The organism is Glutamicibacter sp. X7 (assembly GCF_054889245.1).
On sequence record NZ_CM142678.1, the window covers coordinates 734,043 to 791,301 of the forward strand.

The window sequence follows — 57,259 nt, forward strand, 5'->3', positions numbered from 1 at the left end:
GCAAAGGCGGCAAGCGCGGCCTGCCGGCCAGCCCGCGTCGCACCCAGTGTCGACGCCGAGGCCCCATAGCCGACGAAGTAGAGCCCCGGGGCTTCGAGTGCCTGAACGGTATCTACCGCGATGCCTCCGTGTTCGGTGCGCAGATGCAACTCCTTGAGATGTTCGAGCGCCGGACGGAAACCGGTGGCCCAGAGCACCGCGTCGAGAGGCTCATAGCTGCCATCGGCAAAATACACCCCGTCGGCATCGAAATGGTCGATGCGGCCGCGGCTGTCCATCCACCCGGCGTCGATGGCTTGGCGCATGGGTCCGGTCAGCGCCAGACCGGTGTGTGAGACGACCGAGCCGGCCGGTAGCCCGCGCCGGGTCCGAGCCCGTACGTCGGCCTCCACCCGCAGTCCCCATTGCCCGGTGAATTCTCGCCACTCCAGTGGGCGTCGCGTGGAGAGGATCGTCTGTGCCCCGGCGGCGCGCAGGGACAGGATGAATTGGGTGGCGCTGGCTCCGCCTCCGACGACGAGCACCCGCTGCCCGGTGAATTCGGTGGAGGAGACGAAATCGTGGGTGTGCAGTTGGCGGCCCGCGAAGTGCCCTGGGTAGCTTGGCCAGAAGGGGCGGTCCCAGGTTCCGGTGGCGTTGATGAGCGACACCGCGGTGTAGTTGCGTGTGTCGGTGTGTAGCTCGAAGCCGCCGTCGACGCTTCGGGTGACCGAGCGGACGGGCACCCCGTGTAATACCGGCAGCTCAAAGCGGCGCTCGTAGTCGGCGTAATATTCGGAGACTACTTCGGCGGCTGGACGGCTTGGATCCGGGTCGCTCAGCGGCAGGCCGGGCAGCGGGTGGATGCCGTGGGCATCGCCGAGGCGTAGCTCCTGCCAGCGGTGTTGCCAGGCGCCGCCGGGGCCAGCGTTGGCATCCAGCACTAAAAAGTCGAGATATGGACGTAGCCCTTTGCGCCGCAAATGCCAGGCCGCGGAGAGTCCGGCCTGGCCGGCGCCGATCACAATCACCGGAAAAGTTGACACGTCTATTACAACATCGGGACGGGGCCGGGCATTCCCGTTAGAATGATCTGGACAGCGTGACTGGCGTGAGGTGGAGCCACCACCGGGGAGCGAATCACATGGCCGCGCGGACCGCCCGCCTGGGTCCGGGCCACAAACCACGGGTGAGATATGACAGCACAGATTTTGGACGGCAAGGCCACCGCGGCCGCCATCAAGCAGGAACTGACCGAACGTGTCGCGGCCCTGACCGCGGCCGGCGCCACCCCAGGACTGGGCACCATCCTGGTCGGCAACGATCCCGGGTCGGCATGGTACGTCGGCGGGAAACACAAGGACTGCGCCGAGGTGGGCATCAACTCCATCCGCGTCGACCTGCCCGAAGAAACCACGCAGGAAGAACTGCTGGCCAAGGTGCGCGAATTGAACGAGGACCCGGCCTGTACCGGGTACATCGTCCAGCTGCCGCTACCGGCCCATATCGACACCGATGCAGTCCTCGAGGCCATGGATCCGGAGAAGGACGCCGACGGGCTACACCCGATGAACCTCGGCCGCCTCGTGGCCAACGTGAATAAGCCGCTGACCAGCCCCGCGCCCTGCACCCCGGCCGGCTGCGTCGAACTGCTGGCGCGCCACGATATCGACCTCAAGGGCAAGCATGTGCTGGTGATCGGTCGCGGCGTGACCATCGGCCGTCCGGTGGGTCTGCTGCTCACCCGACGTGCGGTCAACGCCACCGTCACCCTGGCCCACACCGGCACCACCAACCTGCCCGAGCTACTGGGCGAGGCAGACGTCGTCATCGCCGCCGCCGGCAGCGCGCACATGGTTAAGGCCGCAGATCTGAAGTCCGGAGCAATCGTGCTCGACGTAGGTGTTTCGCGCGTGGACGGGAAGGTGACCGGCGATGTGGAGCCGGCCGCACGCGAGGTGGCCTCCTGGCTGTCGCCGAACCCCGGCGGTGTGGGGCCGATGACCCGCGCGATGCTGCTGGCTAACGTGGTGCAGGCCGCCGAACGCACCGCCGGCCTGGTGGTCCACCAGTAAGAGCCTTTCGCCGCGCTCTCGCGCGGACGTGATGATTTGATGGCGGCGTACTCCTCGGGGAGTACGCCGCCTTCGTATATCTGCACCCGCCGGGCACTGCCCGTTGCGCCGCGGGAACGGTAGTCTTCGGGGCATGAGCACCCGTCAACGCGCCGTGTGGTGGCTACCGCTGCTGATCCTCACCATCGTGCTGACCGGAAGTTTCTTCGCTGCCCGACGACAGGACGCGGAGCTTTCGCTCCCAGCCGTCCTTATCTTGCTGGCCAGTGCTGGGCTACTCGCCGCCCGACGTCGCGCCCCCGGATATATGGTGGCCGCAATTGGGGTACTCACCGGCGCATATCTGGTGGCGGCCAGTAGCGCCGGACTCGATAGTGGATTTGTCTACGGTCCTTTCGCCTTGCCGCTGATCATCGCTCTGGTTCTAGCCATCCACGCCGGGGCACGCTGGTGGGCCTGGGGGACCGGCGCCGGATGCGCCTTGCTGGTGGGGATCATGGCCAGCCTGCATGGGGCACCGGTCGGCGCCTGGTTCGCGGTGATCTGGATTCTGCTGATCCTATTGGCGGCCGAGTTGGCGCGCAGCGCACGGATGCGGCGACGGCAGTCCGCGGCGGCTGCCATCGCCCGCGTGGAACACCAGCGTGACGAACAGCGACTGATGCTGGCCCGCGATATTCACGACGTCGTCGCCCACAGCCTGTCGATGATTCACGTCCAAGCCTCGGTGGCCCTGCACCTAGCCGGCAAGGACCCGGACCCGCAGCGCATGGCCCAGGCCTTGCGCGAGATCAAGGCCGGATCCAGCCAGGCGCTCGCCGAGGTGCGGCAGGTGCTGGCGGTGTTGCGGCAGGATGCCCCGCTGGCCCCGGGCGGACGACTACGGCAATTGCCGGAGCTGGTCGAGTCGGTACGTGGCGAATGGCTCGATGTGCAATTGCAGATGCCGGCCGACCCCGGTGCCGATTGGCTCAATGAACGCGCCGAGCACGCCCTGTATCGGGCGGTGCAGGAGGGGCTGACCAACGTGCTGCGTCATGCCAAGGCCAGCCATGCCCAAGTGCAGCTGAGCGTCGATGAGCATCAGGCGCTCCTTGAGGTGCGCGATGACGGCATCGGGCTCGGCGACAGTGTCCCGGGCAACGGCCTGCGCTGGCTGGGCGAACGTGTCCGCGCCCTCGGCGGGGAGGTCGAGCTGAGAACGACGGACCCCGGTACGCTACTACGTGTGCGCCTGACCCGGAAGGAACTGCCCGATGAGTGAACAGCCCACGGCACACGCGCCGCTCGGGGTGCTGGTCGTCGACGATCAGTCGCTCATCCGCGCCGGGTTCGCCGCGCTGCTCGACGCGGAAGACGACATGCGCGTCCTGGGGCAGGCCGCCGACGGGGACCAAGCGGTGCGCATGGCCCGGGCATTGCACCCGCAGATCGTGCTCATGGACATACGGATGCCCGGCACCGACGGAATCACCGCGGCCGCGACGATCAGCGCCGACCCGACCCTGTCGCAGACCCGCATCATCATGCTCACCACCTTCGAACATGAAGAGTACATTCTCGCCGCGATCCGGGCCGGGGCCAGCGGATTCCTCGTCAAAGACACCGAACCGGAGGACTTGATCCAGGCCGTGCGGGTGGTCGCCAGCGGCGATTCCTTGCTCTCCCCGTCGGTGACCCGCACCCTGTTGGCCCAGGTGGCGGCCTCCCGCGAACGGCAGACGCCGCAGGCCGCGCAGCAGTTGGATGCCCTCACCGAGCGGGAACGGGAGGTGCTGGCGCTGGTGGGTACCGGGCGCACCAACGCGGAGATCGCCGCGGCACTGTTTATCACCCCGTTGACCGCGAAAACCCATGTCTCGCGGATCCTCGGGAAAACCGGGATCCGTGACCGCACCGGGTTGGTGGTGCTGGCCTATGAGAGCGGTCTGCTCACCCCGGGGCAGAGCGAGGAGAGCTGAGCCTGCTTCCGTGCGCACCCGCCCGGTCTGCCCGGGGAGTAGCAGAGCCGGTCAGATTGTCTCCTCACGGCCGACCCGGGCCGCCGGCTCTCCGGCGCACAGTGGAGTTAAGGCTCGACCGGACAGTGGCCGAGCGATAACTCAAGGAGTGAGAGACGATGTCCATCATGATCGGCACCTTTGCACAGGCCCTGCCGCTGGCCCACCCCTATATGGGCGGCCCAGCCGGTGGCCCGGGCTGGTTCTTCCTGTTCATGCCGTTGCTGTGGATTCTGATCATCGGCACGGTGGTGTTCCTGATTCGCCGTAGCGGCTTTCGCCGCGACCTACATCAGGCCGCCGCTTCGGCCGAAGGCGTATTGCGTGAACGCTATGCCCGCGGCGAGGTCGACGAAACCGAGTACCGGCAGCGCCTAGAAGTGCTCCGCGCCCCGCGCCGCTAGCTCACCGGAGCCGCACCGTCGGCGGGCGACGACCCGTCGGCGGTGCATTCCCTGTGAGGGCCTATCGCCCAACGGGGACGATGGGCATAATGGGTAGCACCGCAACACCGCGCTCGATGGCAAAGGTGGAGAACATGATCGGCACATGGCATGCACTGGTAATCGACTGTGAAGACCCGGATCGGCTGGCAAGGTTCTACGAGTCCCTGCTGGGCATGATCAGGGTGGACAATGAGCCCGAATGGGTGAGCATCGGCGATGCTCCGGACCGGCCCGCGCTGGCGTTTCAAGCGGTCAGCCCCTACGTGGCCCCCGAATGGCCCGGGCATCTACACCCGCAGCAGGCGCATATCGACGTGCGCGTCAAGGACCTGGATATCGCCGAAACCGAGGTGTTGGCGCTCGGTGCCCGCGCTACCGGCGAGGGGAATAAGACCTTCCGGGTGTACCTCGATCCGCAGAACCACCCATTCTGTCTCGTCAGTTGGTAACGGCAGGATCGTGGGCTGGGTAAGCCCAGCCCACGATCGGCGCAATCGCAACGGGGTACCTAACGAAGTTGCGTGAAGGCGATGCGTGCGGCTTGCAATCGTGAGTCGACATGCAGTTTGGCCATCACCCGCGACACATGGGTTTTGACGGTGCTTTCACCGATGCCCAGCCGCTGGGCCAACTGTGGGTTGCTCAAGCCCTCACCCAATCCACGCAGTACCTCGAGCTCCCGGTCGGTCAACGTTTCAAGCGATTCGGCCGGAGCAGAGTGCTCACCGGCGGCCGGGACATTGGCCATGGCCTGCGCCACCACCCGGGCGGTGACCTCGGGGGCCAGCACCGATTGGCCACGGGCCGCACGGCGTAGTGCGTCGAGGATGTGCTCCGGCGCGGCGCTTTTGAGCAAGAAGCCGTGCGCGCCGGCCTGTAACGCGCCGAAGAGATACTCGTCATCATCGAAGGTGGTTAGCACGAGCACCCGAGCGGTTTCGGCGGCGACGATGGCCCGGGTGGCTGCGATACCGTCGAGCACCGGCATGCGCAGGTCCATCAGCACCACCGCGGGTCGCAGGGCCGCGGCCATGGCAATGGCCTGACGTCCGTCGGCGGCTTCACCCAGCACACTCAGGTCCGCGGCGCCCTGCACGATCAGCCGTAGTCCCATGCGGACCGTGCTGTGGTCATCGACGATCAGTACCCCGTCGGCGCTCATCGTTCCTCCTCCGGGTTGGGGTTGCCAAGTTCCACCAGAACGCTAAAGCGCTCGCCGGTGAGCACCTGCACGGATCCGGATAGTGCCCGTGCCCGGGTGCGGATATTTGCCAGGCCGGTGCCGGCCCCGACGCTCGTGCTGGACGATGCCTGCAGGTCACCGGCCGCTGCGGGCGAGCCATCCGCAGAAGGTAGTTCGTTGCTCGCCTTTAGACAGACGCGCGGACCCTCGACGTGCAGGCGCAACTGCAGCAGCGTATCTGGGGCATGCTTGGCGTGGTTGACGAGCAGCTCGCGCAGGGTGCGGTGAGTTGCGCTTTGCACCGCCGGGTCAAGGCCGTCACCGGGGTCGCCGGACTGTTCAAAGTCGATGCGCTGCCCGGCCGCCCGATACGACTCGACGAGCTCGGCCGTGTCGGCCAGCGTACTGCGCAGGGCCGAGGAGGAGCCGGAATGCAGCATCCGCACCATCGCGGTCATCTCCTCCAACCCGGCCACCGCCTCCTGCCGGATGGTCTGCAGCGCGTGTTCCTGCTCGGTATCTCGTGCGGAGGAGGATGACCCGCCGTGTTCCGTATCGCGTGCAGCAGGTAGCAATGCCGCCGAGAGCAAAGCGATGGCCGAAAACCGGGCGGAGAGCACGTCGTGCATTTCGCGGGCCAGCGCGGTGCGTTCGGCGGTGACGGTGGCCCGATGCTCAACGGTCAGCATTTGCTCGCGGGCCTGCGCGGCCGTTTCAAGCGCCGCAGCCCGCTCACCTTCGGCGCGCGCCAGCTCGGTGGCCGTGCGCACGCTTTCAGCCCAGGTCATCGGGGTGAACACCAGGAACCCTGAGGTCAGCAGCGCCAGCACCGGTGCGTCGGCGCGCTGGGTTTCGGAGAAGGCCAATGCCGCCAGCGTCGTGGAGCCGATGATGCCCAGCACCAGTGTCCAGCGGCGCAGCCGAGGGCCACCGAGCAGAAAAATACTGAAGATGGATTCGAAGACGAGGAAATAGCCACCGATGCTACCGCCAAGAAGCAGCAGGGCGGCCGCGAGAAGTTGCAGCAGGGCGCTGAGTAGCACGTAACGGCGGCGCACCAGAATCGCCGCGGAGCCACCCAGAATCAGCACCGGCCACCACGGGCTCAGCCATTCGTAGCCCGTCTGGGGTGAATTCACCAGCCCGCTGAGTTGCAGCAGCGCGGTAAGAAGCACGTAGAGCAACGCAGCCTGGGGTTCCTGGTCGCTGCTGGCTAGCCGCGTGCGGAGTTTGGCGGCGGAGATGAAGCTGGACACGTGCCCAGCATGCCGTAGGTAGACAGGTGATTGCGTCCTCCTTAAGTAGGACGCGCTGGTGGACGAATGCCGGATGTGCCGCGTCTAGAGCTGTCAGAGGCTGAGGCTATGGACGTTTTGAATCAGGCAACCCCGCTCACCTTGGTGCTACTCGCGCTGGTTGACGCCACGAGCATCGGCACCTTGATCATTCCTATCTGGTTGCTGTTGCGTCGCGATTATCGGCGGGCCGTGCCGCGGGTGCTGCTCTACCTGGGGATGATTGCCGTATTTTATTGGTGCGTCGGATTGCTGCTTCGCTCCGGGGTGCGCTTGGGTCTAAACGCCCTTCCAGAGTCGGTGCTCGACTCGCCTGCGCTCCGAATTTTGGCCGTCATCCTCGGCGCCGGCATGTTGGCGTGGTCCCTGATGGTGCGGGATCCGGCGAAGGACGAGGCATCGGCACACGCCGAGCGGCGACCAGGCGGGAACCGCACATTGAAGCAGGACGCCGACCACGCGCGGCAGCGCGGCACCTTCGCCGGCGGGCAGCGTGAGGGGGTCCTGCAACAGAAGGTAGAGCTACCCCGGAGGTTGCGGCACCGGGTGGACCGGGCGCTGGATAGCAAACTCGGCCTGCTGATCCTCGCGGTGGTGGCCGGAGTGCTGGAACTGCCGACGATGTTGCCCTATCTGGGGGCCATGTCGGCGCTTGCACACAGTGGTTGGGCCGACGCCACACAGATTCTGGCCCTGGGCGGCTACTGCGTGGTGATGGTGTTGCCGGCCGTCGTACTCACCCTGGCCCGTCAGATGTTGGGGGCGAAACTGGAGGCGCCGCTGCGCCGCTGGGGTGCGAAGTTGAGCCGGATGGCGCGGGAGTCACTGCCCTGGATCGTGGGGATCGCCGGCTTCTTCCTGCTGCGGTGGGCGTTGAACGGGGTAGACATCGGTGAGCTGCTCGATCGGGTGGGCCTCTGAGCAAGCCAGAGGGCGCCTAGGCGCTGGTCGAGGACGGGCGCTGAGCTGTGGGCGAACCAGCACCGCGGCAATTAGCCAGTGGTGGCGCGGCGGTGAGATAATCGGGAGCATGGAACCACTTGGCAGCGGCGCGTCGAAGGACCGCAAAATCACCCTGAATGCATCGAGCTTGGCTATGGCCGTCATGGTCATCGTGCTATTGGTGGCCGTGGTGTTCGCGGCCAACTCCAATCAGGTGGTTGGTTGGTTTGTGGTGGCGATCTCCGCCGGCTGGCTCTTGCTCTCGCTCTTTTTGGTGTTCGGTCTCAAGCGCGGCGCCGATAAGATCAACTCCTCGCTGAGGGAAGCCACCGCGGCCGCAGCCGGACGGGCCCAGCCGGCCAGCACCGTCGTCATTGACGAGGCCACCAGCCAGCGCGATATGAAGCTGGATCACTCCTTCAAGATCGTCCAGGTGCAGGCGAAGGTCATTGCCGATGAACGCGCCAAGGGCGAGGACGGTTCGGCAGAGATGATCGACCGTGCGCTGGACACCATCGCGATGACCGCGTCGAACGCCCGAGATATGCTCAAGCCGCAGTCGAACCCGATCGACGGCGAAATTATTAACTAATCCTGTTTATTACCCCTCGACGCAACGTTCTGCACGGACGTTGCGTCGACTGTTTTGTAAGGTGGAGACGTGATACCTACCAGCGTGGAAATTTTGGGCAAGCTCGACGGCGCGGTGCGCGTGGCCTCGGTTAACGTCAACGGCATCCGTGCCGCCTATAAGCGCAATATGGCTGACTGGGTGGCCGCGCGTGACGTGGACGTGCTGTGCCTGCAGGAGGTGCGCGCCCCCGACGCCGTGGTGCGCGAGCTGATCGGCGAAGGCTGGCATATTCTGCACGCCGAAGCCGCCGCCAAGGGCCGCGCCGGGGTTGCGATTCTCTCCCGCAACGAGCCGGTGGCCACCCGCGGCGACATCGGTGATGAGTACTTCGCCGACGCCGGCCGATGGGTGGAAGCGGACTTCTCCATGCCGGATGGCTCGACCCTTTGCGTGGTCTCGGCCTATGTGCACTCCGGGGAGCTGGGCACCGACAAGCAGGTCGATAAGTACCGTTTTCTGGACCGGATGATCGTACGGTTGGCCGAGCTGAAGGCCGAGAAGGATCATGTGGTGGTCGTGGGCGACTTGAACGTCGTGCACACCGAGAAAGACATTAAGAACTGGAAGCCGAACCACAATAAGCGGGCCGGCGTGATGGATGAAGAGATCGCCTACTTCGACCGCTTCTTCGGCGACGAGATCGGCTACAAGGACGTGGCCCGGGAGCTGGCCGGCGATGAGCAGGGCCCGTACACCTGGTGGTCCTTCCGCGGGCAGGCCTTCGACAACAACGCTGGCTGGCGCATCGACTACCAGATGGCCACCCCCGAGCTTGCCGCCAAGGCCATTAAGTCGCACGTCGACCGGGCGTCGGCCTACGACCTGCGCTTCTCTGACCACGCACCGCTGGTCGTCGACTACCAGTTCTAAGGAAGATTCATGAGCAAACCCCGCGTCCTTTCGGGCATGCAGCCCTCCGGTGACTCGTTGCACCTGGGCAACTACCTCGGCGCCCTGGTGAACTGGGTGAAAACCCAGGATGCCTACGACGCCTTCTTCTTCATCCCCGATATGCACGCGATCACCGTGGAGCAAGATCCGGCGGCCTTGCGCGCCCGCACCCGGAAGACCGCCGCGCAGTTCATCGCCGGCGGGATCGACCTGGATAAGTCCACGCTGTTCGTGCAGTCCCAGGTGCCCGAGCACGCCCAGCTGGCGTGGGTGCTCAACTGCCTGACCGGTTACGGCGAGGCCAGCCGGATGACCCAGTTCAAGGACAAGTCCGCCAAGGGCGGGGCCGAGAACTCCTCCGTGGGTCTGTTCACCTATCCGGTGCTGATGGCCGCAGATATTCTGCTGTACCAGCCCGAGGGGGTGCCGGTGGGCGACGACCAGCGCCAGCATGTGGAACTGGCTCGCACCCTGGCGCAGCGCTTCAACCACCGCTTCGGGCAGACCTTCGTGGTGCCCAAGGCGCAGATCCCCACCGAGGGTGCGCGCATCTACGACCTGCAGAATCCGACGAGCAAAATGTCGAAGTCCGCGGCCTCGCCGAACGGCCTGATCAACGTGCTCGACGAGCCGAAGGTGATCGCTAAGCGGATCAAGTCGGCGGTGACCGATACCGACACGGTGATCGCCTACGACAAGGAAAATAAGCCCGGGGTGTCGAACCTGCTGGACATTCTGGCGGCGGTCACCGACCGCCAGGTGCCTCAGCTGGTGGCCGAGTTCGAGGGCAAAATGTATGGGCACCTGAAGGTGGCGGTGGCCGAGGCCGTCGTCGAACGCCTCACCCCGGTGCGTGAGCGCACCCTTGAGCTGCTCGATGACCCGGCCGAACTGGATCGCTTGCTGCTGCACGGCGCCGCGAAGGCCCGCGAAGTCGCCGGTGCCACGCTCAACGAGGTCTACCAGAAGGTTGGCTTCCTGCCGCCGTTGGGAAGCCTCAGCTAGGCGTGAGCGCACCGGAGCACACCGTGAGAGACGACCCCCGGTTTACGCTGGGGGTCGTTATCGGTGTGCCCGAACCACAGTTGGCCGAGCTGCGCGCGTGGCGCCGCGAGTTCGGGGGACCGGCCACCGAACCCATCGCCCCGCATATCACCCTGATCTCCGGGGTGCACACCGCCGGGTGGGGGCCAGCGGCCGCGCATGTGCAGCAGGTCGCGACGCAGACCACCGGCTTCGAGGTGCGGTTGGGGCCCGGGGCCGCCAGTTTCCGCCCGGCCAGCCAGGTGGTGTACTTGCCGCTTTCCGGTGGTGCGGAGCAGTGCCGCGCCTTGCATCGTCGGCTGGTGGGCGACTATCTGCAGCACACCTCGGCCTTCGCCTATCACCCGCATCTGACCATTGCCCAAAATGTGCCCGACGAGCGCCTCGATGCCGCGCTCCAGGCCTTGCGGGGGGTGCGCATGAGTTTTGCGGTGGAACATATCGACCTGTTCGACACCGGGGTGGGGCACTGGTCCCTGGTGCAGCGCCTGCCCCTGGGGAACTAATCCGGATTTCTCGCGCCCTGCCGCGCCCGGGCGAAAGATTTGGCAGAATCTAAGAGTACGGGCCCGACCCGTGACATTCTTCGAATTCGTACCGAGCGTTGGAGGCCCGTAGATGACCTTGCCCCATGAGAATATCGACCCCGATGGCCTGCTCGAGTATTCGGTGGTGTTTACCGACCGCTCGCTGAACCACATGTCGGTCCGTTTTATTGGCGTGATGCAGCAGCTGCTCGCCGACTTCCGTGAGACCTATCAGGCACACTCGGTGGCGATCGTCCCCGGTGGCGGGACCTATGCGATGGAGGCCGTCGCCCGTCAATTGGCCACCGACAAGCAGGTGCTGGTGGTACGCAATGGGCTCTTTTCCTTCCGCTGGTCGCAGATTCTGCAAAGTGGCGGCATCACCGACCGAGTGCAGGTCGCCGCGGCACGACCGGTGGAGGATTCGGCCCAGCCGGCCTACGCACCGGTGCCGATTGCCGAGGTAACCGAGCAGATTCGCACCCAGCGTCCCGCGGTGGTCTTCGCCCCGCATGTGGAGACCGCGGCCGGGCTGCAGCTGCCCGCGGACTACCTGCGTGAGTTGGCCGCAGCCGTACATGAGGTCGACGGGCTGCTGGTACTGGATTGCATTGCCTCCGGGGCCTCCTGGGTATCGATGGCAGACACCGGTGTGGACGTGCTTATTTCGGCCCCGCAGAAGGGCTGGAGCGGCACCCCGTGCGCCGGCTACGTGATGCTCTCCGAAGCCGCGGAGCGGGCCGTGAAAGCCTCGCAGTCCACGAGCTTCGCCCTCGATCTGGTGAAGTGGTTGTCCATCGCCGAGGAGTATCGGGACGGGCGCGCGGCCTATCACGCCACCATGCCCACCGACTCGCTGGCGCATAACGCCCAACTGATGCAGGAAGCCAAGACGATCGGGCTGGAGCGGCTGCGCGAGGCACAGCAGGAGCTGGGTACTGAAGTGCGCAAGCTCCTTGCGGCCCATGGATTCCGCTCGGTGGCGGCCGATGGTTTCGCCGCACCCAGCGTGGTGGTGAGCTACACCAACGACCCGGCGGTACGCACCGGGGCGGCCTTCAAACAGGCCGGCCTTCAGGTCGCGGCCGGGGTCCCGCTGCAGGTGGGGGAGGGCGAGGACTTCTCGAGCTTCCGTGTTGGCCTGTTCGGTTTGGATAAGCTCACCGACGTGGCCGGCACGGTGCAACGCTTGGCACAGGGGCTGGAGCGCGCCGGGCTGTAGGGCTAGCCCTCAGCGGCGGTCAGTTCCGCCGCGCTGGCCCCGTCGATGGACTCACGGAGGATATCGGCGTGGCCAGCGTGCCGGGCGACCTCCGTGGCCAGATGTTGCCAGACCCAACGCCCGGTGACGAACGGGCCGCTGCCTGGCCACTGATGATCGCCGAGAGGGATGTCGACGGCCAGATCGAAAAGCCCCGGCCCTTCGGTGCGCACAAAGTCGATCACCCGATCGAGCTGTGCGAGCACCTCGTCGGCCGGCATGTGCCCCAGATCCTCGCTGCCCGCATACATTTGGCTGAAGCCGATGCGGGCGCTGAGCTGCGGGATCTCCTGCGCGGCCACCGGCTCCGGGGCGCGTTCGGCGGCCAGGAGCCAACCGTGGACCACCTGGGCACTGTGTAGCGCGAGCCCGGAGAGGGATAGCGCGCTGACGGTGGGTCGGCTAGCGGCTTGGGCGGTGGAAAGCCCCTGCAGCGCCGCACGCAGCTGCGTCAGTTCGTGAATGATCAACACTGGGAAGTCTTCATCGCTGGCGAAGGGCGGGGGCATCAGGTTCACGGGTGGATCCTTTCGGCTAGTGTCCGGTGATCCCGAGGCTAGCGTCATCCATAGTTCCTGCCAAGGGTGCAGCGAGCCGAGCGCGGCAAGGTACCGATCCTTCGCCAAGAAACGACAATGGGGCCGCTTCCCGGTGGGAAGCGGCCCCATTGCTGCGCGTGGTAATTACACGGTGCGCGACAGGATTGCCTGCTTGACCTCGGCGATTGCCTTGGTCACCTGGATGCCACGGGGGCATGCCTCGGAGCAGTTGAAGGTGGTGCGGCAGCGCCAGACACCTTCCTTGTCATTCAGGATCTCCAGGCGCATGTCGCCGGCGTCATCACGCGAATCGAAAATGAAGCGGTGCGCGTTGACGATGGCAGCCGGACCGAAGTACTGGCCGTCGGTCCAGAACACCGGGCAAGAGCTGGTGCACGCGGCGCAGAGGATGCACTTGGTGGTGTCGTCGAAACGCTCACGGTCCTCGGCGGATTGGTAGCGTTCCTTGGTCGGCTCGTGACCCTTGGAGATCAAGAACGGCATGATCTCGCGGTAGGACTGGAAGAACGGCTCCATGTCCACGATCAAGTCCTTCTCCAGCGGCAGGCCCTTGATGGCCTCCACGGTGATCGGCTTGGAGGTGTCCAGGTCCTTGAGCAGGGTCTTGCAGGCCAGGCGGTTGCGGCCGTTGATGCGCATGGCATCGGAACCGCAAATACCGTGGGCGCAGGAGCGGCGGAAGGACAGTGAACCGTCGTGCTCCCACTTGACCTTGTGCAGGGCGTCCAGCACACGGTCCGTGCCGTACATGGTCAGCTGGAAGTCTTCCCAGTAGGCATCGGAGCTGGCTTCCGGAAGGTAGCGGCGCACCCGCAGGGTGATGTTGAACGTTGGGATTTCTCCGCCGCCGCCGACGCCTGGCTTCAGCTCAATCTTCGATGCTGGTTCTGGCATTTCGGTGCTCATTAGTACTTACGCTCCATTGGCTGGTAACGGGTGAAGACCACCGGCTTGGTCTCCATGCGGATGCCGGCAATCCCCTCGGTGGTGGCGTTGTAGTCGCGGTAGGACATCGAGTGAACCATGAAGTTCTCGTCGTCACGATCCGGGTAGTCCTCGCGGTAGTGTCCACCACGCGATTCCTTGCGGTGCAGGGCGGCGGCAGTCATAACCTCGGCCAGATCCAGCAGGAAGCCGAGCTCAACGGCTTCGAGCAGGTCGAGGTTGAAGCGCTTGCCCTTGTCCTGAACGGACACATTCTTGTAGCGCTTGCGCAGATCGGCGATGACGTTCAGCGCTTCCTTCAGCGACTTCTCATCGCGGAACACCTGAACGTTAGCGTCCATGATCTCCTGCAGGCTCTTGCGCAGCTCGGCGACCTTCTCGGTACCGGTGGAGGAGAGCAGGTTGTTCAGCTGCTCGGTCACCAGGGCTTCTGGTGCCTCCGGCAGTTCGACGTAGTCGGCGTCGGCGGCGTACTTCGCCGCGGCGATACCGGCGCGACGACCGAAGACGTTGATGTCCAGCAGCGAGTTGGTGCCCAGACGGTTGGCGCCGTGCACCGACACGCAGGCGACCTCACCGGCGGCGAAAAGACCCGGGATGGTGGTGTCGTTGTCCTGCAGCACCTCGGTCTCGATGTTGGTCGGCACACCGCCCATGGCGTAGTGCGCGGTCGGGTAGACCGGCACCGGATCGGTGAACGGCTCCACACCCAGGTAGGTGCGGGCGAACTCGGTGATGTCCGGCAGCTTCGATTCGATGTGCTCGGGCTCGAGGTGCGTCAAATCCAGCAGCACGTAGTCCTTGTTCGGACCGCAACCGCGGCCTTCGCGGACCTCGTTGGCCATGGCGCGGGCGACGATATCGCGCGGCGCCAGGTCCTTAATGGTCGGTGCGTAGCGCTCCATGAAGCGCTCACCGTCGGAGTTACGCAGGATCGCGCCTTCACCGCGGGCGCCTTCGGTCAGCAGAATGCCCAGACCGGCCAGACCCGTCGGGTGGAACTGGAAGAATTCCATGTCCTCCAGCGGCAGACCGGAGCGGAAGGCGATGCCCATGCCGTCACCGGTCAGGGTGTGTGCGTTCGAGGTGGTCTTGAAGACCTTGCCGGCGCCGCCGGAGGCGAAGACCACGGACTTGGCCTGGAAGACGTGCAGTTCGCCGGTGGCCAGGTCGTAGGAGACCACGCCGGCTACGCGCTTCTGCTTGTAGGCGGTGCCGTCCTCACGGTAGGCGTCTTCCTCGACCAGCAGCAGGTCCAGCACGTAGTACTCGTTGTAGAACTCGACGTTGTGCTTGACGCAGTTTTGGTAGAGGGTCTGCAGGATCATGTGACCGGTGCGGTCGGCGGCGTAGCAGGCGCGGCGCACGGCGGCCTTGCCGTGATCGCGGGTGTGTCCACCGAAGCGACGCTGGTCGATCTTGCCCTCGGGGGTGCGGTTGAAGGGCAGACCCATCTTTTCGAGGTCCAGCACCGCGTTGATGGCTTCCTTGGCCATGACTTCGGCGGCGTCCTGGTCGACGATGTAGTCGCCACCCTTAATGGTGTCGAAGGTGTGCCACTCCCAGTTGTCTTCCTCGACGTTGGCCAAGGCGGCGCACATGCCGCCCTGGGCCGCACCGGTGTGCGAGCGAGTGGGGTAAAGCTTGGTTAGCACTGCGGTGCGTGCACGCTGACCGGATTCGATCGCGGCACGCATACCTGCACCGCCGGCACCGACGATGACGACGTCGTACTGATGTACCTGCATTCTTGATGCTCTCTTTTCTTGAAGTCTGCTCGAATTTAGCGGCACTGTGCCAGGTCGCTACCGGCTACGCAGGGGTCGAAGGTGAAGATCACCAGCGAGCCCAGCACCACGATGAAGATGGTGGCTACGTACAGAATGCCCTTGAGCCAAGCGCGGGTGGCGTGCTTTTCGGCGTAGTCGTTGATGATGGTGCGCACACCGTTGGTGCCGTGCAACATCGAGAGCCACAGCAGGGCCAGATCCCAGAACTGCCAGACCGGGTTGGCCCACTTGCCGGCGACGAAACCGAAGGACAGGGCGTTGATGCCGGTACCGGTCATCAGGTTGGCGAACAGGTGCCCGAAGATGAGCACGACGAGCACCACGCCGGACAGTCGCATGAACAGCCAGGCGAGCATCTCGAAGTTGCCGCGAGACTTCGGACCGCGTACGTACTTCGGGTCCAGACGCTGGCTACGAGGGGCAGCAATATTGACGCTCATGGTTTAGTGTCCTCCGAAGGCAAGCGAGAGGTGACGGATGGCGAAGGCGGCGAAGACGACGATCCAGACGCCCAGCACACCCCACAGCAGCTGACGCTGGTACTTGGTGCCCTGCTTCCAGAAGTCCACCAGAATCAGGCGCAGGCCGTTGAAGGCGTGGAAGAGGATCGCCGCGACCAGCGCGGTTTCACCCAGCGCCATCAGCGGGTTCTGGTAGGTCGCGATCACTGCGTTGTAAGCATCGGCGTTGACACGCACGAGTGCAGTATCAAGGACGTGCACTAAGAGAAAAAGGAAAATAACGACACCGGTGACTCGGTGTCCCACCCATGACCACATGCCTTCACGGCCGCGGTATAGGGTGCCTGACGAAGTCTTCGACACTGAACTAAACCTCCAAGACTCGCAACGGCGCATGTGTATCTTGCACACAATGAGATTTGACGCACTTGTGCGAGCGTTCCTTGTGCGAGTCTAAACCAATTGGCGAGCTCACTCCTATCCTGCATCCATTTCCTGTGAGCATGTTCACCGAACGGCACCATCATTACGATAAAAGGGCGAAAATCCGCGGAAATTAGCTCATGAACCGCTTGCGTATTTGAGGGTGCCGAGCCGGGCGCGAAGCACCGGCTAACAGCAGAAAATAAGAATTCTCAATTAGGATTGCAAACGTGAATGCAGACATTTTTTCGCGTTTTTATGGTGTCATCCCCGCTGGCGGCGTCGGGTCGCGGCTGTGGCCGCTCTCGCGCGCCTCGGCCCCGAAGTTCCTGCACGACCTCACCGGGTCGGGATCGACACTGATTCGCGCCACCTATGACCGCCTGTGCCCACTGGCCGACGAGCGGGTCATGGTGGTGACCGGTCAGGCGCACCGTAAGGCGGTCCTCTCCCAGCTGCCGGAGTTGGCCGACGCCAACTTGGTGCTGGAGCCCGAGCCGAAGGACTCGGCCGCCGCCATTGGGCTGGCCGCGGCCATTTTGTATCTGCGCGACCCGCAGACCATCATGGGCTCCTTTGCGGCCGACCAGGTCATCGGCCCGGTGGATGTGTTCCTCGAGGCGGTCCGCGAGGCGGTTCTGACCGCCGCTACCGGCAAGATCGTGACCATTGGTATTCACCCGACGCACCCGTCGACCGGTTTTGGCTACATTCAGACCGGCGAGCTGCTCGGTGTTGAGGGTGCACCGAGCGCCCGTGGCGTCGTGCAATTCGTGGAGAAGCCCGATGAGGATACGGCCCGTGGCTACTTGGCCCGCGGTGGCTTCCTCTGGAACGCCGGGATGTTCGTCGCCCCGGTGGCGCTGATGCTCGAGCACCTGCGCGCCAACCAGCCGCAACTGCATGACGGGTTGATGGAGATCGCCGAAGCGTGGGATGGCCCGCGACGCGATGAGGTGATGGCGCGGGTCTGGCCGCAGCTGCCGAAGATCGCCATTGACTACGCCGTGGCCGAACCGGCGGCCGCCGCCGGGGATGTGGCTGTGGTGCCCGGTGTCTTTAACTGGGACGACGTCGGAGACTTTGCCGCCATCGGACGACTGAACAAGGCTAGCGAGGAAAGTGGCATCACGATCCTGGGGGATAAGGCGCGGGTTTACTCCGACCAGGCCTCCGGGGTGGTCTACGGAGATGTACCACGCGTGGTGGCGCTGATCGGCATCGACGATGTCATCGTGGTGGACACCGCAGACGCATTGCTCGTGACCACAAAGGAGCATGCTCAACGTGTGAAACAAGCGGTCGAAACCCTTAAAGAAGAGGGTAGAGTCGACGTATTGTGATACACGCGCCCGCGCTTTAACAGCGCGGGCGTTTTGCGTTAACAGCACTTGACTTGGGATTTAATGCAAGTTGTCCGTGTGATGTCCACCACATATACCGTATATCAATAATATATCAAGACCTTGATATCTGTTGAAGGACGTTGCTAGGCTCGAGCGCCATGAGTACCGAGACAAAATCCGGGGCAGGCCCCGGATCATCAGCGGATCATCCAACTAATCATCCCGAGCGCCGTACAAGAGTAAACAAGGTCGTTTTCTACGGCTCCGCCATCGGCGTCCTGGCCATTGCCCTTTGGGCGATCCTGGACCAGGAATCGGCCGACCTCGTCATCAACGCCACCGTGGGCTGGGTGGGCAAGAATCTGGGGTGGTATTACACCCTGATCGTGGTCGCCGTTCTGTTCTTCGTAATCTTCGTGGCCTCATCTAAGGTGGGTAGGACCCGCCTGGGTCCCGATCACGCACGCCCCACCTTCAGCCTCTTCACCTGGACGGCGATGCTCTTCGCCGCCGGCATCGGCATCGACCTGATGTTCTTTTCGGTGTCGGAGCCGGTCACCCAGTACTTGGCTCCGCCACGTGGCGACGGTTCGACCGTGGAGGCCGCACGCCAAGCCGTGGTGTGGACGCTGTTCCACTATGGCCTGATCGGCTGGGGGCTTTATGCGCTGGTCGGCATGGCCCTGGGCTACTTTGCCTACCGCCACAACCTGCCATTGAGCATTCGATCGGCCCTGTACCCGATTTTCGGCAAGAAGATCAACGGTCCGATCGGACACGGCGTGGACATCGCCGCGGTGATGGGAACGATCTTCGGCATCGCCACCTCGCTGGGTATCGGCGTCGCGCAGCTGAACTACGGACTGCACTTCATGTTCGGCATCCCGGTCAATACGACGTGGAAGATCGCTTTGATCGCGCTGTCCGTCGTGATGGCAACCATTTCGGTGCTCACCGGTGTGGAGAAGGGTATTCGCCGGCTTTCCGAGCTGAACGTGATCTTGTGCGTGGTGCTGATGCTCTACGTGCTGGTGACCGGCAAGACCGCTTTCTTGATGGACACGATCATCGGCAACGTCGGCGATATGATCGCGCAGTTCCCCTTCATGGCCATGGACACCTTCGCCTATGACCGTCCCGACGACTGGCTGAACGCCTGGACGCTGTTTTTCTGGGCCTGGTGGATCGCATGGGCACCGTTCGTTGGGCTCTTCTTGGCGCGCATTTCACGCGGCCGCACCATCCGACAGTTCGTTTTCGGTGTGCTCTTCGTGCCGATGGCGTTCATTCTATTGTGGATCTCGATCTTCGGTAACAGTGCCCTGTCGCTGGTGATCGGCGGTAACTCCGCCTTCGGCGAGGTCGCGATGAACACGCCGGAACAAGCCTTCTACACAATGCTTGAACAGTATCCAGGGGTCCCACTGGTCGCCGGTATTGCCACCTTTACCGGTCTGCTGTTCTACGTCACCAGCGCCGACTCCGGCGCCCTAGTGATGGCCAACTTCACCTCGCATTTGAAGGATGCCGAGTCCGATGGGTCGAAGCCGGTGCGTCTGTTCTGGTCGTTGGCCATCGGTATTCTGACTCTGGCCATGCTGCTCGTCGGCGGAGTGCCGACCCTGCAGGGCGCTACGGTGATCATGGGTCTGCCGTTCTCGGTGGTGCTGGTCTTCGTGATGTTGGGGCTATGGAAATCCCTGCGCGTGGAGAACGCATTGGCCAAGAGCTATGACGAATCGCTGCATTCGGTGATCTCCAGTCGCAGTAGTTCACTAAGCGACCGACGCAACTGGCGCCAACGACTCTCGCGGGTCATGAGCTACCCGGGCCGCCGACAAACGCGCCGCAGTATTGAAGAGATCATCAAGCCAGCCCTGCAAGAAGTCCATGATGAATTTATGGCGCAGGGCGTTCAGGTTGAGCTGCAGGTGGAGCGGGTACCGGGGATGGATCTGGATTCGGTGGATCTGTTAGTGCTCACCCACCCCGCGGAACGTCCGTTCAAGTACCAGGTATACCCCGTGCGCGTGGACCTGCCGACCTACGCGAGAGTGCAGTCGAGCTCGGATGTCTACTATCGCTTGGAGGTATTCAACCAGGAAGGTAGCCACGGCTTTGACCTGATGGGATTGGGGAAAGAACAAGTGATCGCCGACGTGCTTGACCAGTACGAAACCTATATGGCCTTCATGCACCACCAGTCGCAGCACGACTCACGCAGCCTTATTAACGACGAAGTGGGTTCAAAGACCGACTGGGAGCGCGACTTCGATACCGGAATGATGCCTATTGTCGGTGCCCAGGCGGATGCCGGAAGCATTGACGATGACATCGATGCGTATGACGAGACCGAAACAACCAAGGAGAAATCATGACATTGCCCAGCAGCCCCAATCCGGACCTGCTATTGGCTGGGACCTCCATCTTCATCGATGGGCGTTTCGCTCCGGCCGCCTCGGGCGAAACCCGTGAAATCCATTGCCCGGCCACCGGCGAGCAGGTGGCGTTGGTTTCCGAGGCCGGCGAGGCCGACTCGCTGCGCGCCATCGCCGCGGCCCGCAAGGCCTTCGACTCCGGGGTGTGGTCCTCGGTGCAGGCCCCGCAGCGCGGCAGCTTCCTGCTTCAGGTGGCAGCCAAACTGACCGAGCGCAAGGAAGAATTCGCGCTGGCCGAAACCCTGGATACCGGTAAGCGGATCATCGAGTCGCGTATCGACATGGATGACATCATTGCCTGCTTCGAGTACTTCGGGAAGCTGGCCGGTCAGGACGCCGGACGTCTGGTCGACGCCGGGGATGCCAACGTGCTCAGCCGGATCGCCTACGAACCGGTGGGGGTGGCCGCGATGATCACCCCGTGGAACTACCCGCTGCTGCAGGCGGCATGGAAGATTGCCCCGGCGCTGGCCGCCGGTTGCTCCTTCGTGCTCAAGCCCGCCGAGCTGACCCCCTCCACCGCGATTCTGATGATGGACGTGCTGCGCGAACTGGGTCTGCCCGATGGGGTGGCCAACCTGGTCACCGGTGCCGGGGCCAAGGCCGGTGCGGTGCTTTCCGAGCACCCGGACGTGGATTTGGTGTCCTTCACCGGAGGCCTGATTACCGGGCGGAAGATTGCCGCGGCCGCCGCAGGCACCGTGAAGAAGGTGGCCTTGGAGCTGGGCGGTAAGAACCCAAACGTGATCTTTGCCGACGCCGACTTTGATGCCGCCGTGGACAACGCGCTGAACGCAGCGTTCGTGCATTCCGGTCAGGTGTGCTCCGCCGGTGCCCGTTTGGTGGTGGAGGAATCCATCGCCGAGAAGTTCGTCGACGCCTTGGTTAGCCGCGCCGAGAAGATCACCCTGGGTGGTCCTTTCGATGAGAACGCGGAGACTGGCGCGTTGATTTCCGCCGCGCACTTGGCCAAGGTCGACGCCTACGTGCAGGCCGGTATCGCCGAGGGCGCCCGCGTGCGCTGCGGCGGCCGGCCGGCCACGGAGGACGACGGTGCCGGTTTGGGTGCCGGGCACTTCTACCTGCCCACGGTCATCGATCAGGTCACCTCGGGCATGTCGGTGGCGCAGGATGAGGCCTTCGGCCCGACGGTGACCGTGGAGACCTTCCGCACCGAGGACGAGGCCGTGGCTATTGCCAATGACACTGTCTACGGTTTGGCCGGTGCGGTGTGGAGCCAAGACGCCGGTCGTGCTCAGCGGGTGGCCGGGCGTCTGCGCCACGGCACCATCTGGATCAACGACTACCACCCGTACCTGCCGCAGGCCGAGTGGGGTGGGTTCGGCCAGTCCGGCGTCGGACGCGAATTGGGCCCCACCGGTTTGGGTGAGTACCAGGAAGCCAAGCACATCTACCAAAACCTTGACCCGCAGGTCACCGGCTGGTTTGCCGAGAAGTAACGAGAAAGGGCGCATACGTTGAGCATTGAGAAGAAAGACTTCGACTACATCGTTATCGGTGGCGGCTCGGCCGGTGCCGCGGTGGCCTCGCGGTTGAGCGAGAACCCCGAGGTGACCGTCGCGCTGGTTGAGGCCGGCCCGGATGACCGCGGGATCGACGAAATCCTGCAGTTGAACCGCTGGATGGAGCTGCTGGAGTCCGGCTACGACTGGGATTACCCCATCGAAGAACAGGAAAACGGTAACTCCTTCATGCGTCACGCGCGTGCCAAGGTGATGGGCGGCTGCTCGAGCCACAACTCGTGCATCGCCTTCTGGGCCCCGCGTGAAGACATCGACGAGTGGGAGAGCAAATTTGGTGCCACCGGCTGGAATGCCGAGATGGCCTACCGGCTCTACAAGAAGCTGGAAACCAACGAGGATGCCGGGCCCGACGCCCCGCACCACGGGGATTCCGGGCCGGTGCACCTGATGAACGTGCCGGCGGTCGACCCCTGCGGTGTGGCCCTGCTTGATGCCTGTGAGCAGGCCGGGATCCCACGGGCGAAGTTCAACAACAACGAGACCGTCATTAACGGTGCGAACTTCTTCCAGATCAACCGCCAGGCCGATGGCACCCGAGCCTCCTCGTCGGTCTCCTACATTCACCCGATTATGGAGCGGGAGAACTTCTTCCTGCTCACTGGCCTGCAGGCGCGCAAGCTGAACTTTGATGAGGCGAAGCGGTGCACCGGTGTGGACGTGGTCGACGGTGCCTTCGGGCGCACCACCACGCTGAACGCGGCCCGCGAGGTGATTGTCTCGGCCGGTGCCATCGACTCGCCGAAACTGCTGATGCTCTCCGGGATCGGCCCGGCCGAGCACCTGTCCGAGGTCGGCATCGACGTGCTGGTCGACTCCCCGGGCGTGGGCGAGCACCTGCAGGATCACCCGGAAGGCGTGATCCAGTGGGAGGCTAAGAAGCCGATGGTGCAGTCCTCGACCCAGTGGTGGGAGATCGGCATTTTCACCCCGACCCAAGAGGGGTTGGACCGTCCGGATCTGATGATGCACTACGGTTCGGTGCCCTTTGATATGCACACCTTGCGTCAGGGCTACCCGACCGGGGAGAACACCTTCTGCCTGACCCCGAATGTCACGCACGCCAAGTCGCGCGGTACCGTGCGCCTGCGCAGCTGTGACTTCCGCGATAAGCCTAAGGTCGACCCACGCTACTTCACTGACCCCGAGGGACATGACGCCCGCGTGATGACCTACGGTATTCGCAAGGCCCGTGAGATTGTGGCGCAGTCGCCGATGGCCGAGTGGGCCGGCGAGGAACAGTTCCCGGGTGCCCAGGCGCAGAGCGATGAGGAGATCTTCGATTACCTCAAGCGCACCCACAACACCGTGTATCACCCGGCTGGCACGGTGCGTATGGGGTCCGAGCAGGACGAGATGAGCCCGTTGGATCCGAAGCTGCGCGTCAAGGGCGTCAGCGGCCTCCGCGTGGCCGATGCCTCGGTGATGCCGGAGCTGGTGACCGTGAACCCGAACATCACCACCATGATGATCGGCGAACGTTGCGCGGAACTGGTGGCCGAGGACCAGTAGTTTCGGCGAGCACCGGGTGCACCGGTGAAACTCTGAAGGGGCGTCGCGTCCATCCACCTCATGCGGTGGGTGGACGCGGCGCCCCTTGGGCGTTTTCGCTTGGTGCCCGGTAGGTGGTTAAGGTGCCGCCGGAGCCTCCGAGGGCCGAGGGCCGGCCGGTGGTGCGGTGCCTGGGCCGTGGCCCGCGGGTCCGGCCCCGCCGCTGGGCGTGGTGCGGGTATCGACCGGGACGGTGAGCGCCACCGAGTAGCCGTTCGTGACATCGCCGGTGACGGTGGCCAACTGCCTAGCACCGGAGTCGTCGCCAAAGACGTTATCGGTATCCAGCGAGAGGCGTGCCAAGTTGGCCACCGAGGACTCGTAGCCGTCGGTGGCATAGACGGCGTCGCACATATTCTTGGGCAACGCGACCTGGCTGGTGGCGATCGCGTTGCTGGCATCGTCGATGGAATCGCGATCCGGGTAGATCTCAAAGTGGATATGCGGCCACCGACCGGTGTAACAGGCCGGGACGATGGAGGTGAAACTGACCTTCCCGTCGGCGTCGGCCAGCTGCACCCCGCGCAGGAAGTTCTCGTCTTCCACCCCTTGGGTGTACATCGAGTAGCGGCCCTGGGCATCGCAGTGCCACACGTAGACGGCCACCGAGGCGAAACCCGCCCCAGAATTGGCCAAGTCGAGAATGTTCAGTTCTAGAGTCATCGGGACCCCTGCGGCGGTGCCGTGGGCGTCGCCGAAGCTCGAGGTGATATCGCGGCGGACAATCCCGGACTCTTCTAAGACGTCGGGTCCATTAGAGCCGTCGCCGGGGTAGGGGCCGGCGGTCTCGTCGGGGATCTCGGTGAGGGCGTCGCTCGCGGCGTTGGAGCTCGTGCCGTTCGACGGTGATGCTTGCGGTGTGCAGGCGGCCAGCCCGAGACTCAGCGCCCCAAGGCCCATCGCCGAGAGTATCTTGCGGCGTTCGAACACTGTGCCGATATCGAAGCCCAGACCCTGATCTTCGAGGTCTTCGGCGGGCTGGGCTAGGGGCCGGTCTCCAACCCATTTGCGGGTGGATTGTCCATCCATTATGTGGTCCTTTCGTCACGGTGTGGCGCTGGACATTAGCGTAAGGAGCTAGTCTGTGGCGGTTCTGGGCTCTTCTCCTGCGCCGGGTATGAGCTACTGGCCGCCGGCGGCGCTGGCGTGTCGTAGTGTTTCACCGTGGGGCCGAAGATGACGCTCATAACTGGGATGAGTCGCTACGTGCAAGTAAGCTCGAGACTGTGCATCATGTGAACGACCGCAGACCCGACCGGAGCCCCGTGGGGCAGCTCGTTGACGTGCTGCTGCCCGAACTGATCGACTTTCGGCGCACGGTGCACCGCAACCCGGAACTTTCTTTTGCCGAACACCAGACCACCGAGCGGATTCTGGCCACCCTGCGGGCCGCGGGCCTGAATCCGGTGGCGCTGGAAGGCACCGGCGCCTATGTAGACGTGGGCAGCGGGCCGATCGCCATTGGGCTGCGCGCCGACATCGACGCGCTGCCAATTATCGAAGAAACCGGGCTGGACTACGCCTCACAGGTTGAGGGTGTCGCGCACTCCTGCGGCCATGACATTCACACCACCGTGATGCTCGGTGTGGCGCTTTTGTTGCGCCGGCTCGAGGAGGCCGGCGAGCTACACGGTCGCGTGCGCGTGATTTTCCAGCCCGCCGAGGAGAAGATGCCCGGCGGCGCCCAAGCGGTGATCGCCGCCGGTGTGCTCGACGAGGTGCCGCGCATTTTGGCGTTGCACTGCGAACCACGGATCGACGCCGGGAGCGTGGGCACGCGTATCGGTGCCATCACCTCGGCCAGCGACACGATCAAGATCGAGTTGACCGGTCGCGGTGGACACACCTCCCGCCCGCATCTGACCGAGGACGTGGTCTTCGCGATGAGTCAGATTGTCACCCAGGTTCCGGCGATTCTCACCCGCAAGGTGGACGTGCGTTCGGCCGTCTCGGTGGTGTGGGGACAGATCCACGCAGGTAGCGCCCCGAATGCGATTCCGGGCACCGGTTATCTGGCCGGGACCATGCGTTGTCTAGATGGCGACGCGTGGCATGCGGCGGGCGAGCTATTAGACGCCACGGTACGCCAGGTCGCCGCCCCTTATGGGGTCGAGGTCAAGCTCGAGCACACGCGCGGGGTGCCGCCGGTGGTCAATGCCGCCTCGGAGACCGAGCTGATTGAAAACGCGGCACGGGCCGAAATCGGCTCGGCCTCGGTGGTGCTGACCCCGCAGTCCATGGGCGGGGAAGACTTTGCCTGGATGACCAATATGATCCCCGGCGCCATGTTCCGTTTGGGGACGCGGACCCCGGGCGGGGAGACTTACGATCTGCATCGTGGGGATTATATTCCCGACGAGCGTGCCATTCCCACCGGTGTGCGAGTGATGGCCGCTGCCTGCCTGCAGGCCATCGCGGAGATGAACGGCAACTAAAAAGCCGCAAAAATTTTTCTTGCCGTTGAGGTCAGCGGCTACTTGGCCGGTGACTTGGCGCAAAACGTTAAGCGCTTGCCGTTGGTGGCCGAAGCGTTACCGGATTGTCATGTTTTGGCACTTTACGCGCGGGTAATCTCCGATAGGCTATGGACACAGTGGGAATGATCGCACATTCGCCGTGCCCGACGAGGGGATCCGTCGACGGGAGGCGCCACTTTCGCTCCCCGATAATCTCGCAACGGACCTTGGAGGATTTCATGCGCATGCTATCGCGCAAGGCCGGCGTGGCAACTGCCATGTTGGGTATTTCGGCATTGGCACTGAGCGCCTGCGGCGCCGCTCCCGAGGAGGGTGGTGCAGCGAGCGCCAACTCCGACTTCACCGGCTGCATCGTTTCCGACTCCGGCGGATTCGACGACCAGTCCTTCAACGAGTCCTCCTACCGTGGTCTGCAGAACGCCAAGAAGGACCTGGGCATTCAGATCAAAGAGGCAGAATCCAAGTCCAACTCGGATTACGCCACCAACCTGCAGGGCATGATGAACGCCGGCTGTGACCTGACCGTGACCGTTGGCTTCCTGCTGGCCGACGGCACCGAAGCCGCGGCCAAGGCCAACCCGGACGCACACTTCGCACTGGTGGATGCCACCACCAAGGAGCCGGCCGACAACGTCAAGCCCATCATCTACGACACGGCTCAGGCTGCTTACCTCGCCGGCTATGTCGCCGCCGCCACCAGCAAGACCGGCAAGGTCGCCACCTTCGGCGGCATCAAGCTGCCGACCGTGACCATCTTCATGGACGGTTTCGCCGACGGTGTGGCCAAGTACAACGAAGACAAGGGCAAGGACGTCAAGGTTCTGGGCTGGGATAAGAAGAGCCAGGACGGCACCTTCACCGGTGACTTCGAGAAGCAGGATAAGGGTAAGCAGACCACCAAGAACCTGATCGATCAGGGCGCCGACGTGGTCATGCCGGTGGCCGGCCCAGTGGGTAAGGGCGCGGCCGTGGCCGTCACCGACGCCGTCAAGGCCGGCAAGGACGTCAAGCTGATCTGGGTTGACTCCGACGGCTTCCTGACCGCCCCGGACTACAAGGAGGTCATGCTCACCTCGGTGATCAAGACCATGGACGCCGCGGTGGAAGAGGTCATCAAGAGCGATATCGAGGGCAACTTCGATGCCACCCCGTACGTCGGAACCCTGGAGAACGGCGGCGTCGACATCGCCCCGTTCCACGACCTGGAGTCCGAGGTGAGCGAGGAGACCAAGGCTGAGGTCGCCAAGCTCAAGGAGCAGATCATTTCCGGCGAGCTGAAGGTTGAATCGGACGCAAGCCCGAAGCACTAGTCGCCGCTCAGATGCCGCGCCCCTGCACACCGCCTGTCGGTGGGTGGGGGCGCGCCTGTGAGCACAGAATCTTAACTACAGCCCACCGAACAAACGAAACGGTACCATCGTGAAACTCGAACTGCGGGGAATCTCGAAAGCTTTCGGTACTTTCTACGCCAATAAGGGCATCGACCTCGTGGTTGACGATGCCGAAATTCACTGTCTACTCGGTGAAAATGGCGCGGGAAAGTCCACCTTGATGAATGTGCTCTACGGGCTGTACCAGCCCACCGAGGGCCAAATTCTCGTCGACGATCAGGTCGTCGACTTTTCCGGTCCCGGCGACGCCATGGCGGCCGGCATCGGCATGGTGCACCAGCACTTCATGCTCATCCCGGTATTCACGGTGGCCGAGAACGTGGCCCTCGGTGCCGAAAGCACCAAGGCCGGCGGCCGCCTCGATCTTGAAACCACACGCCGCAAAATTCGTGAGATCTCCGCGAAGTACGGTTTCGACGTGGATCCCGACGCGCTGGTCGAAGACCTCCCGGTGGGCGTGCAGCAGCGCGTGGAAATCATCAAGGCCCTAGTGCGCCAGGCCCGTGTGCTGATTCTCGACGAGCCCACCGCGGTGCTCACCCCGCAGGAGACCGACGAGCTGCTCGACATCATGCGTCAGCTCAAAGCCAACGGCACCTCCATCGTCTTCATTTCCCACAAGCTACGCGAAGTCAAGGCGGTCTCCGATCAGATCACCGTGATTCGCCGTGGCGAAGTCGTCGGCACGGTTTCCCCGCAGGCCGATACCACCGAGTTGGCCTCGATGATGGTCGGCCGTTCGGTGTCGCTGTCCTTGAACAAGGAGCCTGCCACCCCCGGCGAGGCCACCTTCCAGGTGCGCGACCTGTCGGTAATCGACGAGGCCGGCACCCGGGTGCTGAACGAGGTGAGCTTCGATATTCACCGCGGCGAGATCCTCGCCGTCGCCGGTGTGCAGGGCAACGGCCAGACCGAACTGACCGAGGCCATCTTGGGTACGCAGCCGGTGAGCGGCGGATCGGTCCAACTCGAAGGCAAAGAACTGCTGGGCCGCTCGGTCAAGCAGGTTCTTGCCGCCGGCGTCGGATTTGTCCCCGAAGACCGTAGCGTGCACGGCCTGGTCAGCCAGTTCAGCATCGAAGAGAACCTCATCCTGGACCTCTACGATCGGGCGCCCTTTGCCAAGGGACTGTCGATGAATCTGGCGCAGGTGCGCAAGAACGCCGCCGAGCAGATCGAACGCTTCGACGTGCGAACGGATAACGCGTTGAACCCGGCCTCGAGCCTTTCCGGTGGTAACCAGCAGAAGGTCGTGATGGCCCGCGAACTGGGCCGCGAGCTGAAGCTGTTCATTGCCTCGCAGCCCACGCGCGGCGTGGACGTCGGCTCCATCGAATTCCTGCACCGGCGCATCGTGGCCGAGCGCGATACCGGAACCCCGGTGATGATCGTGTCCACCGAGCTCGACGAGGTGATCGAACTGGCCGACCGGATCGCGGTCCTCTACAAGGGCTCGATCATTGGCATCGTCCCGGCCGATACCCCGCGCGATGTACTCGGCCTGATGATGGCGGGGGTCAGCGCCGACGAGGCGGCCGCACAGCACAAGAACCAAGGAGAAGGCCAGTGAGCGCTGAGAAAACCGCGCCGGCACCGGCGAAAAACGACCTATTCAAACAGATCACCCAGGGCCCGGGTCTCGTCTCGGTGCTCGGTGTGATCGTCGCACTGATTGTCGGCGGACTGCTTATTGCGGTCACCGATGAGCGCGTAGCCACCACGGCTGGCTACCTATTCGCCCGTCCGTCGGACTTCTTCTCCGCGTTGTGGGAAGCTGGCACGTCCTCCTATGTGGCGCTGTTCGAAGGCTCCATCTACAACTCGGCGCAGGGCTTTGCCCCGTTCCTCGAAACGTTGACCGTGTCCACCCCGCTAATCTGCGCCGGTCTAGGTGTGGGTCTGGCGTTCCGGGCTGGTCTGTTTAACATTGGTGCCCAGGGCCAGATCATCATCGGTGCCGCGATGGCCGGCTATGTCGGCTTCGCCTGGCATCTGCCGGTGGTGCTGCACCTGCTGCTGGTCATCGTCTTTGGCCTTATCGGTGGCGCCCTTTGGGGCGGTCTGGTTGGTCTGCTCAAGGCACGTACCGGTGCCCACGAAGTGATCTTGACGATCATGTTCAACTACGTGGCCCTCTACCTCCTTGACTTCTTGATGAACACCCAGGCCTTCCGCCGCCCCGGCGAGACCAACCCAATTTCGCCGATTCTGGATACCACCGCGGTCTTCCCGGCCCTGCCCGGTTCCCGGCTACACGTAGGCTTCTTGCTGGCGGTGCTGTTGACCTTCGGCATGGGCTGGCTGCTGAAGCGTTCCACACTCGGTTTTGAACTGCGCGCCGTGGGACACAACCCACTGGCGGCGCAGACCGCCGGTGTGAATGTGCAGCGGGCCATGATTGTGGCCATGGCCTTGGCCGGTGCCCTGGCCGGTGCGGCCGGCGTCGCTCAGGTGGCGGGCACCGAAAAGGTGCTGACCGCCGGCATCGCCGGATCGCTCGGGTTCGACGCGATCACGGTGGCGCTGCTCGGGCGCTCGACCCCGTGGGGCACCTTCTTTGCTGGTCTGCTCTTCGGAGCCTTCCGTGCCGGTGCGGTGAATATGCAGATCTCGACCGGAACCCCGATCGATATTGTGCTGGTGGTGCAGTCGCTGATCGTGCTGTTCATTGCCGCCCCGCCACTGATTAAGGCGATGTTCGGGCTGAACCCGAAGAAAAAGAAGATTCAGGCCGCCGCGGCCGCAACCCAGGGTGGTGCACAGTAATGACTCAACCAGCAGTTCTCCCCACCACGGTTGTGGCACATAGCGTGGGCAAGAAGGTGCCGCTCACGCTGAGCATTTTCGCCGCCATCGTGCTGGTGTGTTTCGGGGCCCTTGGCTCCACTGCCAGTGCGCACTTTGGGCTCTCCTCGGCCGGTGACGCCTTCACGTTGCCGGAATTGGTTTTGCCGGGCCGGATCAGCAACCTGATCATCGGCCTGTTCATGGCCGGTATCGCCGCGCTGGCCTGGGTGCGCCGCAATCAGGCAAGGCCACTGGGCCGTGGGTGGATCATCGCCTTTGCCGCTCTTTTTGTCCTTTCCTTCCTGATCTGGGTGGTTTCCGGCGCACGAACCCCGAGCATTTCGTTGGCCGGCCTGCTGGCCGGCGCCGCGGTGCTGGCGGTCCCTTTGGTCTTTGGTTCGCTGTCCGGGATCATGTGTGAACGTGCCGGCGTCGTCAACATCGCCATCGAGGGTCAGCTGCTCGGCGGTGCCTTCACCGCCGCGCTGGTCGGCAGCATGACGCAGAATGCCTACCTTGGGCTGATCGCAGCCGGTGTGGCCGGAGCGCTAGTCTCACTGGTGCTGGCACTGTTCTCCATCAAATATGTCGTCAACCAGATCATTGTCGGTGTGGTGCTCAACGTGCTGGTCTCCGGGCTGACCGGATTCCTGTTCACCACCGTGATGCAGGCCGACGCGGAGCTGTATAACAATCCACCGCGACTGCCGATCATCGAGATCCCCGGGTTGAGCGCGATTCCGATTCTTGGGCCGATCCTGTTCAAGCAGTCGGTGATCGGTTACCTGATGTATATCGCCGTCGCGGTGGTCTGGTACGCCCTGTTCAAGACGCGCTGGGGCCTGCGCGTGCGCGCCGTGGGTGAACACCCGAAGGCCGCCGACACGCTAGGCATCAAGGTCAACGCCACCCGGTTCTGGAACGTGACCCTTGGCGGCATCATCGCCGGTATTGGTGGTTCCTTCTTCACCCTGGTGGCCGTCGAAAGCTTCACCAAGGAAATCTCCGGTGGCCGCGGCTTCATCGCCTTGGCCGCGGTGATCTTCGGACGATGGAATCCCATTGGGGCCTTCCTGGCCGCCTTGCTCTTCGGCTTTGCCGATAACTTGCAGGTCATCCTGACCATTATCGGCACCCCGGTACCGAGCCAGTTCATGGCCATGATGCCGTACTTGGTCACCATCTTCGCCGTGGCGGGTCTGGTCGGTCGCTCGCGCGGTCCGGCCGCCGTTGGTGAACCCTATCTCAAGGAGTGAGGCACCCATGAGCGAAGCCAATGTGAAGTGGGACGAGCTACGTCAGGCGGCACAGATCGCACTGGAGAAGGCCTACGCGCCCTACTCGAATTTTCGAGTGGGCGCCGCGGCGCTCAGCAGCGACGGCCGGCTCGTTTCCGGGTGCAATGTGGAAAATGCCGCCTACGGGGTCACCCTCTGCGCCGAATGCGCGCTGATCGGAGAACTCTTCGCCACCGGCGGAGGGCAACTTGAATACTTCCTCTGCCTCGGGCAACAGGATCACGGTCAGGTGCAGCTCATTACCCCCTGCGGGCGCTGCCGACAATTGCTCTTCGAGCACCGCGCCGCGACGCTCACCATTCAGACGGCCCGCGGGCTCACCGACATCACCGACCTTCTGCCCGATGCCTTCGGGCCGGACAACCTGAGGAGTTAATTCCCATGGCAACCGAAGCCTATGACGTCATCGAGGTCATCCGGACCAAGCGGGCCGGCGAGGCACTGTCCCCGGAACTGATCGACTGGACCATCGATGCCTACACCCGTGGGGTGATCGCCGAGGAACAGATGGCCGCGCTGAATATGGCGATCTTCTTCCAAGGGATGAACCGGGCGGAGATAGCCCGTTGGACCGCGGCTATGATCGCCAGCGGTGAACGGATGGATTTCTCGACGCTCACCGACCGGCAGGGATGCCCGCTGGCCACCGCCGATAAGCACTCTACCGGCGGGGTGGGGGATAAGATCACCCTCCCGCTGGCGCCGCTTGTGGCGAGCTTCGGGGTGGCCGTTCCGCAGCTTTCGGGCCGCGGACTCGGGCACACCGGTGGCACGCTGGACAAGCTCGAAGCTATTCCGGGGTGGCGTGCTGAGTTGAGCAACGAGGAAATGTTCGCTCAGCTATCCGAGCTGCAGGCGGTGATCTGTGCTGCCGGTGCCGGGTTGGCCCCGGCCGATAAGAAGCTCTACGCACTGCGTGATGTGACCGGCACCGTCGAGTCGATTCCGCTGATCGCGTCCTCCATTATGAGTAAGAAGATTGCCGAAGGAACCGGCACCTTGGTCTTGGATGTCAAGGTCGGTTCCGGAGCCTTCATGAAGGACGAAGTCAACGCCCGCGAGCTGGCCGAAACCATGGTGAACCTGGGCACCGACGCCGGAGTGAACACGGTGGCCCTGCTGACTAATATGGATACCCCGCTGGGGCTGACCGCCGGCAATGCGATCGAGGTCGAAGAGTCCGTGGAGGTGCTCGCCGGTGGAGGCCCCGAGGATGTGGTGGAGCTGACCTGTGCCTTGGCCACCGAAATGCTTGCCGGTGCCGGGGTGCACGATGTCGATGTGCGCGAGGCCCTGCGCAACGGTCGAGCCATGGATTATTGGCGCCGCATGATCTCCGCCCAGGGTGGAGATCCGGATGCGAGCCTGCCGGTGGCTGCCGAATCGCAGACCATTTACGCACCGGCCGACGGTACCCTGCTCAAGCTCGATGCGATGGATATCGGCGTGGCCGCCTGGACCTTGGGGGCCGGACGTGCTCGCAAGGAGGACGCCGTGCAGGCCGGGGCCGGCGTGCGGTTGCACGCCAAGCCCGGCGCCCAGGTGCGACGCGGTCAGCCGATCGCTACGCTACTGACCGACACTCCTGAGAAGTTCGAGCGGGCCGCGGCCTTGGTGGAAGGTTCCATGCTGATCGGCACGGAGAATGACCGTCCCGATACCCGTTTGATTATCGACCGGGTGGCCGCCAACTAGGTTCACACTCTCCAAAATGGCTGAGCTCTCCGCGCCGCCGCACCTGCCTCCAAGCTAAGTGCGGCGGCGTTGACGTATCCGCACAGTAACTGGAACCACGCGGTGGCCGTCATCGTTGGAGGTAAGTGGATCTACGACCTAGGTGTCGGTTTGCTCAACGCAAAGACCGTCGAACGGCTGATACTTGGCGGCCGGTGCCAATGGGAAACTAGACTAACGCCACCGTTCGGTGGCGTGTGAACCTACGAAGAAGACGGTAACCGTGATCGACTTGGTCAACGAGGCAATTAATCAGGCCGCCAGCGCGTGGTGGATTCTGCCTTTGCTGTTTGCCTTTTGCGCCATCGACGCATTTTTCCCCGTGGTCCCTTCCGAAACCTTTTTGGTCTCTTTGGCGGCCGTCGGTGTGGCTCAGGGGGTGCCAAACCTCTGGTGGTTGGTGGTTCTCGGCGTGACCGGGGCGATTCTCGGTGACCAATTCACCTACTGGCTGGGCACCCGGCTCGGTCATGGGCAACTCGCGTGGATGCGCTCGGCACGTGCGCAGAAGGTGTTGAGCTTCGCGGCACGCCGCCTCGAGAGCTCCGGCGCCCTGTTGATTTTCACGGCCCGCTACATTCCCATCGGACGCGTCGCGGTGAACCTCAGCGCCGGTGCCTCGGGATTCTCCTATCGTCGTTTCTTGTTTTTCGACACCCTCGGCTGCCTCACCTGGGGCCTGTACTCGGTGGGTATCGGTGCGTTGGCTGGCAACTGGCTGGCGCATAACAAGTTGCTCGGAATTGTGTTGTCGGTGGCTATCGCGCTGGGGCTCGGCCTCATCCTCGACAAAATCGTCAATCGGGCGTTGGGGTGGTTTCATCGGCGTGAGGCGGAGCGTAAACGGGCCCGCGGCACGGCCGGTGGTGCACGTCCGGCCACTTCGCTGGGTGACGAAGATTAACCTCGCGGCGTCGCGATCTTAACCGCAGACGGCTATCAGTGCCGGGCAATAGCGACTAGGCTTCAGATGTGACTGAAGAATTGATTCATCTTGCCTACGATCCCGAGTTCGATTTCCGGGATCTTCCCAAAGTTTCGTTGCACGATCACTTGGACGGTGGCCTGCGCCCGCAGACCATCATTGAGCTGGCCGCCGAAATTGGCCATGAGCTTCCCGCCACCGATGCCGAGGCCCTGGGCGAATGGTTCCGTGAATCCGCCGATTCCGGCTCGCTGCCGCGCTACTTAGAAACCTTCGGCCACACGATTGCCGTGATGCAGACCCGCGACGCACTGATCCGTGTGGCGCGCGAATTCGTCGAGGATCTGGCCGCGGATGGGGTGATCTACGGCGAGGTGCGCTACGCGCCGGAGCAACACCAGCAGCAGGGTCTGAGCCTGGATGACGTGGTCGACGCCGTCCAAGAGGGACTCGACCAAGGGTGCGCCGCTCTGAACGAAGAGGGGCACCCGATTCAGGTGGCACAGATTCTCAGCGCCATGCGCCATGCCGACCGCGGCCTGGAGATCGCCCAGTTGGCCCTGCGTCACCGCGGGCGCGGCGTCGTCGGCTTTGACATTGCCGGCGCCGAGGAAGGCAACCCGCCCTCGCGTCTGACCGAGGCCTTCGACCTGTTGGCCCAGCACCTGTTCCCAACCACCCTGCACGCCGGAGAGGCTGCCGGACTGGAATCCATTAAGGACGCGATCCTCACCGGTCGTGCTCAGCGTCTGGGCCACGGCGTACGCATTGCCGAGGACATCCAGATCGAATTCGGTGGCGTCGACGACGAAGGCGAAACCGTCAGCGAGGATACCGGGCTGGTCGAGCTCGGGCCGGTGGCCAACTGGGTGCGCGAACGCGGTATCCCGCTGGAAATCTGCCCATCCTCAAACCTGCAGACCGGGGCGACCGCCGGGTTTGGTGAGGGCATTGAGGCACACCCGGTGGACCTGCTGGTGCAGACCGGGTTTAACGTCACCATTTCCCCGGACAACCGTTTGATGTCCGGCACCACGCTCTCCGACGAGTTCGAGCTGCTGGTCGAAACCTTCGACTACGATCTCGAGGATCTGCTGGACCTGACGCTGAACGCCGCCGAGGCCGCCTTCGTGCCCCTGGAGCTACGAGAGTTGTTGGTGGAGTACATCAACGACTACTACGCAGAGCTTATGGAGGCCGAACTGGCGGTCGACGATGAGGAAGAATTCGAAGAGATCTAGTCACTCTCTGCGCGCTGGGGTCACCGAAACGGTGGCCCCAGTGCCGTTTAACCGCCGCTCCGGCAGGGAAGAAACTCGGTGCACTATGCTCGGGGTGTGGGCAAAGTATTCACGGAAATCAATCAGAAACTACAAGCCTGGATTGAGCAGCAACCCGTGTGGTTCGTGGCGACGGCGCCGCTCAGCGCGCAGGGAAATATCAATCTCTCGCCACGCGGGCATGACACGCTCTCGGTGCTCGGACCGCACCAGGTGGCTTGGGTGGACTACTCGGGCAGCGGCGTCGAAACCATCGCCCACCTACGCGAAAATGGCCGGGTCTGCCTGATGTTTAATTCCTTTGGGGCCCGCCCTCGGATCGTGCGCCTGCATGGACAGGGCACCGTGCATCTGCCCGGTGACGCCGAGTTCGACGAGGTCACCGCCCTGCATCCCGAACATCCCAGTACGCGCGCGGTGATCAACGTCGAGGTCCACCGCATCAGCGATTCCTGCGGCTGGGGAGTGCCGGTGATGGAATTCGTCGGCGAGCGGGACCTGCTACGTCAGCATGCCGAGAAACGCGGCGTACAAGGCATGGAGGCCTACCGGGCCACGAAAAATGCGGTGAGTATCGATGGACTACCTGGATTGCCGGTGAGCCGATGAACCCGCACCCAAAGCCCACGGATACCGAACAGTTGCGACAGCTCATCGACACGGTAGCCACCCTGCGGGTACGGTGCGCGTGGACGCAGGCACTGACCCATGAATCCCTGCGTGGCTACCTGCTCGAGGAAAGCTACGAGGTGCTCGAAGCGATCGATGCCGGCGCTCCCGAGGCCTTGCGCGAAGAGCTGGGTGACCTGCTCTATCAGGTGTTGCTCCATGCACAGATCGGAGCCGAGCACGGATACTTCACGTTGGGGGAGGTGGCGCAGACCCTGCGCGACAAGCTGGTGCGTCGCAACCGTCACGTCTTCGAATCCGATGGCACCGAGCGGGCTACCGTCATCGAGGACGTCGAGGAAATTATTCGGCTCTGGGATGCGGCCAAAGCCGAGGAAAAGGCCGAGCAGGGCAAGACCAAACCGGTTGATGGAGCCCACGGTTTGCCGGCAGGACTACCGGCGCTCGCCCTGGCGCAGAAGCTGCGTGAGCGGCGCGAGCGTTCCGAAACCCTGTTGCCAGAGGCGCATCACGGGGCGGCGCTCGAGGTGAGCCAAGTGGACGATGAGCGGGGTCTCGGCGATGCGCTTCTGGCGCTCACGGCCCGGGCGCAGCAGCTGGGCTTGGACGCCGAATCGGTGTTGCGGGCGCGCTTGGCAGAAGTCTATGGCCCATGACATGTCTTCATATGATCGCCCTCACGCCGGGCGAGACGATAGGCTAGGGATAGGCAAAGGCGCCAGCGGATTATCTCCGCGGCATATTTCGAACCTTGACCGCCCCTTTATACAAGGAGTACACACTTATGGCATTCATTGACGCCATTCACGCGCGCGAAATTCTGGATTCCCGTGGCAACCCGACCGTCGAGGTCGAGGTCCTGCTCTCCGACGGCTCGCACGGCCGTGCCGCCGTGCCGTCGGGTGCTTCCACCGGCCAGTTCGAAGCAGCGGAGCGTCGCGACGGCGACAAGAAGCGCTACCAGGGCAAGGGTGTTCTGGGTGCCGTTGAGGCGGTTATCGAGGATATCGCCGATGAGCTCGAGGGGCTGGACGCGACCGATCAGCGCGCCATCGACGCTGCCATGATCGAGCTGGATGGCACCTCCAACAAGTCCAAGCTGGGCGCCAACGCCATCCTCGGTGTCTCCCTGGCCGTGGCCAACGCCGCCGCCGCCAGCGCCAACCTGCCGCTGTTCAAGTACCTGGGCGGCCCGAACGCTCACGTTCTGCCGGTGCCGCTGATGAACATCCTCAACGGTGGTTCGCACGCCGACTCGGACGTCGACATTCAGGAATTCATGATCGCCCCGCTGGGTGCCGAGACCTTCTCGGAGGCTCTGCGCTGGGGCGTCGAGGTTTACCACAACCTCAAGGCCGTGCTGAACGAGAAGGGCCTGTCCACCGGCCTGGGTGACGAGGGTGGCTTCGCCCCGAACCTGCCGAGCAACCGCGCCGCACTGGAGTTGATCGTTGAGGCGATCAAGCGCGCCGGCTACGAGCCGGGCCGCGACATCGCCCTGGCCCTGGACGTTGCCTCCTCGGAATTCTTCGAGAACGGCGCCTACCAGTTCGAGGGCAAGGCCCTGTCCGCTCAGGAGATGAGCGACTACTACGCACAGCTCGTCGCCGACTTCCCGCTGGTGTCCATCGAGGACCCGCTGGACGAGAACGACTGGGATGGCTGGAAGACCCTCACCGACGCCATTGGCGACAAGGTGCAGCTGGTGGGTGACGACCTGTTCGTGACCAACCCGGAGCGTCTGGCCGACGGTATCGCGAAGGGTACCGCCAACTCGTTGCTGGTGAAGGTGAACCAGATCGGTTCGCTGACCGAGACCCTGGAAGCCATTGCACTGGCCCAGCGTTCGGGTTACACCACCATCACCTCGCACCGTTCGGGTGAGACCGAAGATGTGACCATCGCCGACATCTGCGTGGCCACCAACGCAGGTCAGATCAAGACCGGCGCCCCGGCCCGTTCGGAGCGCGTGGCGAAGTACAACCAGCTGCTGCGCATCGAGGAGGACCTGGGCGAGGCCGCGGTCTTCGCCGGAGCCAGCGCCTTCCCGCGTTTCAACAGCTAACCTTCAGTTAGAACGAATAAGCTCGTCGGTAGTGGATACCGGCGGGCTTTTCGTTATTTAATGGAATTACCGAACGCCGAACGACGTCGAATGGGGGATCATGGCTCAGCGTCCGCCGCGCATGCCGCGTGCCAACGTACCTGAGGGGCAGCCTACCCAGTCGTCGGCTCCCGAACCCACCGAGCTACCCACCGACGCGATCAATGTGGTCCAGGCCCGGGAGATGGCCCAGCAGCACGCGCCGCGTTCCAAGACTCAGCCGCGCCGTGTAGCTCCGCTCCTGCCACGTCCGGGGGGCGCCCGTCCGCGCCCGGCTAATTCCGAGAATCCGGCAACCGAAGCGCCGAGCGCTGGCACCGGCGAACCGGTCACCGAGCGGGGGCGCCGGGCCGCCGAGCAGCGCGCGGATTACAACGAGCCGACGCCGGCGAAGAGCAAACTGCCGATGCATCAGCGGGCCAAGGAAAAGCAGTCCGCCCGGCGGCGCACCGACCGGATGAAGTTCTCCGGCGCCGTGCGCCGCAACCCCGAGGCCGCCACCAGCGACGAAACCCATGAGGTGGACGCGACCCCGGTGGCCGCCCACAAATTTTCCGGACGCTTTGCCGGCCTCTTAGTGGTGCTGGTGTTCTTCGCCGTGCTGCTGGTGCCGACGGTGAACTATTACCGTACGCAGAACCAGGAACTGACCGAACTGCGTGAAACCATTGCCTCGCTGCAGACGCGGCAGGATGAGCTGAAGGATGAGATCGCCCGCTGGGACGATCCGCTGTATATCAAACAGCAGGCCCGGGAACGGATAAACTTGGTGCAGCCCGGCGAAAAGGTTTACAAGGTGGTCGGGGCGGTCCCCGAGGAGAAGAAGACCGAACCGGAAGCCAACGGTAGTACCTTCGAGGTACGCCAGGAGCTACCCTGGGTCGACGCCCTGCTCGACTCCGTGCGCCGCTCGGCCACCGACTAGATGACGCAGCACCCCCGACAGCGGAAGAACTGATGAACGAAACCCCTAACAGTGTCCACGAGGCGTTGGACGCCGACGCCCGCGTGCCCAGCGAAGCCGACCTTGAGACGCTCAGTCGGCAGCTGAACCGCCCGGTGCGCGATGTCGTGGAGATCGGTGCCCGCTGCGTATGCGGAAACCCGCTGGTAGCCACCACCGCACCGCGTCTGTCCTCGGGCATCCCGTTCCCGACGACCTACTACCTGACCCACCCGGTGATCACCTCGGCGGTCTCCCGGCTCGAAGCCGCCGGGCTGATGAATGAGATGAACGAACGGCTCGGGGCCGACCCACAACTGGCGGCCGCCTACGCGGCCGCCCACGAGTCCTACCTGGCTAACCGCGACGCCATCGGTGCCCGCTCGGGCACCGGTGAGGTGCCGGAGATCGCCGGGGTCTCGGCCGGCGGCATGCCCACCCGCGTCAAGTGTCTGCATGTGCTCGTGGGGCACTCACTGGCCGCCGGGCCGGGTGTGAACCCGCTGGGCGATGAGGCGCTGGCCGGAATCGCCGAGTGGTGGACGGCCGATCGGTGCTACTGCCCCGGTGCATGGGATACCGAGGCGCCGGTGCCGCAACGCGACCGTTCGCGCCATGTGAAGACCCAGGAGAAGCAAGACCCCCAAGCCAAACGCGCCGAGCGCGCGCGGCGCCGCGCCGAAGCCGAGGCCGCGTCCAACCCCGAGGAGCGCAACTGATGCGAGTGGCGGGAATTGACTGCGGCACCAACTCGATCCGCCTGCTGATCGCCGACGCCGAGCTGAGCAACGGCAACGTGCGGCTCGAAGAGCGCCTGCGCACCATGCGCGTGGTGCGCCTCGGACAGGGTGTGGACGCCACCGGCGCCTTCTCCGACGAGGCCCTGGAGCGAACCTTTGCCGCGGTGCGTGATTACAAGCAGCTAATCGACGAGCACGAGGTTGAGCAGCTACGGTTCGTGGCCACCAGTGCCGCCCGCGATGTCAGCAACCGCGAGCAGTTCATCGGGGGCATCACCCAGATTCTGGGGATCGCCCCAGAGGTCATTAGCGGCGAGGTCGAGGCGAACCTGTCCTTCACCGGCGCCACCAGCGTGCTGCCCGAAAGCAGCGGAACCTCGCTGGTGATCGATCTTGGTGGCGGCTCCACCGAATTCGTGATTGGCACCTCCGCCGGCGTGCAGGCGGCGAAGAGCCTCGACGTGGGGTGTGTGCGGGTCACCGAACGCTTCGGCGAGGCGCAGCTACGCTCGGACGAGTGCGTGCAAATGGTCGATCAGAAGCTCGCGGAACTACAGGGGGTGCTGGATCTAGGCTCCGTGCAGCAGGTGCTCGTGGTCGCCGGAACCTTCACCACGCTCACGGCCTGCGCCCTGGGGCTCGACCGCTATGATTCCCAGCGCATCCATGGTGCCCGGATTTCTTTCGAGCAGATGCGTGGGGCTACCGGATGGATGCTTGATTCCACCCGCGAGCAGCGTGCCGATCTGGGGTACATGCACCCGGGCCGGGTGGATGTGATCAGCGCCGGTGCGCTGATCGTCGAGCGCATCCTGGCTTTGCTCGAGCACACCAACCCGCAGGGTCCGCGCGAGCTGATCGCCTCGGAACATGACATTCTCGACGGGATTGCCAGCTCGGCAGCGCTGCTGACCCGAGACTAGCTTTCAGTGGCGCGTAGCCAACCGCCGGTAACGGCGCAGGCTACGACAGTGACTAAGGAGTAACGCGTGAGTTCCAGAACCCCGGCACCGTTTCAGCGCCGCGGCCGCAGTCTGCTTGCCGCGCTGTGTAGCGCGCTACTGGCGACCGGCCTGAGTCTTGGCACCGCCGTTCCGGCGCAGGCCGACGATGTGCGCAGCGACGAGCACTGGCTGAAGGATCTGGGCATCACCGAGGCGCAGAAGATCAGTAAAGGTGCCGGGGTCAAAGTCGCGATTATCGACACCGGTGTCGACACCACGCACCCCGACCTGAAGGGTGCCGTGGTCGGTGGCGCCGACATGTCCGGCGCCGGGGCCGCTCAAGGGCAGAATCCGATCGGTGCGATGAGCGAGCACGGCACGCTGGTGGCGACCATGCTGGCCGGACGCGGCAACAATAAGTCGGAAATCGAGCGCATCACCTCGGAGAACGAGCGCTTGAAAAAGGCCTGGGAGCGGGCCAAGAAGAGCGCCGAAGAGGACGATGACGAGGACACCAAGCCACCGAAGGAACCCGAGTATGAGGAGGTTCCGGAGCTCGGGCCGGGCTCCGATGGCATGCTGGGCGTAGCTCCGGAGGCTGACTTGCTCTCGGTGTCGCTCTGGATGGGCGGGAACAACCCGGCCGGGGTGTCGGTGGAGGAGCAGATCCCGAAAGCCGTGCGTTGGGCGGTGGATAACGGGGCGAAGGTCATCAACATGTCTCTGGGCTCCACCTCACCGGCGTGGCCCGAGAGCTGGGACGACGCGTTTAAGTACGCCGAGGACAAGGATGTGGTGATTGTCGCCGCGGCGGGCAACCGCTCGGGCGGAATGAGCCAAGTCGGTGCGCCGGCCACGATTCCCGGTGTGCTGACGGTCGCCGGCGTGGATGCGCAGGATAAGGCCTCGCAGGACTCTTCGACCGAGGGTATTTCCATTGGCGTCGCCGCCGACGCCGAGCAGCTGGTCGGTGGCCTGCCCGGGGGCGGCTATGCCCGCTGGTCGGGTACCTCCGGTGCAGCCCCAATCGTTTCCGGGGTGGTGGCCATGATTCGCTCGAAGTACCCGGAGATGAAGGCCCCGCAGGTCATTAACCGGATTCTGCAGACCGCACGGGATGTGGGGGAGCCGGGGCAGGACAACCTCTACGGTTACGGCATTCTCAACGCTCAGGCCGCCTTGACCGCACAGGTTCCGGTGGCCGAGGCGAATCCGATGGACACCATCACCGAGTGGATTCGGGTGCACCGGCGCGGCAAGCAGACTCCGCCGGTGAACACCGACCCGGGCGTCTCGGTGGAGAAGTCCACGATCAAGCCCATCGCGGCCCCCACGCCCGTGGCCCCGGAACCCGCGATGACCGGGCTGCAGGCGACGATCGTCATTGGCGGCGGTGCGCTGGTGCTGCTGGTGCTCGTCATTGGTGGGCTGCAGATCGCTTCCGCCGCACGTCGGGAGCGCGCGGCGGCTATTGCCTCGGGAGCCAGCATCGGCACCTTGCCGGTGGATGAGCCCGGCCGCAACGGCCGCGATTTCTTCGATGACCTGCCCGAGGAGCGCGACTAGCCCCCCTGGTGTGGGCGATTGCACAGAATGAGTTAGTGAATGTTTTCACTAATGCCGATTTTCCGCGTAGAATCGGGAGTATGTCGATCATCGAAAGCTCCCAGAAGCGTCCGCGCATTCTTGTCGTCGGCGGTGGCTATGTTGGCCTGTACGTCGCGCTGAAACTGCAGAAGAAGGTCAAGGCGCACGGCGGTATCGTCACCGTCGTCGACCCGAACCCTTACATGACTTACCAGCCGTTCCTGCCCGAGGTGGCCGGTGGCAACATTGAACCGCGCCACGCCGTGGTTTCGCACCGCCAGCACCTGAAGCACTCGGAGCTGATCAACGGCACCGTCACCAGCGTGAACCACGCCAACAAGACCGCCGTGATCCGGCCGGTCGATGGCGAAGAGTTCGAGCTGGAGTACACCGACGTCGTCATGAGCGCCGGTGCTATCACCCGCACCTTCCCCATCCCGGGGCTTGCCGAAACCGGTATCGGCCTGAAGACCATCGAAGAGGCCGTGGCCTTGCGTAACCAGGTCGCCCAGCGCATCGAATCGGCCAGCAACATGACCGATCCCGAAGCTCGCAAGCGCGCGCTGACCTTCGTCGTGGTGGGTGGCGGCTTCGCCGGCATCGAAACCATCGCCGAACTCGAGGATATGGCCCGTCACCTGGTCCAGCTCAACGATCGCGTGAGCAAGGATGAGGTGCGCTTCGTCCTCGTCGAGGCCATGGGGCGCATCATGCCCGAGGTCACCGAAGAGCAGGCCCTGTGGGTCGTTGAGCACCTGCGTAGCCGCGGCATCGAGGTGCTGCTGAACACCTCGCTGGCCGACGCCACCGACGGCAACCTGCAGCTGATCAACATGGCCGACAAGTCCCCAGCCGGCGAATTCGGCACCGACACCCTGATCTGGTGTGCCGGCGTTATGGCCAACCCGATGGTGCGCTCCACCGACTTCATCATCGAGGGCCGCGGCCGCATCGACACCCGTACCGACCTGCGCATCAAGGACGAAAACGGCGAGGCGCTCGACGGCGCATGGGCCGCCGGCGATATCTCGGCCGTCAAGGACGTTACCGGTGGCCTGCCGGACGGTACCTGCGTACCCAACGCCCAGCACGCCGTGCGTCAGGCCAAGTTGCTGGCCAAGAACCTTTATGCAGCACGCTACGGCGTGGGCAGCGTCAAGGAATACAAGCACAAGAACCTCGGCGCCGTGGCCGGCTTCGGCCGCAACAAGGGCGTCGCTAAGGTGCTTGGCATCAAGCTCAAGGGCTGGCCAGCCTGGATGGCACACCGTGGCTACCACGGTATGGCCATGCCGACCTTCGAACGCAAGTTCCGCGTGCTTGGCGACTGGATGGTTGCCTGGTTCTACAGCCGCGATGCGTTGCAGCTGAACAACCTTGACGTGCCGCGCGCCGCTTTCGAAGCCTCGGCGGCTCCGAAGAAGTAACGCACGAGCCTCGCTCGTCGATGGTTGACTAGCCGATGGAACCGGGAATTTTGCTCCCGGTTCCATCGTCGTTTGCACCGGGATTTCGCCGAACCCGCCCAGTTCGCGTAAAATCGAGGTGTTAGGCCTCCATGGTGGAATTGGCATACACGGCTGACTTAAAATCAGCTGCCGAAAGGCTTGTGGGTTCGAGTCCCACTGGAGGTACAACCGGCAAAGGCCGCTGCATTATTGATGTAGCGGCCTTTGTTTTGCTCTTAATGCCGTTGTCGTCTAGTGCTCTATGGCCGGAATCTGTCGCTGAGCACGCCGGGCGCGGACCTGCCAGATGGCCAGGCCCAGAAGAACGGCGGCGAGCGAAATGGTCGTGGTGGACAGCGCCCCGAATTTGAACCAGATCTGCAGCGGGTTGATGTCTTGAGAGGTTCCCCATAGTTCCCAGCGAAGCGGATTGAACGGGTACTCGATGCTAAGGCTCACCGTCGCCCAGCACAGCAGGAGTGTACCCGCGGCGGCAAGACCGGGTAGCGGATTTTGGCGCACCGAGCTCAGCTTATGACAGCCGAAGATGACAAACAGTCCGGCCACTGCTGTCAGCAACTGATAAACGAACGGCCATCGCGGGTCAACCGGAACGGACGACACCAAATCCCAGGAAGCATAGAGCCCATTGGTCAGTAGCCGTCCGCCGCCTTCAAAGAACCCGGCCGCAAAAATGTAGGCGACCGCAAGCAGTATGGCGGTAAGTGTGCGAAGAATGAGCCGGAGCATTGCGGCGTTCCCGTCAATTGTAGAAAAGGTTGTCTAAATCACCCTAGCGAAGCGCCATCGGATTGTTAACCTTTTCACGCATATTAGCGGCTTGTGACTAGAGCGTATTAACACAATTTGGCTCCGTTGTGGTCTGCTGGAACAAGACGCCGCTGACAGAAGACGAGGGAAATTCATGAAGATTGGTGTGTTGGGTGCCGGAGGAGTCGGGGCCTACTTTGCAGCCGCGCTGACCCGAGCCGGACATGAGATTCATCTGCTGAGTACTGAGCGGCATGTGGCGCCGGTGCGAAACAAGGGATTACGGGTCACCACCGGAGATGGGAACGGTAACTACACGGTCCGGCCGGCTGGCATCAGCACGGACCCGCGCGAGATCGGCAAATGCGATGCGCTTATCGTCGCCTGCAAGGCCGACCAAGTGCGCGACGTCGTCTCCAATGCGCTACCGATGGTTGGACCCGAGACGGCGATCTTGCCGCTACAGAACGGCGTAACCGCGGTCGAGCAGATCACCGCTGCGGCGGGCAACGGGCACGCCTTGGGTGGCGTGTGCCTGATCATTTCCTATTTGACCGAGCCTGGCGTGGTGCATCATGTGGGCGGACGCCCCGCGGTGATTGCCGGGGAACTGGATGGCGAAGCCAGCCCGCGAGTGCAGAAGCTCACGGAAGCCCTCGGGGACGCCGGAATCAAAGCCAAAATTTCAAACGATATCGTCACCGACATGTGGCGAAAATTCATGCTCATCACCTCCTATGGGGGAGTCGGTGCCTTGTCGGGTGAGCCCGTGGGCCGCACCCGTACCAACGAGCTGAGCCGGTCGCTGGTCAGTGATGCGATGCGCGAGGTGGCCCACCTCGCGGGTGCTTATGGGGCTCGCCTCGGGGAGGCCGACGTGGCTTCGGCCATGGCACAGATCGACCGGTTTGAGCCAGATAGCACCGCATCGATGCAACGAGATCTAGCGGCCGGGCGCCACTCGGAAATCGAGGAACAATCGGGCGCCGTAGTACGTCTCGCCGGGCCTCATGGGATCGCGGTACCAATTCACGACACCATTTATCGGGCCCTGAAACTGCGAGATGGCGCCGGAGAACCGGCTAGCGCCAGGTGAGTTCGGACGAGCCGACCGGCGGCGGTGGCGTGAGGTAGTTCAGTCTGCGTCCTCCCCAGCGTAGCGCCGGTGGCACGAACCTTAGCGCGCCGAAGGCGCTGTCCGCGTCCCGCAGCTCGACTGGGCTTTGCCGCTCGGTGGCGCTTGCCGGCGGAGTGGGTAAGGACAGGAGTTCGTGGGCCGTTCGCGCCAGGGAGAAGCGTGCCCGGGCGCTGCGACCTTCGGCGCGATGCCGCAGGACGCCGATGGCCGTGGCAGCAACCATGACCCCGGTGGCATGATCTAGCGCTTGGACTGGCAGCGCGCCGGGAGTGAAGTCGGGGGCCGTTGGGTCGTCGTTCGTGCCGTAGGCGACGGAGATTCCGGTGGCCGCCTGCACGATGCTGTCGAATCCGCGGATCGAGCGCCGCGGCCCGCTGTGTCCCCAAGCGTTGAGCTCGAGTACGGCCAAGTGCGGGTGCCGCTCGAGCAATTCATCGCTGGCCAATCCGAAGCGATCAAGGCTCCCGGTACGGTACCCCAGCAACACCGCATCGGCCTGACCCAGCACGGCATGCAATTGCTGGGCGACGTCGCCGGCCGACAGGTCGGCGACCACGCTGCGTTTGCCGAACGAGGTGTCGATATGCGCATCGAGTAACTCCGGAAAAGCGGGTGGATCGACGCGGAGTACCTCGGCGCCAAGGCTGGCGAGGACACGCCCGGCGCAGGGACCGGCGATAACCCGGGTAAGATCCACGACGCGCAGTCCGGCCAGGGGAAGGGCCGTGCGGTCACCGCCCACCGGAGAGGCCCGGCGCGGGCCGGGAGTATCGTGCCACTGCAGGTTCACCAATGGTTCTGCCGCGAGGGCTCCTCCGGCCGGAGTAGCTAAAAACTCCTCCCTACGGCGGACAGCGGCGGCGATCCCACCCGCCTGAGTGATGACGGCTTCGACTTCCGCTGAGCTCAAGGTGCGTAGCCTAGCATCCACGTCTTGAGCATCCCCGAGTTCCAGCCCGCGCAACAAGGCGCGTTCGTGATGTGGGTAGTTGGCATGTAACCGAACCCAGCCATCCTTCGTTCGGCGAAAGCCAGAGAGCGGAGCGAAACTTTGCGGCGTGCGACCATCGATGCGTAAATGCGCCAGGGAGTTGAATGTTGCCGCCGCGTCGGTACTAGTGAATGACGCGTTGGGGCCTAACATCGCGCACAGAAACTGGTGGCTGTCCAGCACGAGGGCCTCGACATCTAGGGCGCCAGCCCACCACCACCGTGGACCTTGCCACGCGCGCTGGCCGTCCGTTGGCCCCACGCTTAGCCCGGCGGTGGCCGCGACTAAACCAGGGCTAGCCACGAAAGCAGATGTTGTCGGCGTCATACTGTCCATGAGGCCACTATGGCACCGATAAAAATCCCTGACCACTCCATTTAAAGTCATCCCTGTGGTTGAGGATCTGCGCGGCCGATTCGCCTAAACTTAGAGTACCGACACGGTGCTAATATCCGTCGTCGCGACCAACTACCTACGGGGGAATACAACGTTGAGCGGAAACCCGATTTTCGGTTCTAAGAACCAGTCGGCCGCCTGGGGCACCGGCGCCCAGAATCAGGGCACGGTCGGATTTCACGAACCATCCAAGGATATGAGCGCGCAGGACCTGCAGGCGATGTACCAGCAGCCTTCGGCCACTGGCTACGACACCGGCCGCATGACCATCGGCGATGTCATCAACAAGACCATCTTGTGCGTGGGCTTGGTGGCCATTGGTGCCGCGGTGGGATGGTTCTACACGCCATTGATGTTTGTTGGAGCGATCGCCGGCCTTGTGCTGGGTCTGGTTAACTCCTTCAAGCGCACCCCCTCGCCGGCGTTGATTCTGCTGTACTCCGCGGCCGAAGGTTTGTTCCTCGGCGGCCTGTCCAGCTTCCTGAACAAGATGTACGACGGCGTAGCCATTCAGGCCGTTGTGGCCACCCTATGCGTCGCCGGAGCCACCCTGGCCCTGTACCGCTCGGGTAAGTACCGGGTGAGCCCGAAGCTGAACAAGATGTTCTTCGTGGCCATGATCGGCATGATCGCCTTCTCCTTGGTCAACGTGGTGCTGATGTGGACCAATACCGTCGATGGAATGTTTGGTCTGCGAAGTGCCGGCAACGGCGTGCTTGGCCTAATTATCGGTGTGATCGCCGTTCTGCTGGCCACCTACGCTTTGGTCTCGGACTTCACCATGATCCAGGACTTGGAGCGCCAGGGTGCCCCTGCCATCATGGCTTGGCGCGGAGCCTTTGGGCTGACCGTAACCCTCGTGTGGATGTACACGGAGATTCTGCGCATTCTGGCTATTCTTCGAGAAGAGTAACGCGCAGATTGAATCCAAAAACGTGAACCGGCAAGCTAAATGCTTGCCGGTTCACGTTTTTCTGTCACAAAGCCGACATAGAACCCTGCGAGCCCGACGCGGCGCGGTAACTTTGAGTCATGAAGAGCAACAGACTGGCACGGCTAAGTCGCGTACGTCTGGTCCGACCGCGCGTTGAACATCCCCCAACGTCGCAGCGCCCCCTGGATACCACCGAATTCCATGAGGCAGACGACCTCCCATATGCAGTCAAGATCGCCGCAAGTTGGGCGTGGCGGCTCCTAGTGATAGCCGCGGCCCTTGGTGTTCTGGTGTGGCTGATGTCGAAATTCTCGGTGCTGATCGTGCCGCTGATGATCGCCGCACTGCTCACCGGCTTGCTCGGGCCACTGGTGAACTTCATGCATGCAAAACTGTCGGTCCCACGTGGATTGGCTGTCGCACTGACGCTTATTGCGTTTTTGGCCTCGACCACGGCCGGGCTTTCACTGGCCGGACAGCGTCTCGGGGTTGGTTTCGCGCAGCTCTGGCAACAAGCACTGGTCGGTATCGAGCAGGTGCAGACCTGGTTATTCACCGGCCCACTGCAATTGAGCAACGATGACCTGCAGTCCTTCCTGGAGGACACGCTGGCCCAACTTCGCAGTAACTCGAACAACATCCTGTCCGAGGCACTGAGCTGGGGTTCGGTTCTGGGGCAGATCGTCACCGGATTTTTGCTGACGATCTTTGCGCTGATTTTCATGCTGCTCGACGGGCGGAAAATTGCCAGCTTCCTGATCAACTTGCTGCCACGACGGGCCCGTCCGGCCATGGACGGAGCGGTGACCCGCGGTTGGACCTCCATGGTGCGTTACGTGCGAGTGCAACTTCTCGTCGCGCTCATCGATGCGGTGGGCATTGGGCTCGGTGCGTTCATTCTCGGCGTGCCGCTGGCGCTGCCATTGAGCGTGCTGGTGTTCATGGGTTCCTTCATCCCGGTGATCGGTGCATTGCTCACCGGCGCGCTGGCGGTTCTGCTGGCCCTCGTTGCCAATGGCTGGGTCAATGCCTTGATCATGCTGGCCGTGGTCCTAGTGGTGCAGCAGGCGGAGTCGCATATATTGCAGCCGCTCATTATGGGCAAGGCGGTGAGCCTGCACCCCTTGGCCGTGGTGCTTGCCGTCGCCGGTGGCACCATGATCGCCGGCATTGCCGGTGCACTGTTCGCGGTGCCCGCGATGGCGGTGCTCAACACGGTCGTGAAGTACCTGGCCAACCGCACCTGGGAGAACGACCAACTGGTGATCGAACGCTATGGTCCGCCGGTCAACCCGCCACCGGCAACAAGCCCGTCGGCTACCGTACCGAGCCCGGAAAACGACGGCACAGCGGGCCTTGCGGCACCGCGACCAACGAATAACACGATGAATGGGGAATGAATTGAGCAAGGAAACGACACTACCGGTTAGCTTAGAAGCCATCGAGGAAGCCGCCGAGGTGCTCGCCCCCATTATTGCCCGGACCCCGATCGAGCATTCCCGGGTGTTGAGCCAACAGCTCGGTTCCGAGGTGTTCCTCAAATGCGAAAACCTGCAGAAGGCCGGCTCCTTCAAGGTACGCGGTGCCTTCGTGCGCATGAGCAAGCTCAGCGACGAAGAGAAAGCGCGTGGCGTGGTGGCCGCGTCGGCCGGTAACCACGCGCAGGGCGTCGCTCAGGCCGCATCTCATCTGGGCATCCAAGCACGCATCTATATGCCACTGGGCGTCGCGCTACCCAAACTGCAGGCTACCCGCGACCACGGCGCCGAAGTGGTGCTGCACGGGGCCACCGTGGACGAGGCCCTCGCCGAGGCCAAACGGTACGCGGATGAGACCGGTGCCGTATTCGTGCACCCCTTTGACCACCCGGATATCATCGCTGGCCAGGGGACCATCGGTCTCGAACTACTCGAACAGCTCCCCGAGGTCGACACCGTACTGATGGGCGTGGGAGGCGGCGGGCTACTAGCCGGCGTGGCCATCGCCTTGAAGGAACGCGGCCGACAGCTCGGTCGCGAGATCAAGGTCATCGGCGTGCAGGCGGCGAATGCGGCGGCCTACCCGCCGTCGCTGGCCGCCGATGCGCTCGTCCCGCTTGACACCGTGCACACCATCGCCGATGGCATCGCCGTGGGCCTGCCCGGCCAGCTGCCCTTCACCATCATCAAGGAACTGGTCGATGATGTGATTACGGTGTCCGAAGATGCACTGGCTCGCGCACTGGTGGTGTTGCTCGAGCGCAATAAGCTCGTCGTGGAACCGGCCGGTGCCGTCGGGGTGGCCGCGTTGCTCGAAGGCACGCTGGCGCAGCACAACATCAACCCGCAGACCACTGCGGTGATCCTATCGGGCGGCAACATCGACCCGTTGCTCATGCTCAAGGTCATCCAGCGCGGTTTGTCGGCGGCCGGGCGCTTCTTGACGATCCGCATGATGCTCCCGGATCGCCCCGGTGCGTTGGCCGCGATCTCCCGGATCATCGCCGAATCGGATGCCAACGTGACGCGTTTGGATCACACCCGAATCGGCGGCGCCCTCTCCATGGGCGACGTGGCCATCACCATCGATTTGGAAACCAAGGGGCATGAGCATTCGCGCCTCGTGCTCGATAACCTGCGGGCCGAAGGCTTCGACCCGCAGATCACCAACACCGTCGGAGGCTCGGTAGCCTAACGGCGGCCTAACGCTTAAAAGCACCGGCTCGATCATCCACGCGGGATGACCGAGCCGGTGCTTTAATTTTTGGTGTTAGGCGCTGTATGGCTTGGCGGAAACGATCTCCACCGAAATTTCGCGACCATTCGGTGCCTGGTAGGTCAGCTTGTCGCCCACCTTCTTACCGTGCACGGCCTTACCGATGGGGGACTGCTCGGAGTAGACCTCGAGGTCGCTGTCACCGGCGACCTCACGGCTGCCGAACAGGAAGGTCGTCTCGTCGCCGGCGACCTTGGCCACGACCATCATGCCCGGCTCGACGATTCCGTCGTCTGCCGGAGCGTCGCCGACCTCGGCGCGGCGCAGCAAGTCCGTGAGGTAAACAATGCGTGCCTCGGCCTTACCCTGCTCTTCACGGGCCGCGTGGTAGCCGCCGTTCTCCTTCAGGTCGCCCTCCGAGCGGGCCTGCTCGATGCGGGCAACAATTTCAGCGCGACCCTCACCGGAGAGGTAGGTCAGTTCATCCTGCAAACGGTCGTAGGCTTCCTGGGTCAGCCAGACAGCAGGTTCGTTGCTGTTGATGCTCACAATGCACTTCCTTTGGTGATTCGGGACTTCTCGTGGCCGGTGGTGCTGGGGTTTACCCCGGTACCCTTCGGCCACGTCCACCGGGTGCGGCGGCGCGGAAGTCGGTTTCCATATGATTCCTCCGTGGCATTCGGCGGATGAACCACAAGTAAAGACCCCGCAGAGGCAGGAACTGAGCCTGAATGGGCTACCGTTCATACCGGTGCGGGGCGAAACGTACTTTCAACGATACTAAACCCCTTTGAGGGTAAAGCCCAATAATTGACTAAGCGGTTTCTGACCGGTGAACGTTTTATTCCCCGTTGTGCTCCAACGGGACCTCGTAGCAAGATTCCACCCCGGCGGTGTTGGCGAGGTTCTCGGTGCGCAGCGGCACCTTCAGGTGCTGCACCGTGTGGCCGCCTTGAGCGTCATGGGGCAAGAGCACGGTTTTGAACCCGACCACGGCGTACGAATCATTCATCGCGCGCACATCGCACTGGATCCGCTTGCTGGCGTCGTACTGCACCTCAATTTCGGCCACCGCCTGGGCCTCAGACAGGACGGTAAAACCCACATCCTGTGCCTGTAAGGCATCGTATTTGTTGGTTGCGAAAATAGCGGCAGCGACGATGGCCGCGAGCAGTACCGCCGCGCCGGCGATAATCTTCACACGTTTAGGCACGTTGAGTTTCTTGGGTGCGTTGTAGCGAGCCGTTAAGCTGGGATCAGACATAGGGTGCCTTGTGCCATTCTGTACCGTTGCGTGTGCTGGAACCGACTTCCAGTTTACGCGCGTCGGCATGGGTGGGAATAATCGAACGCTGGTGAGAGTTCTCATCCACAGATGAGTCCACGACGGCCCCAAGGCCCACGGCGTAGCGCAGAAGGAATACATCGGTGCAAAACCACGCAGTTCAGAAGCTGGCCCCCTCGCAGGGCCTTCGTCTTATGGCGATCCACGCCCACCCGGACGACGAGTCCTCGAAGGGTGCAGCCACCATGGCGGCCTACGTGGCCGCCGGTGCCGAGGTGATGGTGGTTTCCTGCACCGGAGGTGAACGTGGAGATATTCTCAACGCGGCCGCCGGCGAGCTGGCGCACGCGCACCGTGACCTTCCCGGGGTGCGCCGCATGGAGATGGCCGAAGCCGCCGCGGTGCTAGGCATTCAGCACCGTTGGTTGGGTTACGTTGACTCCGGCCTGCCAGAGGGTGACCCGCTGCCGGATCTTCCCTTCGGTGCCTTTGCCCTGCAGCCGGTGGAGGTCGCCGCGGCCGGGGTTATCAAACTTATTCGTGAGTTCCGCCCGCATGTCATCACCTCCTATGACGAAAACGGCGGTTATCCCCACCCGGATCATATTCACGCGCACAAGGTCGCAGCCTTCGCCTATGAGCACGCCGGGAATCCCGAGATGTATCCGGAGCTCGGTGCCCCATGGGAGGTGCGCAAGCTCTACTATGACCGTGCCTTTGCCCCGGAGCGTTTCCGTGCTCTGCACTATGCAATGCTCGAGGCAGGCTTCGAGTCTCCCTATGCCGAACGTGTGGCCGCGTGGGAACAGGATGAAGAGCAGCAGATGTTCGGCTGGGTTTCGCCGCACACGACCACCACGCAGGTTCCCTGCGCAGAGTTCTTTTCGCAACGCGATCAGGCCTTGCTGTCCCACCGCACGCAGATCGACCCGGAGGGATTCTTCTTTGCGGTGCCCGAGCATATCTATGCCGAACACTGGCCGTGGGAAGATTTCACACTGATCAATTCCAAGGTTCCCACCGAGCTGCCCGAGCAGGACCTCTTCGCCGGTTTACGATAGAAGTTAAGCAAAACTACGTCATAGAGATGAGTTGTTCCTACCCGTGAACGCGCTATACCTGACGATGTCGGCCACCGGCACGCCAGTGCAGAATGAAACCCTCCAGAACAACAGCTACGGCCCGGGGTTCATTGGATTCGTCGCCACCGCGCTGATGGTGATCGCCGCAATCTTCTTGATTCGCGACATGATCCGTCGCGTGCGCCGGGTACGTTACTCTTCGGCGGCCGAAACTCAGCAGGCCGATCTGGTGGCCCGTGGCGAGGCGCAACGTCTTCAGGAGCCAGAAGAGCCTGAAGATCCGATGACTCGTGAGGATAAATAACAGGTAACGGGGCTAGCATAAGGCTGTGGCCCATCGACTAGAACACGCAGCCAGCCAATACCTACGCCAGCACGCGCACCAAGACGTGGACTGGTGGCCTTACTCAGCGCAGGCCTTTGCCATAGCCGCCGAACGCGACGTTCCGGTGATGCTATCGATCGGCTATGCGGCCTGCCATTGGTGCCATGTGATGAGCCACGAATCCTTCGACGATCCGGTGATCGCGCGAAAGATCAACGAGCACTTCGTGCCGATCAAGGTCGACCGTGAAGAGCACCCGCTCGTGGACGAGACCTACATGATGGCCACCCAGGCGATGACCGGCGCCGGTGGTTGGCCGATGACCGTGTTCGCGTTGCCCGACGGGCGGACCTTCCAAGCCGGGACCTACTACCCGGCGCACCCGCGTCAAAACACGCCCTCCTTCACTCAGGTCCTCGATGCGGTGCACGAGGCATGGGTGCAGCGTCGTGCCCAGGTCGAAGAGCAGGCCGCCCTGCTGGCCAGTCATCTGTCGGAACTCACCGCACGGAACGGGCAGCTGTTGCGTCTGGGGCTTTCCGGTGAGCAGGGGGTGGACCTCAGCGCCGTACGCGACTACTTCACCGACCACACCGCCGAAACCGGCGGCTTTAGTACGGCCCCGAAATTCCCGCCCACCTGGGCGCTGGGCGCCTTCTGGCGCACGGTGATGCTGGATCCGAGCTCCACGACGCACAGTGCCGAGGCGCTGTTTACAACCCTCGAGTCGATCCTGCTCGGGGCACTACATGACCATGTCGGCGGCGGGTTCGCCCGATACTGCGTCGACGAGCACTGGAGCGTGCCGCATTTCGAGAAGATGCTCTACGACAATGCGGGATTGCTCAAGCTACTAGCCGATACGGCGGTGCTGGCCGGACAGTACGCCAGCAGTGCACCGCCGGCGCTGGCGGTCCGTGCCCAGCAATTGCGCGCCGCGTCGCTGCGGGCCGTCGAGAAGCTTGTGGCCTTCCTCGAGCGCGAGCTGTTGGTAGGGGATCCCGAACAATCGCTGCATGCCTTCGCGGCGTCGTTGGATGCCGATTCCCTGCGTGCCGGGAAACTCATCGAGGGAGCCGCCTACACGTTCAACCGTGAGGAACTGAATCCGATCCTGAGCCGCTACACCGAACAGTTCGGTAACGGATTCCTGCGCTTGGCGCAGGTGGCCGAAGACCCGGGTCACTATTGCCTGTCCCTCGGACGCTACCCGATGGCCGGGGAGTTGGCCGGGTGGGAGCAACTTTGCGAGGAACTGGCGCAGCTGCGCGCGCAACGGGCCCGCCCGAGCCGCGACGCGAAGGTGGTGGCCGGGTGGAATGGCCTGCTCATCGAGGCGCTCGCGCACGCCGGGGCCCTACTGGCCGAACCGCGGTGGATTGAACTGGCCGAACGTACCGCACGCAGTGTCTACGAGGTGCACGTCGACCCGCAGACCGGGCGGCTCTCTCGGGTGAGCTTTGCCGGCCGCGCCGCCGAAGATAATGAAGGCACGCTGGGGGATTACGCCGCGCTCGCGCTGGGTTTTGCCACCCTTGCGCAGCTGAGTGAGGACCCGCAGTGGGCCGAGGGTGCACGACAATTGCTGGACCGTGCCGCAGAATTCGTCGATGACACCGGCCTGCCGGTGGACGCAGCGGGACTCGACCAACAATTGCAGGCGCAGCGCGGGGTGGCCGGCGCCGTGTCGGTGCTCGATGAGGCCGAGCCCTCGGCCATTGGGCTTTACGCACGCGCCAGTTGGCGGGCGGCCCAGCAGGATTTGCTCCGCGGCGACCCAGAAGAGCAGGCCGCCGACCATATCGAGCGCATCACCCACCTGGTGGCGCACGCAGGGATCCTTGCCGCCCAAGTACCGGCCCAGGTCGCCAACTCGCTGATTGTCGCGCATGAAATAGCCGGCCCGGCGCATTACCTGAACATCAGCGGTGGCACTGCCGAGCAGCGCGAACAGGCGCGGGTACTGGCCCGGGCACTCGGGTTGGCCGTGGGCGGCGAAAAGGCAACGGAGGGCGAAGAATTGCGGATCGAGCCTTGTCGGCTGGGTTCCTGCCGGCCCGCCGTGGGCTCGGCCAGCGAGCTTCTGGCCATGTTGCGCCACGAAAAGCTGTAGATTTGAATCTAGCAGTTTTCGACCCCCAAGGAGCCAAGGTGCGACTTCCGTCCCTCGTGTACCGTTACTACGAACGGCGCGTCGCGAAGTCTTTGTCCACCGAACGGCTTCCGCACCACATCGGTGTGATGGTCGATGGCAACCGCCGCTGGGCAAAACTCGCCGGTAGCCCCACCAAGGCCGGTCATCAGGCCGGGGCCGATAAGATCCTCGAATTTCTCGGCTGGTGCGATGAGCTGGGCATCAAACTCGTGACCCTTTACATGCTCTCCACCGACAACCTGAACCGCGAGGCCGACGAGCTACGCGACCTGCTCGACATCATCGGCAACACCCTGGACCGCCTGGGTGAAACGAACCGCGTCAAGGTCCAGCAGGTCGGGGCACGAGACCTGCTCCCGGCGGAGCTGGCCACGAAGCTGGCTCATCTGGAAGCCGCCACCGCGCAACGCTCGGGAATCCACGTCAACGTCGCCATCGGCTACGGCGGACGGCGCGAAATCATCGACGCGGTCAAGGCGCTATTGCACGATGCTGCGCAGCAGGGACGCACCCTGGAGGAGATCTCCGCCGACCTGGTCGTCGACGATGTCGAGGCCTACCTATACACCAAGGGGCAGCCAGACCCCGATCTGGTGATTCGCACCAGTGGCGAACAGCGCCTCTCCGGCTTTCTCACCTGGCAAAGCGCCTACTCCGAATTTTATTTTTGCGAAGCGCTCTGGCCGGACTTCCGGCGCGTCGATTTCCTGCGGGCCTTGCGTGACTTCGCCGACCGGCAACGGCGTTTCGGCGCCTGAGCTCAGGACTTTTTTCCTCTCTTCCACCCGGAGTTAACCCGTAAGCCGCCATTTGGGGCTAGCCTGAGATAACAGGCAGGGCCAACCGGCCCTGGTGACCGAAGGGTTCTGACACTCGATGAGTCTAGGTGGCCTCATCCGGTGGCGGGACTCCCCACATCGCGTGGGGAGCTACCCCACGCCGGAGCAGAGAATGGGTGAGCTGATATGACCCGAACCACCGACACGGCTGTGCGAACCTACGTCATCGATACCTCGGTGTTGCTCTCCGACCCGCGGGCGATGTTTCGATTCGAAGAACATCATGTCGTGCTCCCGTTGACCGTCATTACGGAGCTCGAACATAAGCGCAAAGACCCGGAGCTGGGCTATTTCGCCCGGCAGGCGCTGCGCTTGCTCGACGACCTGATCGCGGCACACGGGGGACTAGCGACCGCGGTGCAGGTTTCCGAGGTCGGCGGGACGCTACGTATCGAGCTGAACCACATTGCCGCGGAAGTGCTGCCGGTGGGCATGCGCACCAGCGAAAACGACACCCGGATCTTGGCGGTGGCCAAGCACCTGCTCGACCAGGGCAACGATGTGGCCCTGGTGACCAAGGATCTGCCGATGCGCATCAAGGCCTCGGCGATCGGCATCCACGCCGAGGTGTATCGCAGCGAGCTGACCCCCAGCTCCGGTTACTCGGGCGTGGTGGAACTGGGCATCGGCGAAGAGCAGATGGCCGAACTCTACGAGTCCGAACAACTGGACAGTTTGGACGGGCTGGACGAGGTGCCGGTCAACACCGGCCTGGTGCTCACCTCCACGCGCGGCAGCGCACTGGCTAGGGTGCGACCCGACGGTGGGGTGCGGCTCGTGCGCGGCGATGCCCAGGCCTTTGGGTTGCACGGGCGCAGTGCCGAGCAACGGTTGGCCCTAGATTTGCTCATGGACCCTTCGGTGGGGATCGTCTCGCTCGGAGGACGCGCGGGTACCGGTAAGTCGGCGCTGGCCCTGTGCGCCGGGCTGGAAGCGGTGCTTGAGCGCCGCGAGCACCGGAAGATCACCGTATTCCGCCCGCTCTACGCGGTCGGCGGTCAAGAACTGGGCTACCTGCCGGGCACCGAG

The 57,259-nt window shown here is 63.7% G+C and carries 54 protein-coding genes, 1 tRNA gene and 1 riboswitch (2 of these 56 only partly in view); of the genes, 42 read left to right on the top strand and 13 right to left on the bottom strand.

Annotation, left to right across the window (positions count from 1 at the left end; translation table 11 throughout):
• Positions 1–1,025, bottom strand: the 5' portion of a protein-coding gene (locus tag ACYU0X_RS03705) for an NAD(P)-binding domain-containing protein (protein ID WP_461902156.1). Its footprint begins 88 nt before the window's first position; 1,025 of the gene's 1,113 nt are visible here — the first part of the coding sequence; it begins with the start codon at positions 1,023–1,025; the stop codon falls past the left edge of the window.
• A 46-nt stretch (positions 1,026–1,071) separates the two neighbouring features.
• Positions 1,072–1,157: riboswitch (ZMP/ZTP riboswitch) on the top strand.
• A gap of 18 nt (positions 1,158–1,175) precedes the next feature.
• Here ACYU0X_RS03705 and ACYU0X_RS03710 point away from each other — a divergent pair.
• From ACYU0X_RS03710 to ACYU0X_RS03730, 5 genes are all read left to right on the top strand, one after another.
• A complete protein-coding gene (locus ACYU0X_RS03710) occupies positions 1,176–2,054 on the top strand; it encodes a bifunctional methylenetetrahydrofolate dehydrogenase/methenyltetrahydrofolate cyclohydrolase (RefSeq protein ID WP_461902157.1) in 879 nt (292 codons plus the stop codon).
• Between the two features lie 133 nt (positions 2,055–2,187).
• The gene (locus ACYU0X_RS03715; RefSeq protein WP_461902158.1) at positions 2,188–3,318 is read left to right on the top strand and encodes a sensor histidine kinase; all 1,131 of its coding nucleotides are present in this window, start codon (positions 2,188–2,190) and stop codon (positions 3,316–3,318) included.
• Positions 3,311–4,015, top strand: coding sequence for a response regulator (locus ACYU0X_RS03720; protein WP_461902159.1), 705 nt, complete (start codon positions 3,311–3,313; stop codon positions 4,013–4,015). Before ACYU0X_RS03715 ends, ACYU0X_RS03720 begins: the two co-directional genes overlap by 8 nt.
• Positions 4,016–4,173: 158 nt before the next feature.
• Positions 4,174–4,458, top strand: coding sequence for an SHOCT domain-containing protein (locus ACYU0X_RS03725; protein ID WP_418908481.1), 285 nt, complete (start codon positions 4,174–4,176; stop codon positions 4,456–4,458).
• Between the two features lie 89 nt (positions 4,459–4,547).
• Positions 4,548–4,949 carry a VOC family protein gene (locus ACYU0X_RS03730; protein WP_309408638.1) on the top strand — a complete coding sequence of 134 codons (402 nt, stop codon included), beginning with the start codon at positions 4,548–4,550 and terminating at the stop codon, positions 4,947–4,949.
• 59 nt (positions 4,950–5,008) lie between these two features.
• Here ACYU0X_RS03730 and ACYU0X_RS03735 read toward each other — a convergent pair whose 3' ends face one another.
• Together ACYU0X_RS03735 and ACYU0X_RS03740 are read right to left on the bottom strand one after the other, a co-directional pair.
• Complete coding sequence (locus ACYU0X_RS03735; protein WP_418908482.1) at positions 5,009–5,662, bottom strand: response regulator; 654 nt, start codon at positions 5,660–5,662, stop codon at positions 5,009–5,011.
• On the bottom strand, positions 5,659–6,939 hold the full coding sequence (locus tag ACYU0X_RS03740) for a sensor histidine kinase (RefSeq protein WP_418908483.1): 1,281 nt from the start codon (positions 6,937–6,939) through the stop codon (positions 5,659–5,661). The genes ACYU0X_RS03735 and ACYU0X_RS03740 overlap by 4 nt, the downstream gene beginning before the upstream one ends.
• A 108-nt stretch (positions 6,940–7,047) precedes the next feature.
• On the opposite strand from ACYU0X_RS03740, the gene ACYU0X_RS03745 reads away from it, so the two are divergent.
• The 6 genes from ACYU0X_RS03745 (at position 7,048) to ACYU0X_RS03770 (ending at position 12,238) form a co-directional block, all read left to right on the top strand.
• Positions 7,048–7,899, top strand: coding sequence for a GAP family protein (locus ACYU0X_RS03745; RefSeq protein WP_418908484.1), 852 nt, complete (start codon positions 7,048–7,050; stop codon positions 7,897–7,899).
• Between the two features lie 109 nt (positions 7,900–8,008).
• Positions 8,009–8,512 carry a hypothetical protein gene (locus ACYU0X_RS03750; protein WP_309408630.1) on the top strand — a complete coding sequence of 168 codons (504 nt, stop codon included), beginning with the start codon at positions 8,009–8,011 and terminating at the stop codon, positions 8,510–8,512.
• A 69-nt stretch (positions 8,513–8,581) separates the two neighbouring features.
• Positions 8,582–9,424, top strand: a complete 843-nt coding sequence (locus tag ACYU0X_RS03755; protein ID WP_418908485.1) for an exodeoxyribonuclease III — start codon at positions 8,582–8,584, stop codon at positions 9,422–9,424.
• Positions 9,425–9,433: 9 nt separating this feature from the next.
• The gene (gene trpS, locus ACYU0X_RS03760; protein ID WP_418908486.1) at positions 9,434–10,450 is read left to right on the top strand and encodes a tryptophan--tRNA ligase; all 1,017 of its coding nucleotides are present in this window, start codon (positions 9,434–9,436) and stop codon (positions 10,448–10,450) included.
• Between the two features lie 23 nt (positions 10,451–10,473).
• Entirely contained in the window at positions 10,474–10,995 is a 522-nt protein-coding gene (locus ACYU0X_RS03765; RefSeq protein WP_418908487.1) for a 2'-5' RNA ligase family protein, read from the top strand.
• A gap of 112 nt (positions 10,996–11,107) precedes the next feature.
• Complete coding sequence (locus tag ACYU0X_RS03770) at positions 11,108–12,238, top strand: alanine--glyoxylate aminotransferase family protein (protein WP_418908488.1); 1,131 nt, start codon at positions 11,108–11,110, stop codon at positions 12,236–12,238.
• A gap of 2 nt (positions 12,239–12,240) precedes the next feature.
• Here the strand turns inward: ACYU0X_RS03770 and ACYU0X_RS03775 are convergent, their stop codons facing one another.
• From ACYU0X_RS03775 to sdhC, 5 genes are all read right to left on the bottom strand, one after another.
• On the bottom strand, positions 12,241–12,786 hold the full coding sequence (locus tag ACYU0X_RS03775; protein WP_461902774.1) for a mycothiol transferase: 546 nt from the start codon (positions 12,784–12,786) through the stop codon (positions 12,241–12,243).
• 174 nt (positions 12,787–12,960) lie between these two features.
• On the bottom strand, positions 12,961–13,743 hold the full coding sequence (locus ACYU0X_RS03780) for a succinate dehydrogenase iron-sulfur subunit (RefSeq protein WP_309408623.1): 783 nt from the start codon (positions 13,741–13,743) through the stop codon (positions 12,961–12,963).
• Positions 13,743–15,530, bottom strand: coding sequence for a succinate dehydrogenase flavoprotein subunit (sdhA, locus tag ACYU0X_RS03785; RefSeq protein ID WP_418908489.1), 1,788 nt, complete (start codon positions 15,528–15,530; stop codon positions 13,743–13,745). The genes ACYU0X_RS03780 and sdhA overlap by 1 nt, the downstream gene beginning before the upstream one ends.
• 35 nt (positions 15,531–15,565) lie before the next feature.
• Positions 15,566–16,012: a succinate dehydrogenase hydrophobic membrane anchor subunit gene (locus ACYU0X_RS03790; RefSeq protein WP_309408620.1), complete on the bottom strand. Its 447-nt coding sequence runs from the start codon at positions 16,010–16,012 to the stop codon at positions 15,566–15,568.
• A gap of 3 nt (positions 16,013–16,015) precedes the next feature.
• Positions 16,016–16,396: a succinate dehydrogenase, cytochrome b556 subunit gene (gene sdhC / locus ACYU0X_RS03795; protein ID WP_309408619.1), complete on the bottom strand. Its 381-nt coding sequence runs from the start codon at positions 16,394–16,396 to the stop codon at positions 16,016–16,018.
• 290 nt (positions 16,397–16,686) lie between these two features.
• On the opposite strand from sdhC, the gene ACYU0X_RS03800 reads away from it, so the two are divergent.
• The 4 genes from ACYU0X_RS03800 (at position 16,687) to ACYU0X_RS03815 (ending at position 23,293) form a co-directional block, all read left to right on the top strand.
• Positions 16,687–17,799, top strand: coding sequence for a mannose-1-phosphate guanylyltransferase (locus ACYU0X_RS03800; protein WP_309408618.1), 1,113 nt, complete (start codon positions 16,687–16,689; stop codon positions 17,797–17,799).
• Between the two features lie 161 nt (positions 17,800–17,960).
• Positions 17,961–20,180, top strand: a complete 2,220-nt coding sequence (gene betT / locus ACYU0X_RS03805) for a choline BCCT transporter BetT (RefSeq protein ID WP_461902160.1) — start codon at positions 17,961–17,963, stop codon at positions 20,178–20,180.
• Positions 20,177–21,700, top strand: a complete 1,524-nt coding sequence (locus ACYU0X_RS03810; protein WP_461902161.1) for an aldehyde dehydrogenase family protein — start codon at positions 20,177–20,179, stop codon at positions 21,698–21,700. The genes betT and ACYU0X_RS03810 overlap by 4 nt, the downstream gene beginning before the upstream one ends.
• A gap of 18 nt (positions 21,701–21,718) precedes the next feature.
• The gene (locus ACYU0X_RS03815) at positions 21,719–23,293 is read left to right on the top strand and encodes a GMC family oxidoreductase (RefSeq protein ID WP_461902162.1); all 1,575 of its coding nucleotides are present in this window, start codon (positions 21,719–21,721) and stop codon (positions 23,291–23,293) included.
• A gap of 117 nt (positions 23,294–23,410) precedes the next feature.
• Here ACYU0X_RS03815 and ACYU0X_RS03820 read toward each other — a convergent pair whose 3' ends face one another.
• Positions 23,411–24,361: an intradiol ring-cleavage dioxygenase gene (locus ACYU0X_RS03820; RefSeq protein ID WP_461902163.1), complete on the bottom strand. Its 951-nt coding sequence runs from the start codon at positions 24,359–24,361 to the stop codon at positions 23,411–23,413.
• 206 nt (positions 24,362–24,567) lie between these two features.
• Between ACYU0X_RS03820 and ACYU0X_RS03825 the strand changes: the two genes are divergently transcribed.
• From ACYU0X_RS03825 to ACYU0X_RS03910, 18 genes are all read left to right on the top strand, one after another.
• The gene (locus tag ACYU0X_RS03825) at positions 24,568–25,767 is read left to right on the top strand and encodes an amidohydrolase (protein WP_461902775.1); all 1,200 of its coding nucleotides are present in this window, start codon (positions 24,568–24,570) and stop codon (positions 25,765–25,767) included.
• A 260-nt stretch (positions 25,768–26,027) separates the two neighbouring features.
• Positions 26,028–27,119, top strand: coding sequence for a BMP family lipoprotein (locus tag ACYU0X_RS03830; protein ID WP_461902164.1), 1,092 nt, complete (start codon positions 26,028–26,030; stop codon positions 27,117–27,119).
• 109 nt (positions 27,120–27,228) lie between these two features.
• Positions 27,229–28,770 (top strand): ABC transporter ATP-binding protein, encoded by a 1,542-nt coding sequence (locus ACYU0X_RS03835; protein ID WP_418908496.1) that lies wholly within the window; start codon positions 27,229–27,231, stop codon positions 28,768–28,770.
• The gene (locus ACYU0X_RS03840) at positions 28,767–29,966 is read left to right on the top strand and encodes an ABC transporter permease (protein ID WP_309408606.1); all 1,200 of its coding nucleotides are present in this window, start codon (positions 28,767–28,769) and stop codon (positions 29,964–29,966) included. The genes ACYU0X_RS03835 and ACYU0X_RS03840 overlap by 4 nt, the downstream gene beginning before the upstream one ends.
• Entirely contained in the window at positions 29,966–31,243 is a 1,278-nt protein-coding gene (locus tag ACYU0X_RS03845; protein ID WP_309408604.1) for an ABC transporter permease, read from the top strand. The genes ACYU0X_RS03840 and ACYU0X_RS03845 overlap by 1 nt, the downstream gene beginning before the upstream one ends.
• A gap of 7 nt (positions 31,244–31,250) precedes the next feature.
• Positions 31,251–31,661 (top strand): cytidine deaminase, encoded by a 411-nt coding sequence (locus tag ACYU0X_RS03850; RefSeq protein ID WP_309408603.1) that lies wholly within the window; start codon positions 31,251–31,253, stop codon positions 31,659–31,661.
• Positions 31,662–31,666: 5 nt separating this feature from the next.
• Positions 31,667–32,980 carry a thymidine phosphorylase gene (locus tag ACYU0X_RS03855; RefSeq protein WP_461902165.1) on the top strand — a complete coding sequence of 438 codons (1,314 nt, stop codon included), beginning with the start codon at positions 31,667–31,669 and terminating at the stop codon, positions 32,978–32,980.
• 262 nt (positions 32,981–33,242) lie between these two features.
• Positions 33,243–33,923 carry a DedA family protein gene (locus ACYU0X_RS03860; protein ID WP_461902166.1) on the top strand — a complete coding sequence of 227 codons (681 nt, stop codon included), beginning with the start codon at positions 33,243–33,245 and terminating at the stop codon, positions 33,921–33,923.
• Between the two features lie 68 nt (positions 33,924–33,991).
• Positions 33,992–35,185 (top strand): adenosine deaminase, encoded by a 1,194-nt coding sequence (locus tag ACYU0X_RS03865; RefSeq protein ID WP_461902167.1) that lies wholly within the window; start codon positions 33,992–33,994, stop codon positions 35,183–35,185.
• Between the two features lie 96 nt (positions 35,186–35,281).
• Positions 35,282–35,833 carry a pyridoxamine 5'-phosphate oxidase family protein gene (locus ACYU0X_RS03870; protein ID WP_461902168.1) on the top strand — a complete coding sequence of 184 codons (552 nt, stop codon included), beginning with the start codon at positions 35,282–35,284 and terminating at the stop codon, positions 35,831–35,833.
• A complete protein-coding gene (locus tag ACYU0X_RS03875) occupies positions 35,830–36,510 on the top strand; it encodes a MazG nucleotide pyrophosphohydrolase domain-containing protein (protein WP_461902169.1) in 681 nt (226 codons plus the stop codon). The genes ACYU0X_RS03870 and ACYU0X_RS03875 overlap by 4 nt, the downstream gene beginning before the upstream one ends.
• Before the next feature lie 128 nt (positions 36,511–36,638).
• Positions 36,639–37,919: a phosphopyruvate hydratase gene (eno, locus tag ACYU0X_RS03880; protein WP_418908505.1), complete on the top strand. Its 1,281-nt coding sequence runs from the start codon at positions 36,639–36,641 to the stop codon at positions 37,917–37,919.
• A 100-nt stretch (positions 37,920–38,019) separates the two neighbouring features.
• The gene (locus ACYU0X_RS03885; RefSeq protein WP_461902170.1) at positions 38,020–38,883 is read left to right on the top strand and encodes an FtsB family cell division protein; all 864 of its coding nucleotides are present in this window, start codon (positions 38,020–38,022) and stop codon (positions 38,881–38,883) included.
• Between the two features lie 32 nt (positions 38,884–38,915).
• The gene (locus tag ACYU0X_RS03890; protein ID WP_461902171.1) at positions 38,916–39,620 is read left to right on the top strand and encodes a DUF501 domain-containing protein; all 705 of its coding nucleotides are present in this window, start codon (positions 38,916–38,918) and stop codon (positions 39,618–39,620) included.
• Positions 39,620–40,564, top strand: coding sequence for a Ppx/GppA phosphatase family protein (locus ACYU0X_RS03895; protein WP_418908508.1), 945 nt, complete (start codon positions 39,620–39,622; stop codon positions 40,562–40,564). Before ACYU0X_RS03890 ends, ACYU0X_RS03895 begins: the two co-directional genes overlap by 1 nt.
• A gap of 66 nt (positions 40,565–40,630) precedes the next feature.
• Positions 40,631–42,151 (top strand): S8 family serine peptidase, encoded by a 1,521-nt coding sequence (locus ACYU0X_RS03900; RefSeq protein WP_418908509.1) that lies wholly within the window; start codon positions 40,631–40,633, stop codon positions 42,149–42,151.
• 80 nt (positions 42,152–42,231) lie between these two features.
• Positions 42,232–43,599, top strand: coding sequence for an NAD(P)/FAD-dependent oxidoreductase (locus tag ACYU0X_RS03905; RefSeq protein WP_309408588.1), 1,368 nt, complete (start codon positions 42,232–42,234; stop codon positions 43,597–43,599).
• 125 nt (positions 43,600–43,724) lie between these two features.
• Positions 43,725–43,806: transfer RNA gene (locus tag ACYU0X_RS03910), tRNA-Leu, on the top strand.
• Between the two features lie 66 nt (positions 43,807–43,872).
• On the opposite strand, the gene ACYU0X_RS03915 is transcribed toward ACYU0X_RS03910, so the two are convergent.
• Positions 43,873–44,370: a hypothetical protein gene (locus tag ACYU0X_RS03915; RefSeq protein WP_461902172.1), complete on the bottom strand. Its 498-nt coding sequence runs from the start codon at positions 44,368–44,370 to the stop codon at positions 43,873–43,875.
• 175 nt (positions 44,371–44,545) lie between these two features.
• On the opposite strand from ACYU0X_RS03915, the gene ACYU0X_RS03920 reads away from it, so the two are divergent.
• Positions 44,546–45,487, top strand: coding sequence for a ketopantoate reductase family protein (locus tag ACYU0X_RS03920; RefSeq protein WP_418908511.1), 942 nt, complete (start codon positions 44,546–44,548; stop codon positions 45,485–45,487).
• On the opposite strand, the gene ACYU0X_RS03925 is transcribed toward ACYU0X_RS03920, so the two are convergent.
• On the bottom strand, positions 45,474–46,823 hold the full coding sequence (locus ACYU0X_RS03925) for a CoA transferase (protein ID WP_418908512.1): 1,350 nt from the start codon (positions 46,821–46,823) through the stop codon (positions 45,474–45,476). The genes ACYU0X_RS03920 and ACYU0X_RS03925 overlap by 14 nt on opposite strands.
• A 187-nt stretch (positions 46,824–47,010) precedes the next feature.
• Between ACYU0X_RS03925 and ACYU0X_RS03930 the strand changes: the two genes are divergently transcribed.
• The 3 genes from ACYU0X_RS03930 (at position 47,011) to ilvA (ending at position 50,523) form a co-directional block, all read left to right on the top strand.
• A complete protein-coding gene (locus tag ACYU0X_RS03930; RefSeq protein WP_418908513.1) occupies positions 47,011–47,829 on the top strand; it encodes a Bax inhibitor-1/YccA family protein in 819 nt (272 codons plus the stop codon).
• 119 nt (positions 47,830–47,948) lie between these two features.
• A complete protein-coding gene (locus tag ACYU0X_RS03935) occupies positions 47,949–49,250 on the top strand; it encodes an AI-2E family transporter (protein WP_418908514.1) in 1,302 nt (433 codons plus the stop codon).
• On the top strand, positions 49,240–50,523 hold the full coding sequence (gene ilvA / locus ACYU0X_RS03940) for a threonine ammonia-lyase (RefSeq protein ID WP_396275259.1): 1,284 nt from the start codon (positions 49,240–49,242) through the stop codon (positions 50,521–50,523). Before ACYU0X_RS03935 ends, ilvA begins: the two co-directional genes overlap by 11 nt.
• 75 nt (positions 50,524–50,598) lie before the next feature.
• On the opposite strand, the gene greA is transcribed toward ilvA, so the two are convergent.
• Both greA and ACYU0X_RS03950 read right to left on the bottom strand, forming a co-directional pair.
• The gene (gene greA / locus ACYU0X_RS03945) at positions 50,599–51,093 is read right to left on the bottom strand and encodes a transcription elongation factor GreA (RefSeq protein ID WP_418908515.1); all 495 of its coding nucleotides are present in this window, start codon (positions 51,091–51,093) and stop codon (positions 50,599–50,601) included.
• 292 nt (positions 51,094–51,385) lie between these two features.
• Complete coding sequence (locus ACYU0X_RS03950; RefSeq protein ID WP_418908516.1) at positions 51,386–51,808, bottom strand: DUF4307 domain-containing protein; 423 nt, start codon at positions 51,806–51,808, stop codon at positions 51,386–51,388.
• Positions 51,809–52,023: 215 nt separating this feature from the next.
• Here ACYU0X_RS03950 and mca point away from each other — a divergent pair, with 215 nt between their 5' ends.
• From mca to ACYU0X_RS03975, 5 genes are all read left to right on the top strand, one after another.
• Positions 52,024–52,890 carry a mycothiol conjugate amidase Mca gene (gene mca / locus ACYU0X_RS03955; protein ID WP_418909295.1) on the top strand — a complete coding sequence of 289 codons (867 nt, stop codon included), beginning with the start codon at positions 52,024–52,026 and terminating at the stop codon, positions 52,888–52,890.
• Between the two features lie 43 nt (positions 52,891–52,933).
• On the top strand, positions 52,934–53,215 hold the full coding sequence (locus ACYU0X_RS03960; RefSeq protein WP_309408576.1) for a hypothetical protein: 282 nt from the start codon (positions 52,934–52,936) through the stop codon (positions 53,213–53,215).
• Between the two features lie 25 nt (positions 53,216–53,240).
• A complete protein-coding gene (locus ACYU0X_RS03965) occupies positions 53,241–55,349 on the top strand; it encodes a thioredoxin domain-containing protein (protein WP_418908517.1) in 2,109 nt (702 codons plus the stop codon).
• A gap of 38 nt (positions 55,350–55,387) precedes the next feature.
• Positions 55,388–56,149: an isoprenyl transferase gene (locus ACYU0X_RS03970; RefSeq protein ID WP_418908518.1), complete on the top strand. Its 762-nt coding sequence runs from the start codon at positions 55,388–55,390 to the stop codon at positions 56,147–56,149.
• A 207-nt stretch (positions 56,150–56,356) separates the two neighbouring features.
• Positions 56,357–57,259, top strand: the 5' portion of a protein-coding gene (locus tag ACYU0X_RS03975) for a PhoH family protein (RefSeq protein ID WP_418908519.1). 414 nt of this gene lie beyond the right edge of the window; only the first 903 of its 1,317 coding nucleotides appear in the window; its start codon is at positions 56,357–56,359; the stop codon falls past the right edge of the window.

What these genes read in the sequence shown, in the direction of transcription:
- ACYU0X_RS03890 (WP_461902171.1), top strand. Translation starts at nt 38,916, where the DNA reads ATGAACGAAACCCCTAACAGTGTCCACGAGGCGTTGGACGCCGACGCC.
- betT (WP_461902160.1), top strand. Translation starts at nt 17,961, where the DNA reads ATGAGTACCGAGACAAAATCCGGGGCAGGCCCCGGATCATCAGCGGAT.
- ACYU0X_RS03950 (WP_418908516.1), bottom strand. Translation starts at nt 51,808, where the DNA reads ATGTCTGATCCCAGCTTAACGGCTCGCTACAACGCACCCAAGAAACTC.
- ACYU0X_RS03715 (WP_461902158.1), top strand. Translation starts at nt 2,188, where the DNA reads ATGAGCACCCGTCAACGCGCCGTGTGGTGGCTACCGCTGCTGATCCTC.
- ACYU0X_RS03820 (WP_461902163.1), bottom strand. Translation starts at nt 24,361, where the DNA reads ATGGATGGACAATCCACCCGCAAATGGGTTGGAGACCGGCCCCTAGCC.
- ACYU0X_RS03905 (WP_309408588.1), top strand. Translation starts at nt 42,232, where the DNA reads ATGTCGATCATCGAAAGCTCCCAGAAGCGTCCGCGCATTCTTGTCGTC.
- ACYU0X_RS03915 (WP_461902172.1), bottom strand. Translation starts at nt 44,370, where the DNA reads ATGCTCCGGCTCATTCTTCGCACACTTACCGCCATACTGCTTGCGGTC.
- ACYU0X_RS03710 (WP_461902157.1), top strand. Translation starts at nt 1,176, where the DNA reads ATGACAGCACAGATTTTGGACGGCAAGGCCACCGCGGCCGCCATCAAG.
- ACYU0X_RS03780 (WP_309408623.1), bottom strand. Translation starts at nt 13,743, where the DNA reads ATGAGCACCGAAATGCCAGAACCAGCATCGAAGATTGAGCTGAAGCCA.
- eno (WP_418908505.1), top strand. Translation starts at nt 36,639, where the DNA reads ATGGCATTCATTGACGCCATTCACGCGCGCGAAATTCTGGATTCCCGT.
- ACYU0X_RS03885 (WP_461902170.1), top strand. Translation starts at nt 38,020, where the DNA reads ATGGCTCAGCGTCCGCCGCGCATGCCGCGTGCCAACGTACCTGAGGGG.
- ACYU0X_RS03830 (WP_461902164.1), top strand. Translation starts at nt 26,028, where the DNA reads ATGCGCATGCTATCGCGCAAGGCCGGCGTGGCAACTGCCATGTTGGGT.
- ACYU0X_RS03790 (WP_309408620.1), bottom strand. Translation starts at nt 16,012, where the DNA reads ATGAGCGTCAATATTGCTGCCCCTCGTAGCCAGCGTCTGGACCCGAAG.
- mca (WP_418909295.1), top strand. Translation starts at nt 52,024, where the DNA reads ATGGCGATCCACGCCCACCCGGACGACGAGTCCTCGAAGGGTGCAGCC.
- ACYU0X_RS03735 (WP_418908482.1), bottom strand. Translation starts at nt 5,662, where the DNA reads ATGAGCGCCGACGGGGTACTGATCGTCGATGACCACAGCACGGTCCGC.
- ACYU0X_RS03745 (WP_418908484.1), top strand. Translation starts at nt 7,048, where the DNA reads ATGGACGTTTTGAATCAGGCAACCCCGCTCACCTTGGTGCTACTCGCG.
- ACYU0X_RS03875 (WP_461902169.1), top strand. Translation starts at nt 35,830, where the DNA reads ATGAACCCGCACCCAAAGCCCACGGATACCGAACAGTTGCGACAGCTC.
- ACYU0X_RS03845 (WP_309408604.1), top strand. Translation starts at nt 29,966, where the DNA reads ATGACTCAACCAGCAGTTCTCCCCACCACGGTTGTGGCACATAGCGTG.
- ACYU0X_RS03810 (WP_461902161.1), top strand. Translation starts at nt 20,177, where the DNA reads ATGACATTGCCCAGCAGCCCCAATCCGGACCTGCTATTGGCTGGGACC.
- ACYU0X_RS03850 (WP_309408603.1), top strand. Translation starts at nt 31,251, where the DNA reads ATGAGCGAAGCCAATGTGAAGTGGGACGAGCTACGTCAGGCGGCACAG.
- ilvA (WP_396275259.1), top strand. Translation starts at nt 49,240, where the DNA reads ATGGGGAATGAATTGAGCAAGGAAACGACACTACCGGTTAGCTTAGAA.
- ACYU0X_RS03775 (WP_461902774.1), bottom strand. Translation starts at nt 12,786, where the DNA reads ATGCCCCCGCCCTTCGCCAGCGATGAAGACTTCCCAGTGTTGATCATT.
- ACYU0X_RS03895 (WP_418908508.1), top strand. Translation starts at nt 39,620, where the DNA reads ATGCGAGTGGCGGGAATTGACTGCGGCACCAACTCGATCCGCCTGCTG.
- ACYU0X_RS03725 (WP_418908481.1), top strand. Translation starts at nt 4,174, where the DNA reads ATGTCCATCATGATCGGCACCTTTGCACAGGCCCTGCCGCTGGCCCAC.
- ACYU0X_RS03720 (WP_461902159.1), top strand. Translation starts at nt 3,311, where the DNA reads ATGAGTGAACAGCCCACGGCACACGCGCCGCTCGGGGTGCTGGTCGTC.
- ACYU0X_RS03855 (WP_461902165.1), top strand. Translation starts at nt 31,667, where the DNA reads ATGGCAACCGAAGCCTATGACGTCATCGAGGTCATCCGGACCAAGCGG.
- sdhA (WP_418908489.1), bottom strand. Translation starts at nt 15,530, where the DNA reads ATGCAGGTACATCAGTACGACGTCGTCATCGTCGGTGCCGGCGGTGCA.
- ACYU0X_RS03750 (WP_309408630.1), top strand. Translation starts at nt 8,009, where the DNA reads ATGGAACCACTTGGCAGCGGCGCGTCGAAGGACCGCAAAATCACCCTG.
- trpS (WP_418908486.1), top strand. Translation starts at nt 9,434, where the DNA reads ATGAGCAAACCCCGCGTCCTTTCGGGCATGCAGCCCTCCGGTGACTCG.
- ACYU0X_RS03730 (WP_309408638.1), top strand. Translation starts at nt 4,548, where the DNA reads ATGGGTAGCACCGCAACACCGCGCTCGATGGCAAAGGTGGAGAACATG.
- ACYU0X_RS03920 (WP_418908511.1), top strand. Translation starts at nt 44,546, where the DNA reads ATGAAGATTGGTGTGTTGGGTGCCGGAGGAGTCGGGGCCTACTTTGCA.
- ACYU0X_RS03770 (WP_418908488.1), top strand. Translation starts at nt 11,108, where the DNA reads ATGACCTTGCCCCATGAGAATATCGACCCCGATGGCCTGCTCGAGTAT.
- ACYU0X_RS03935 (WP_418908514.1), top strand. Translation starts at nt 47,949, where the DNA reads ATGAAGAGCAACAGACTGGCACGGCTAAGTCGCGTACGTCTGGTCCGA.